Source organism: Mesorhizobium sp. WSM4823 (assembly GCF_055811195.1).
Map to the genome: position 1 here is coordinate 170,817 of NZ_JBVVQL010000002.1, position 54,735 is coordinate 225,551.

Genomic DNA, 54,735 nt, shown 5'->3' on the forward strand with positions numbered 1-54,735 from the left:
GGTCTATTTCCTCTACATCTCGGCCTGGTCGACGGGGCCTGGTGTCGTGCAGTTCCGCGACGATATCTATGGGCTCGACGGAGCCAACGAGCTGCAGATTACTTCTGCGCTCTAAGCAACTGATGTTTCTGCTGAAAAGGCCGCCGCTGAGGGCGGCCTTTTTGTATCCGGCTGGAGGGCGCGCTTTGTGCAAGGTCCGGAAAGCGTCGTTCGGTACAGGGCCATGCAAGTCGCCATCTTCATCCTGATTGTACTCGTTTTCGTCGCGGTATCAGGCGCGCTGGCGCGGCTGGTGCGCGTCCCGTTGCCGGTGCTGCAGATTGCCGTAGGGGCCGCACTCGCCTTGCCGGTGCGCGGCATCCATGTCGAGATCGATCCCGAGCTTTTCCTGCTGGTGTTCATTCCGCCGCTGCTGTTCAGCGACGCCGTCACGGCACCGAAGCGCGAGCTGCTGGCGCTGCGCGGGCCGATACTGGACCTTGCCATCGGGCTGGTCTTCTTCACCATCGTCGGCTTCGGCTACGCCCTGCACTGGCTGGTGCCGAGCGTTCCGCTCGTCGTCGCTTTCGCGCTTGCCGCGGTCCTGTCGCCGACCGACGCGGTGGCGGTGTCCTCGATCGTCGACAAGAATGTGGTTCCGGCGCGGCTGATGCACATTCTGGAAGGCGAGTCCCTGCTCAACGATGCGTCGGGGCTGGTCATGTTCCGTTTCGCCGTGGCAGCGGTGTTGACCGGCAGCTTTTCCTACGCCGTCGCATCCCTGACTTTCCTCTACGCCGTGGCAATCGGCATCCTGGCCGGCGTGGTGGCATTGTTCGTTGCCGCCAAGGCGCTGCAATTGCTGAACCGCATCGGCGGCGTGCCGGCCGAGGCACAGGTGCTGGTCATGGTCCTGCTGCCCTTCGTCGCATATCTCGGCGCGGAGCATTTCGGGGCTTCGGGCATCCTGGCAGCGGTCACCGCCGGCATGCTGACCGGCGGTTCCGGAGTTTTCCGTTTCCTTGGCGTTTCGGCGCGCATGCAGACGATGTCGCTTTGGTCGACGCTTTCTTTCGTTTTCAACGGCGCTCTCTTTATCCTGCTCGGCCTGCAGCTTCCCGACATCATCGGCAACGTGCCGCCCGGGCTCAGCGGCCGCTATCCGGTCATCCAGCCGATCTTGACGGTGTTGGCGCTGACGCTGTGCCTGATCGGGCTGCGCTTCGTCTGGATCTGGATTGGCGACACCACAGCCCGCGTCTTGGCGCGATTGCGCAAGCGCAAGTCCGAACCGTTCGGGCTGCGCATCCGGCTCGCCGGCTCGGTGGCCGGGGTGCGTGGCGCCATAACGCTGGCCGGCATTCTGTCGTTGCCGCTCGCCATGCCGGACGGCTCGCCGTTTCCGGCGCGCGACGAAGTGATCTTCCTGGCGGCCGGCGTCATCATTTGCTCGCTGGCCATCGCCAGTCTTGCCTTGCCGAAGATCGCGCACGGGCTGGTCGAGCCGGGCGAAGATCCAGGGGCGGCCGAGGAGCGCCTGGCGCGTGTCGGTGCGGCCAAAGCCGCCATCGCCCGTATCGAAAACATGGCCGCCGCGGAGAATGGGGACGAAGGCGAAGTGCCCGGCGCCCTGCTCGCCGCGGCCGACAGTATTGTCGCCGGCTACCGCCGCCGCATCGCCGCCTCCGACGAAGCCGATGAAGCACGCGCCGAAGCCCGTGAAGCCGGACGGATGGAGCTTGAATTGAGGCTCGCCGGCATCGAGGCTGAGCGCACGGCGGTGCGCGCCATGTTTCGCAGCCGAGAGATCAACGACCACACGATGCGGGCGCTGTTGACCGAGATTACGCTCACCGAGGCCTTGCTGAAGGGCTGGCAGGCGAGGAAATAGCCGGCTCTTCGCCTCGCTGCCGCAATCCGGCCAGCAAATTTCGCGCTGCAAACGTGGCGGGGCGAAAGCAACTGTGTTAATGGCGCGGCAGACCCCCGAACCTGAGGAATTCAGCCCATGGCAACAGCAGCGGCAGTGTCGAACAAATTCGAATCCTTCTTCGAAACTACACTGGCCGATGCCGATCCTGAGATTTTCGGCGCGATCCGCAACGAACTCGGTCGCCAGCGCCACGAGATCGAGCTGATCGCATCGGAAAACATCGTCTCCCGCGCCGTGCTCGAGGCGCAAGGGTCGATCATGACCAACAAATACGCCGAGGGTTATCCGGGCAAGCGCTACTATGGCGGCTGCCAGTTCGTCGACGTGGCCGAGGAACTGGCCATCGAGCGCGCCAAAAAACTCTTCAGCTGCAACTTCGCCAACGTCCAGCCAAATTCCGGCAGCCAGATGAACCAGGCCGTGTTCCTGGCGCTGCTGCAGCCCGGCGACACCTTCATGGGCCTCGATCTGAATTCGGGTGGCCATCTGACTCATGGCTCGCCGGTCAACATGTCAGGCAAATGGTTCAAGGTCGTTTCCTACGGCGTGCGCAGGGACGATAATCTGCTCGACATGGATGCGATCGAGAAGACCGCCCACGAGACCAAGCCGAAGCTGATCCTGGCCGGCGGCACCGCCTATTCGCGCGTCTGGGACTGGAAGCGCTTTCGCGAGATCGCCGATGCGGTCGGCGCCTATCTGATGGTCGACATGGCCCATATCGCCGGCCTAGTTGCCGGCGGTGTGCATCCGTCGCCGCTGCCCTATGCGCATGTGGTCACCACCACCACGCACAAGTCGTTGCGCGGCCCGCGCGGCGGCATGATCCTGTGCAACGACGAGGACATCGCCAAGAAGATGAACTCGGCGGTGTTTCCGGGCCTGCAGGGCGGGCCGCTGATGCATGTCATCGCTGCCAAGGCGGTGGCGCTGGGCGAAGCGCTGAAGCCAAGCTTCAAACTCTATGCCGAGAGCGTCGCCGCCAACGCCAAGACGCTCGCCTCCAGCCTGCAGGAGACCGGTCTCGACATCGTCTCCGGCGGCACCGACAATCATCTGATGCTGGTCGACCTCAGGCCCAAGAACGCCACCGGTAAGCGCGCGGAGGCAGCGCTTGGCCGCGCCAACATCACCTGCAACAAAAACGGCATCCCGTTCGATCCTGAAAAGCCGTTCGTCACCTCGGGCGTGCGCCTCGGCACGCCGGCCGGCACCACGCGCGGTTTCGGCCAGGCCGAGTTCCGCGAGATCGGCAAGCTGATCGCCGAGGTGCTGGACGGGCTCAAGGCCGCGAATTCCGACGAAGGCAATGCAGCCGTCGAGGCAGCGGTGAAAGCGAAGGTGGCCGCGCTGACCGATCGTTTTCCGCTTTATCCCTATCTCGGTTGAGCTCTCGCAAACTGTCGTCCCTTATCGGCTGTAGGAGAACGACCTTTCCAGCGGGGACGGAGTCCGGACAGGAGCCCTGACGATGATGCAGATTTTCCGTGTCGCTGGTTTTGGCGCGCTTGGCGTGTTGGCCACATTGACCATCTTGCCGCTGTCCGCCGCTTCGGCACAGTCCGCGCCGACCCCAGCCGCACCTAAGACGGAAACCTTCGGCAAGTGGTCCACCACCGTGGACGAGATCGATACCGGTGAGGATGTGCGCAAGACCTGCGTCGCCTCGACCGCCTTTCTCGACGCGAGCGGTACCAGCGGCACCCTCACGCTCGCCATCTCGAACGGTGATGCATTGCCGCCCAATGGCTATCCGACCCTCATCATCGCCATGAAAAACAAGGATTTGCCGACCGGTGAGAACATTCCGGCGGTATTCGGCGACAGCAACGGCAAGATCAAGGCGACGGTCAATGCGCTTGCCGGCGGGAAATGGATGTTGAACAACAAGACCGAGATCAGCCTGGCGCTACTGCGGGCCATGCGCCGCGCCGGCGCGCTCGATATCGTCTTCGCCGACAAGCCGGTCGCGACGGTATCGATGGACGGCTTCACCAAGGCCTATCGCAGTCTTGGCGTATCCTGCGGGTTCCCGACCGGCGACGTCGCGCCGTAGTCGACCGGTATTGCCGGCGGGCTGGCAATTTTGCTTGCGCCTCGCTATTTCAGAGGGTCGAGAGGCCATCCCGATACTTTGCCATCCCGGCAAAAACCTCTAAGCCTTTCGCTCCACGAGAATCGCGAACACAAGGCTCTCCATGCGCTGTCCCTACTGTCAGTCCGAAGATACGCAGGTGAAGGATTCGCGCCCTGCCGAAGACGGCGCGGCGATCCGCAGGCGGCGCGTCTGCCCCGATTGCGGTGGCCGCTTCACCACCTTCGAGCGCGTGCAGTTGCGCGACCTCGTGGTGGTGAAAAAGTCCGGACGCAAAGTGCCGTTCGACCGTGACAAGCTGCTGCGCTCGGTCGAGATCGCGGTGCGAAAGCGCAATGTCGATCCTGAGCGCATAGACCGCGCGGTGACCGGCATTGTGCGCCAGCTCGAGAGCTCGGGCGAGACCGAAGTCGCCTCGGGTGAGGTCGGTCGCCTTGTCATGGAGGCGCTGAAGTCGCTCGACGACGTCGCTTATGTCCGCTTCGCTTCGGTCTATCGCAATTTCCGCGAGGCCAAGGATTTCCACGATGTGCTGGGCGAACTCAAGGGGGATGAGCTCAAAGAAGAGGACGCCGGCTGAGCATGGCAAGGCGCAGCCAAGCCGAACAACAGGGCCTTGACCGCCGTTTCATGGCGGCGGCACTCAGGCTGTCGCGGAAAAATGCCGGGCGGACCTCGACCAACCCTTCGGTCGGCACGCTGATCGTGCGCGACGACGGCACCGGGCCAATGATCGTCGGCACCGGTGTCACCGCTGTTGGCGGCCGGCCGCATGCCGAGACCGAGGCGCTGGCCGAGGCTGGCGAACTCGCACGCGGCGCCACTGCCTATGTCACACTGGAGCCCTGCGCCCACCATGGCCGCACACCGCCTTGCGCCAATGCATTGGTCAATGCCGGTGTCACGCGGGTGGTTGGGGCCGTGAGCGACCCAGATCCACGGGTGGCCGGCAACGGCTATGCGATCCTGCGCGCCGCCGGTGTCGAAGTGGTCGAAAAGGTGCTGGTGGCAGAAGCCGCCGAGCAGATGGCCGGCTATCTCACTCGATCTCTCAAAAAGCGACCGGAAGTGATTCTGAAACTTGCGCTTTCCAGCGACGGCAAGATTGGCATGGAAGGCGAGGGGCAGGTCTCGATCACCGGCGACATCGCCCGGCGCGAAGTCTATCTGATGCGGGCCGAAGCCGACGGCATACTGATCGGCATCGGAACGGCGCTGGAGGACGATCCGGCGCTGACGGTGCGGTTGCCGGGACTGGAAAACCGTTCGCCGGCACGCATCGTGCTCGACCGCCAGATCAGGCTGCCGGAGACGTCGAAACTGGTCGCCGGCGTGGACCGGGTTCCGCTTTATGTCGCTGCCTGTGCCGAAACCGATCCGCAGCGGCGGTCAGCACTCGAACGCGCCGGCGTGCGCTTCATCGGCACTGAGACCTATGATGGCGATATTGCGCTGCCGGAGCTGCTCGAGGATCTGGCCGCGCTTGGCATGGCGAGCGTGCTGGTCGAGGGCGGCGCCAAGGTGGCCAAAGCCTTCCTCGCCGAAGGGCTGGTCGACCGGATCGTGCTGTTCCAGGGGACTGAGCCGATCGGCAAGGGCGGCATTGCATCGCCCATCGACGCCAGCCATATCCCGGCAGGATTTCGCAAATTGCGCGACATGCGTTTCGGCGAAGACAGCTATGCCGAGTGGATAAGACCATGATCCCAAAAAGTGGGAACCGGTTTTTGGGCAAGATCATGGTCAACCTGAAAGACAGTATTTGATGTTTACCGGGATTGTCACCGATGTCGGCACCGTTGCTGCGGTGAAGCCGCTGAAAGAGGGCATCGGTTTGCGCATCGACACCGCCTATGATCCTGAGACGATCGCCATTGGTGCCTCGATTTCCTGCGGCGGCGTCTGCCTGACGGTGACGGCGCTCCCGGAAAGCGGCGCCAATGCACGCTGGTTCGAGGTCGAGGCGTGGGAAGAGGCGCTCAGGCTGACGACGGCGGCGGACTGGAAATCGGGTACCAGGATCAATCTTGAGCGGGCGCTGAAGATCGGCGACGAGCTCGGTGGCCACATTGTATCGGGCCATGTCGACGGCATGGCCGAGATCGTGGCGCGCAAGGAGGAAGGCGACGCCGTGCGCTTCACGCTCGAAGCACCGCGCGAACTGGCCAAGTTCATCGCGCCCAAGGGCTCCGTCGCGCTCGACGGAACCTCGCTCACCGTCAACAAGGTCGAAGGCACGCGCTTCGACGTGCTGCTGATCCATCACTCGTTGACGGTGACCACTTGGGGCGAACGCGATGTCGGCGACCGAGTGAACCTCGAGATCGACACCATGGCCCGCTACGCGGCGCGCCTGGTGGAGGCGGCGAAAGAGGGGCTTTGAGCTGCCGTTGGAAATTAGACGCAGTCCGACCCTCTGACAAAGCTTGCGAACGCGGCCGCTTCGGCCTAAGTCACCGGCGATCCCGGAGACATCTATGGCTGGCACATCCCAACACGGCAAAGCGTTCATTCGCCCGAAGAAGAAGGCCCACCTTCTTGTCATCGAGGCTCGCTTTCATGACGACCTTGCCGACGCGCTGCTCGAAGGCGCGACAAGCGCGCTCGAGGAAGCAGGCGCGACATACGATGTCGTCACCGTTCCGGGCTCGCTCGAAATTCCCGCGGTGATTTCCTTCGCGCTCGACGGCGCCGCCGAAGGCGGGCCGAGCTATGACGGTTTTGTCGCCCTCGGCACCGTCGTGCGCGGTGACACCTATCATTTCGACATCGTCGCCAACGAATCCAGCCGTGCGCTGATGGATCTCTCCGTGCAGGAAGCGGTCTGCATCGGCAACGGCATCCTGACCACCGAAAATGACGAGCAGGCCTGGACGCGGGCCAGGCGTTCGGAAGGCGACAAGGGCGGCTTTGCCGCGCGCGCGGCGCTGACTATGATTGCCCTCAAGCAACAGTTGGGAGAGCGATCGTGAGCGAACCCGCATCACCCGGCCAGCCTGCGGTACGTCACGCCAACAAGCGCGGTGCTGCCCGTCTGGCCGCCGTGCAGGCGCTCTACCAGATGGATGTGGCCGGCAGCGGCGTCTTCGAAATCACCGCCGAATACGAGGCGTTCAGGCTCGGCAAGGAAGTCGATGGGGCGCTCTATCGCGAGGCGGATGCGCAATGGTTTCGCGCCATCCTCGCCGGCGTCGTCGAAAACCAGAAGACCATCGACCCGATCATCCGCCAGGCGCTGACCGAGGACTGGCCATTGTCCAGGCTCGATTCGACGCTGCGCGCCATATTGCGCGCCGGCGTCTACGAATTGATGAAGCGCGAGGACGTGCCGGTCGCCGTCATCGTCTCCGAATATGTCGACATCGCCAAGGCCTTCTATGAGGAAGATGAACCGAAGCTGGTCAACGCGGTGCTCGATCGCGTGTCGCGCCGGGTGCGCGGCGAGGGGCGCGGCAAGGACGCGCCATGACGGCCATTGTCGCCGTCGAGGCCATTAAGGAAGCGCGCCGCACCGCGTTCATCCTCGCCGCTTCGCAGGCGATTATCGGTTCGGCCGCACCCATCGCCATTTCCCTGGGAGCGCTGGCCGGGCAGCATCTGCTCGATGCCGACAAGTCGCTGGCGACGGCGCCGGTCACGGGTTTCAACGTCGGCGTGGCGCTCGGCTCCTTGCCGGCCGCGGCCATCATCCGCTGGCTGGGCCAGCGCGACGGCTTTATGACCGGCACGATTGTTACTGCGCTGGGTGGCCTCATAGCGACACTGGCACTCTTCCACCCCAGCTTCTGGCTGTTCGCCTTCGGCCTGACCGTCATCGGCATCGGCGGCGCCTTCGTCCAGCAATTCCGCTTCGCCGCCGCCGACAATGCGACGCCGGAGTTCAAAGCGCGCGCCATCTCCTTCGTGCTGGCCGGCGGCGTCGTCACCGCCATACTCGGGCCGCAGATCGTCATCTTCACCCGCGACTTGTTTTTGCCGGTGATGTTTGCCGGCTCGTTCGCGTCCATCCTGGTGTTGGCCGCGGTCGGCGCCGCCATTCTCTCCTTCCTGCGCGTTCCGGCCAGTGCAACCGGCAAAGCCGAAATCGTCGGCAGCGACGCCCGCCCACTTTCAGAGATCGTGACGAGACCGCGTTTTGTCGCGGCTCTGTTTTGCGCCGTCGGCAGCTATGCGCTGATGAGCTTCGTCATGACCGGCGCGCCGTTGGCCATGGTCGGCTGCGGCCTGTCGACGGACGACGCCACGCTCGGCATTTCCTGGCATGTCATGGCGATGTTTGCGCCGAGCTTCTTCACCGGCTCGCTGATCCATCGCTTCGGTGCCGAGCGCATCGTTGCGGCCGGGCTTGTATTGCTCATCGGCTGCGCCGTGGTGGCACTGTCGGGCTTGGCGTTGTGGCAGTTCTGGACGGCGCTGATCCTGCTCGGCCTCGGATGGAATTTCGGCTTCATCGGCGCCACTGCCATGGTCGCCGACAGTTATCGGCCGTCCGAAAAAGGCAAGGTCCAGGGTTTTCACGACTTCGTCCTGTTCGGCTCCGTCGCCTTTGCTTCGCTGATGTCGGGCGCCGTCTACAATGCCTGGGGCTGGGAGATGCTGAACTGGATCATCTTCCCGGTGACGGTGCTGTGCTTCGTGGCATTGGGCGCATTGAAGATGACGGGCTTGCGCGGGACTACCTGACACGACGCTGTCGGGACGAGCCACGCCCGAATTTACTGCATCGGAACAAAATTATTGCGCCCATCCCCCATCTTATGAAACCGTGTGCCCCGACGGAGCATTGAAGCCATGCTCATATGCGGCAGCCGTAGTCCGGTTCTCAGCAAGGGATTTGTCAAATGTTTTCAGTCAAGATTCTGGCCGGCGCGGCTCTGGCGCTCGGCATCACCGTGGTCTCGGCGAGCGCCCAGGTGGTGGTGTCGTCGAAGATCGACACCGAAGGCGGCGTGCTCGGCAACATCATCCAGCTGGTGCTGAACGCCAACAACATCCAGACCACCGACCGGATCCAGCTCGGCGGCACCCCTGTGGTGCGTAAGGCGATCACCGCCGGCGAGATCGACATCTACCCGGAATACACTGGCAACGCCGCTTTCTTCTTCGAAAAGGCCGACGACCCCGTGTGGAAGGACGCCGTCAAGGGCTATGAGACGGCCAAGAAGCTCGACTATGACGCCAACAAGATTGTCTGGCTGTCGCCATCCCCGGCCAACAACACCTGGGCGATCGCTCTGCGAAAGGATGTCGCCGAAACCAACAAACTGGCGACGCTATCCGACTTCGGCAAATATGTCTCCGGCGGCGGCCAGGTTGTGCTGGCGGCCTCGGCCGAGTTCGTCAATTCGGCCGCCGCGCTGCCGGCCTTCCAGACCACCTATGGCTTCACGCTGAAGCCGGACCAGCTGATCACGCTGTCCGGCGGCGATACGGCAGCGACCATTGCCGCGGCAGCGAACCAGACCAACGGCGCCAATGCCGCCATGGTCTACGGTACCGATGGCGGCATCGCGCCGTCCGGCCTGGTCGTGCTCGAAGACGACAAGGGCGTGCAGCCGGTCTACCAGCCGGCGCCGATCATCCGCGAGGCGGTGCTGAAGGAGCATCCCGAAATCGAGACGCTGCTGAAGCCGGTCTTCGCCAAACTCGACCTCGTCACCCTGCAGGAATTGAACGGCCGCGTGCAGGTCGGCGGCGAACCGGTCAAGGGCGTCGCCGAAGAGTTTTTGAAGAAGAACGGGTTTTTGAAGTAGTCAGCCACCGGTGCGCAGCGCGCCCCTCTGGTCCGGCTGGATCCTCCCGATAGGCCTCGGGAGGGTGCGGTCGCCGGAACTGCCAATCTCCCCCCTTGCGGGGGAGATGTCCGGCAGGACAGAGGGGGGTGCTGTCCCGCCGGCCTATAAACCAATCGTAGCCACTTTGTTTGTCGGAGTTCCTTTCGAGCAAGCCCACGCTCGAAAGTTGGCGATCCTTCCCACCCCCCTCTGCCCTGCCGGGCATCTCCCCCGCAAGGGGGGAGATTGGATGTCACTTCGGCTTTCGCCAATCTCCAAGGCCGCTAGACGGGCGCTCTCCACAAAGCTGTCGATCTTTCCGTTCGGGGGTCTCCGATGACTCTCCGCTTCGACAAGCTCGGCGTGGTCATTGCCGCGATTGTTGCCTATGCCGCTTTCGCGGCACCCTTCGCCACCTTCCGTGCCAATCGCATCGTGCCAGGCGAGGCACGCTCGATTATCGAGGCTCTGCCTGCGTTGGCAGGCTCGCTGCTGCTGGCGGTCGTCGTCGCCGCGGCGCTTATCGCGCTTTTGAAGACGCCGCTGATCTCGCGCCTTGTCGCCAGCGTGGCCGCGCTTTCAGCACTGGCGCTGCTGATCGGGGTCGCCGGCAGCTTCCTGACGCCTGAGGGCAACAGCTTTGCCCGCATCTCGCCGGCCTCGGGCTTCTGGCTGCTCATCTTCGCCTTTACGCTTTTGCTCGCCGACGTTCTGACAAGGCTGAACCTGTCGCCAGCGGCGCGGATCGGCGTGCTCGTCGTCGCGGCAGCGGCGATCGGCGTGCTGCTGGTCTCGGGAAGCTGGAACAGCCTGTCGATTCTCAAGGAATATGCCAACCGTGCCGACAGTTTCTGGGCGGAAGGCTCCAAGCATGTGACGCTGGCGCTGGGCTCGTTGGCCGCGGCGGTGATCGCAGGCCTGCCGCTCGGCATCCTCTGCCACCGCGTCGAGAAATTGCGGGCCGGCGTGCTGAACGTTCTGAACATCATCCAGACCATTCCCTCGATCGCGCTGTTCGGCCTGTTGATCGCGCCGCTCGGCTGGGTCGCCACGCATGTGCCCGGCGCCGCCTCCCTCGGCATTCGCGGCATCGGCACCGCACCGGCTTTCGTCGCCCTGTTTCTCTATTCGCTGCTGCCGGTGGTGGCCAATACCGTGGTCGGGCTGGCCGGCGTGCCACGTGCAGCCAACGACGCGGCGCGGGGCATGGGCATGACCGACCGCCAGCGCCTGTTCGGCGTCGAATTTCCGCTGGCTTTTCCGGTGATCCTCACCGGCATCCGCATCGTGCTGGTCCAGAACATCGGCCTTGCCACCATCGCGGCGCTGATCGGCGGCGGTGGCTTCGGCGTGTTCGTGTTCCAGGGCGTTGGCCAGACCGCGATGGACCTGGTGCTGCTTGGCGCCATCCCGACGGTGGCGCTGGCCTTTGCCGCCGCCATCATCCTCGATGCGGTGATCGAAATGACCGCCACCAAGAGACGCGAGGCGCAACCGGCATGATCGAGATCGAAGGCATTACCAAGCGCTATGACGCGACAACGGTGGTCGACGATGTGTCGATGGTGATCGAGCCGCGCACCATCGCCGTCATCGTCGGCACCTCCGGTTCCGGCAAGACGACGCTGCTTCGCATGATCAACCGGCTGGTCGAGCCAACCGCAGGCGTGATCAAGCTCGACGGCGCCGACAACCGCTCGCTGCCCGGCTATGAGCTGCGCCGCAGCATCGGCTACGCCATCCAGGGCCATGGTTTGTTTCCGCATCGCACGGTGGCGCAGAACATCGCCACCGTGCCGGTGCTGCTCGGCTGGGACGCGGCCCGTATCAAGCGCCGCGTCGACGAGTTGATGACGCTCTACCAGCTCGATCCCGAGGCGTTTGGGCCACGTTATCCGCACGAGCTCTCCGGCGGCCAGCAGCAGCGCGTCGGCGTTGCCCGCGCGCTTGCCGCGGAACCGAACGTGCTGTTGATGGACGAGCCGTTCGGCGCGCTCGACCCGATCATCCGCAACAAGGCGCAGGAGGATCTTCTGGCGATCCAGAAGCGCTTCGGCACCACCATCATCCTCGTCACCCATGACATGGAAGAGGCGGTGCATATGGGCGACAAGATCGCGGTGATGGATGCCGGCAAGTTGGTGCAATATGCCAAGCCCGCCGAGATCCTGGCGAAGCCGGCCAGCGCCTTCGTCGAGAGCCTGGTCGGCGCCAGTGAAAAGCCGTTCCGCCTGCTGTCGCTCGGCCGCGTGCGCGATGCGGTGGAGAAGGGGACCGCCGAAGGCGAGGCGATCCCCGACGATGCCAGCCAGCGCGATGCGCTGGCCGAGCTCCTCTGGTCGGGCCGCCCGGCTCTGCCGGTGAAGGGCGTCGACGGTAAGCCGCTCGGCCGCGTGACGGTGGACGGTCTGGTGAAGCGCGCGGCGAGGCCGGCATGAAAGAGGCTGGCTTAAAAGCCTGGCTTCCATCGCTGCTCAGGCTTGTCCTGGTGGTGTTGCTCGTTGCATTCGTGACCAATCCAGGTTGGTTCGAGCCGCTGCTGAAGCCGCTGACCGAGAACAACGCGCCGGCGATCTATAACCAGGGAAGCCTGCTGTCGCTGACGCTGCTGCATCTGAGGACCGTGCTGATCGCCACCGTGGCCGCGACCATCGTTGCCGTGGCACTCGCCATCCTGGTCACCAGGCCGGCCGGCGTCGAATTCCTGCCGCTGTCGCGCAGCCTGGTCAATATCGGCCAGACTTTTCCACCGGTGGCGGTGCTGGCACTGGCCGTGCCAGCGGTCGGCTTCGGCGAGAAACCGACCCTGATCGCGCTGTTTCTCTATGGCCTGCTGCCGATCTTCGAGAACGCGCTGACCGGGCTGACGACGCTCCCGGCCAATGTGGTCGAGGCGGCGCGCGGCGCCGGCATGCCCGGCTGGCAAAGACTGATCAAGGTCGAGCTGCCGCTCAGCGCGCCGATTATTCTCGGCGGCATCCGGCTGTCGGTGGTCATCAGTCTCGCCACCGCAACGATCGGCTCGACCGTGGCGGCCAGGACGCTGGGCGAGGTGATCATCGCCGGTCTGTTGTCGAACAATCTCGCCTTTATCCTGCAGGGCGGCCTGATCGTCGCAGCTCTTGCCGTGCTGATCTATGACGGGTTGTCGGCGATCGAGCGCTACACAGCTCGGCGTATGGGGCGGGAGGCGGCGTAGCCGACAGGTCAGAGCTCAGATATCGCGTTCGCTCATCCCGGCCAGCGCCAAGAGATGCCGCAAGAGCCCCGTTTTGAGCGGTTTGTTGCTGTGAATCGGGATCGAAAGGCGCACGATGCTACCTTCCTTGCCGTAGATGTGATGACTGCCAGCAACACGCAAAAGCTTCCAGCCTTGCCGCTCTACGGCACACGCAAACTCTTTGCCGGAAATGGACTTCAAACAGCGATTTCCATGACCCGGCCGGGTTCTGAAGTGAAAGATAGCGGCTCTACCGAGAGGCAGCCTTCGATCGCTTCACGCAAGTTCTCGACAAGTTCGTCCAAGGTTTCACCCTGGGTCGCGCAGCCGGGAATTGCCGGCACTTCGGCCCAGTAGCCGCCTTCTTCGGCTTCGTGAATGATAGCCTTGAACTTCATGGGTCAGCTCCAATTCGACCTTGAAGATAGGCTACCCCGTCTGGGTTTGCAAAGCAGGACGAGCGCTGCCTATTCGCAAGTTTCTTGCTGCGCCTGATCAGGCTCGCGCCGGGTGATCGAGCGTCAGTTCGAGCGTGCTGCCCGTCTCGCCCGAAATCCAGCGGCGGCGGATGACTGCAAAATCGTACTGTCTTGCAGCTTTCATAAAAGAAACAAGGTCACCCACGGCGCAATTGCTGTCGAGATCGAGAGCTTCGACAGTCTCCGCAATGCCGTGCAGGCCAGCATAATGTCTCGCGATGGTGGTGAGCACTATGATCACTGGAACCCCAGTTGCGCGATCTTCGGGACTCGGCGATTGATGCGTGCGATGCCCCGATCTTTCAGCAGGAGTTCTTGCCATGACCGCGCGTCTCTCCAAGATCGTCATGTGTCTGTGTCTGGCGATTTTCGCCTTCCTCGTCGCTTTCGGCAACATCACCGATTACGGCTCAAACTTTGCTTTTGTCCAGCATGTGCTGAGCATGGACACAACCTTTCCTGGGAACGCATTGATGTATCGCTCGATCACGAACCCATCGCTGTGGACGGCAGGCTATTGGCTGATCATCCTGGGCGAGGCGCTGACCTGCCTGCTTTATCTGATTGCCGCGTGGAACCTGTGGCAGGCGCGCAATGCCAGCGGGCAGGTTTTCAACGACGCCAAGAACTTCGTGGTGATCGCCGCCACCATGGGTTTCCTCGTTTGGTATTTCGGCTTTATGGTTGTCGGCGGCGAGTGGTTCGCGATGTGGCAGTCTTCGACGTGGAATGGCCAGGAGGCGGCGTTCAAATTCTACATGACCATGCTGGCGGTGCTGATCTTCGTCGTCCAGCCGGACGGCGACCTGCGCAAAGGCTGACGACCACCAGCCGATTTCAATCGATCTAATTGGCTGGCGGCGCTGGCGAGCGTGTCGCTGCACATAGCTTTTGGGCGAAAGCCGGGCAAAAACCGAACAATATCTTGACGTTCGCAACCCTGTTTCGCATAAGCCGGTGCTAGGGGAGGGGGGGGGGGGGGGGGGTGCCGCCCCCCCCCCCCCCCCCCCCCCCCCCCCCCCCCTGTCTCAACGGCCCAGGGAGGGGTTCTTTTGGGTCATCAATCGAGGAAAATCTGGCAATGACCATAATTTCAGCTGTCATCGCCTGCGGTCTGCTTTCAGTCCTTTACGCCATCTGGGCGACACGTTCGGTCCTCGCGGCCGATCAGGGCAATGCACGCATGCAGGAAATTTCCGCGGCCATCCGCGAAGGCGCGCAAGCCTATCTGGCGCGTCAGTACACCACCATCGCTATCGTCGGCGTCGTGGTCCTGCTGCTCGCCTGGTGGCTGCTTTCGATCACCGCCGCCATCGGCTTCCTGATCGGCGCCATTCTGTCGGGCGCCGCCGGCTTCATCGGCATGCACGTCTCGGTGCGCGCCAATGTACGCACCGCGCAGGCGGCTTCCAACAGCCTCGCTGCCGGCCTCGAGATCGCCTTCAAGTCGGGCGCCATCACCGGCATGCTGGTCGCTGGCCTGGCTCTGCTCGGCGTCTCGATCTATTACCTGATCCTTACCCACTTCATGGGTCTTCAGCCGAATGACCGCGTCGTCATCGATTCGCTGGTTTCGCTCGGCTTCGGCGCCTCGCTGATCTCGATCTTCGCTCGTCTCGGCGGCGGCATCTTCACCAAGGGCGCCGACGTCGGCGGCGATCTCGTCGGCAAGGTCGAAGCCGGCATTCCCGAAGACGATCCACGCAATCCGGCCACCATCGCCGACAATGTCGGCGACAATGTCGGCGACTGCGCCGGTATGGCCGCCGACCTGTTCGAGACCTATGCGGTGACGGTGGTCGCCACCATGGTCCTCGCTGCCATCTTCTTCGGCGGCACCGCCGTCCTCGGCGCCACGATGCTCTATCCGCTGGCCATCTGCGGCGCCTGCATCCTGACGTCCATCGTCGGCACTTTCTTCGTCAAGCTCGGCTCCAATGGCTCGATCATGGGCGCGCTCTACAAAGGCCTGATCGTCACCGGCCTGCTGTCGATCCTCGGTCTCGGCGTCGCCACCTCGGTCACGCTGGGCTGGGGCGAGATCGGCACGGTCGCTGGCATGGCGATCACCGGCAGGAACCTGTTCATCTGCGGCCTGGTCGGTCTGCTGGTGACCGGCCTCATCGTGGTGATCACCGAATACTACACCGGCACCGACAAGCGCCCGGTGAACTCCATCGCCCAGGCATCGGTCACCGGTCACGGCACCAACGTCATCCAGGGCCTTGCGGTCTCGCTGGAATCGACGGCACTTCCAGCGATCGTCATCGTCGGCGGCATCATATCGACCTATCAGCTCGCCGGCCTCTACGGCACGGCCATCGCGGTCACCACGATGCTTGGCCTTGCCGGCATGATCGTTGCGCTCGACGCCTTCGGCCCGGTCACCGACAATGCCGGTGGCATTGCCGAAATGGCCGGCTTGCCCAAGGAAGTACGTCAATCCACCGATGCGCTCGACGCCGTCGGCAACACCACCAAGGCGGTCACCAAAGGTTACGCCATCGGTTCGGCTGGTCTCGGCGCGCTGGTGCTGTTCGCGGCCTACTCCAACGACTTGCAGTTCTTTGCCGCCAATGGCGACAAATATCCTTACTTCCAGGGCATGGGCGAGGTCTCCTTCGACCTCTCCAACCCATACGTCGTCGCGGGTCTGATCTTCGGCGGCCTGATCCCGTATCTGTTCGGCGGCATCGCCATGACCGCCGTCGGCCGCGCGGCGGGCGCTATCGTCGAGGAGGTGCGCAAGCAGTTCCGCGAGGATCCGGGCATCATGGCCGGCACGTCGAAGCCGAACTATGCGCGTGCGGTCGATCTTTTGACCAAGGCCGCTATACGGGAAATGATCATTCCGTCGCTGCTGCCGGTGCTGGCGCCGCTGGTCGTCTACTTCGGCGTGCTGCTGATCTCGGGCTCGAAGGCGTCCGCCTTTGCAGCGCTCGGCGCCTCGCTACTCGGCGTCATCGTCAACGGCCTGTTCGTCGCCATCTCGATGACCTCTGGCGGCGGCGCCTGGGACAATGCGAAAAAGTCGTTCGAGGACGGCTTCACCGACAAGGACGGCGTCAAGCATCTCAAGGGTTCCGAAGCGCATAAGGCCTCGGTGACCGGCGACACGGTCGGCGATCCCTACAAGGACACCGCCGGCCCGGCCGTCAACCCGGCGATCAAGATCACCAATATCGTCGCCCTGCTGCTGCTGGCCGTACTCGCGCACGGCTGACCAAACAGGACTATCGGTTCAAACAAAAACCCGCCGGAGCGATCCGGCGGGTTTTTTGTTGCCTTATTTCTTGATGCGGGCGGCGACCGGGTAGGGATCACATGCCGGGCGACGATCCACCGGGGAGGCCAGGCGCCAGCTTGCTGGCGCCGTTGATGATCTGGCTGAGGAAGTTCTGATCCTTGCCGCCGGTCGGCGTGGTCCGCGAGATGAAGTCGAACACTTTGCCGTCCTTCAAGCCGTAATTGGCGATCTGCGTAACGCGCCCGTCCTCGCCGAAATAGACGGCCAGCACCTTCTGGTCGACCAGCCTCGGCTTGTCGAAGGCGACGTAACGCTTGCGCGTCTGTGAGATGTAATAGAAGGCTTCGTTGTCGAAAGTCGCCTTCGTCGATGGGGTGCCAAGCGCCAGTAGCACCTGTTCGCGGCTCGAGCCGACCGGCACCAGGTCGATCGCCTGCTGGTCGATGACATAGCCCTGCGTCAGCGTTTCACTTGGATTGAGATCACCGATCATCTTCGACGAGTTGCAGGCGGAAAGCGCCGAAGCAACCACCAGCAGCGAGACCGCGCCGGCGGACCTGGACAAAGCGAACCTGGGCAAAAAAGTCGACTTGAATTTCAGCGCGCGCAACTACAACTCCATTAGCTGGCCGCAACTTGCGCTGGGCCGCAAAACCGGTAAACCAGCTTGCTCGCCGATGCAACAAGGCCAATTCAACAATCGGTCCCCGGGAGACCACCCTCAATGTTCCAGCGCCTTTTTGGTCGCGAACGTCACGCCAACCGCGCTATCACCGAGGCGCTTTACGCACAAATCGTGGCAGCGGCGCGGCAAACTGTGTTTTATTCCGACTGGAATGTACCGGACACACCGCTTGGCCGCTTCGAGATGCTGTCGCTGCACATGTTCCTGTTTCAGCACCGGCTGCGCGGCGAGGGCGGTGTTGGAGGCGAGGTCGCGCAAGTGCTGATCGACGAGTTCTTCATGGATGTCGAGCATTCGCTGCGGGAACTGGGCGTCGGCGACGTCGGTGTGCCGAAGCGCATGAAGAAACTGGCGAAGATGTACTACGGCCGCACCGCCGCCTATGACGATGCGCTCGAACGAAATGACCGTGATGCGCTCGCCGCGGCCCTTGCCCGCAATGTAAGGCCCGATGCCGGCGCCTGGCCGCAAGCGACACATCTTGCCGACTACGTCGCCGATGTCTCTAAGCGACTGACGGAACAGCCGACCGAATCGATTGTTTCCGGCACGGTGGCATTCCCCATGGCCAAGACTATCTAAGAAAATAAGACTATCTAAGGAAAAGATGAAACACGCCGATTCCCAGAGCCCTGTGTCCTTTGTGGCCAATGTCGCCCGGCTGCCACAGAAGGGATTGCCTGTGGTTATCGAGGCTGACGCCGCGCAGCGCGCCGCACTGGCCGGCGAACACGAGTTGCTCTCGGTCGAGAACTACCGAGCCGAACTTCTGGTGACGCCATGGAAGCGCAACGGCGTCAAGGTCAGCGGCCGTGTCGAGGCCGATATCACCCAGGCCTGCATCGTCACCCTCGACCCGGTCGCGGCGCATATCGACGAGGCGGTCGACGGATTGTTCCTGCCGGAGCAGTCCAAGCTCGGGCGGCAGGGTTTCGAGGGCGGCGGCGAGATATTGCTCGATGCCGAAGGGCCGGACAGTCCGGAAACATTCTCCGGCAATACGATTGATGTCGGGGCGCTCGCCGAACAGTTCTTTGGACTGGCGATCGATCCCTATCCGCGCAAGCAAGGCGTTTCGATGGAGGCTGCCGACGATGCCGGAACTGCGGAAAGCGAATTCCAGCAAAAGCTGCGTTCTCTGCTGGGAAAATCCTGAAAAGCCGACCCAATCGGAGAAAGCCGGTTGTGCGGCAGCCCAAAAACGCTATTTTCGCCGAACCTTCGCGAGCCCCAATTGCCAGCGCCAGGCGCTCGCTCAAGCAAACTGTGAGATGATTACCGCGTGATCAGGATTTCCATCGATGCCATGGGCGGCGATCACGGACCAAGCGTGGTCATCCCGGCGCTCATGACGGTCGCGACCCGGCGTCCCGACATCCGTTTCGTCATCTATGGTCGCGAGGAGGCGGTGCGCCCCGAGCTCGCAAAACTCCCCAAGCTGGCGGAAGTGAGCGAGTTCATCCATTGCGAGATAGCAGTCAGGATGGACGACAAGCCGAGCCAGGCGCTGCGTCATGGCCGCTGGAAGTCATCGATGTGGAAAGCCGTCGAGGCGGTCAAGACAGGCACTGCCGACGCATGCATCTCGGCCGGCAACACCGGCGCGCTGATGGCGATGTCGAGGTTCTGCCTTCGCACCATGGCGACCATCGACCGTCCGGCGATCGCGGCGCTCTGGCCGACATTGCGCGGCGAAAGCGTGGTGCTGGACGTCGGCGCCACCATCGGCGCGGATGCGCATCAACTGGTTGATTTTGCCATTCTGGGCACCGGCATGGCGCGCTCGGTTTTCGGCATCGAACGGCCGAGCGTCGGCCTGCTCAATGTCGGCGTCGAGGAGATCAAGGGTCAGGAAGAGGTCAAGGAGGCGGGCCGTATGTTGCGCGAGGCCAACATGGCCTCGATGAACTACCACGGTTTCGTCGAGGGCGACGACATCGGCAAGGGCGCCGTCGACGTGGTCGTTACCGAAGGATTTGCCGGCAACATCGCGCTGAAGACGGCGGAAGGCACGGTACGACAGATCGCCGGTTACCTGCGCGCCGCAATGGACCGCACGCTGATGGCCAGGATCGGCTATATATTCGCCAAGGGCGCCTTCGATCGCCTGCGCGAGAAGATGGATGTCGGCCGCTCCAATGGCGGTGTTTTCCTGGGGCTGAACGGCATCGTGGTGAAAAGCCATGGCGGGGCTGATTCGGACGGCTTCGCGGCGGCGATCGAGCTTGGCTACGACATGGTGCGCAACAATTTGCTCGATCGCATCGAGGCCGATCTCGACCTGTTCCACGCGCGCAATCCGCAGGCCCAGACATCTAGGAAATCCGACGTCGTTGCCGACGCAAAGGAATAGGAAAGAGCCTTGATCAGATCAGTCGTGCGTGGCACGGGCGCCGCGCTGCCCCGCCGCATTATGAAGAATGCCGATTTCGAAGGCATGGTCGAGACGTCAGACGAATGGATCGCCCAGCGCACCGGAATCCGCCAGCGCCATATCGCGTCCGACGACGAGACGACGGCTTCGCTTGGCGAGGCGGCGGCGCGCGCGGCGCTCGACGATGCCGGCCTGACGCCTAATGATATCGACCTGATTGTGCTGGCGACCTCGACGCCCAACAACACCTTTCCGGCGACTGCTGTCGAGATCCAGAATCGGCTCGGCATGCATCACGGCTTCGCCTTCGACATGCAAGCCGTATGCTCGGGCTTCGTCTATGCCGTGACCACCGCCGACCTCTATATCCGCGGCGGCCTGGCAAAACGCGTGCTGGTGATCGGCTCGGAAACCTTCTCGCGCATCCTCGACTGGAGCGATCGCTCGACCTGCGTCCTGTTTGGCGACGGCGCCGGCGCCATCGTGCTGGAAGCGGGCGAGGGGGTGGGCAGCATTGCCGACCATGGCGTGCTGGCGGCCAGCCTGCGTTCCGATGGGGCCCACAAGGACAAGCTGTTCGTCGACGGTGGGCCATCGACCACCGGAACGGTAGGCTATCTCAGGATGGAAGGCCGCGAAGTGTTTAAGCACGCGGTTGGCATGATCACCGACGTCATCGAAGCGACATTCGCACAGGCCGGCATCACCGCTGAAGATCTCGACTGGTTCGTGCCGCATCAGGCCAACAAGCGAATTATCGACGCCTCCGCCAAAAAGCTCGGCATAGCAGAGCAAAAGGTGGTGGTTACGGTCGATTTGCACGGTAACACCTCGGCTGCTTCCGTGCCGCTGGCCTTGTCGGTGGCCGTCGCTGACGGCCGTATCAAGAAGGGTGACTTGGTGCTGCTCGAGGCGATGGGCGGGGGCTTCACCTGGGGCGCGGTTTTGGTTCGCTGGTAAGTGCCGAACTGACAGGTTCGGTCCTTGACCTTGCCGGATCAATTACTTAGGCTCTATCTTTGCTTGTATCGATTTATGTTTTTGAGCTGATGGGACGGTTCGCATGGGGGGAAAGACACTTACGCGCGCCGATCTTGCTGAAGCCGTTTACCGCAAGGTTGGCTTGTCGCGTACTGAATCGGCCGAGCTTGTCGAAGCGGTTCTGGACGAGATTTGCGAAGCGATCGTTCGCGGTGAGACGGTGAAATTGTCGTCGTTCGCGACGTTCCATGTCCGCTCCAAGAACGAGCGCATCGGGCGCAATCCCAAAACCGGCGAAGAAGTGCCGATCCTGCCGCGCCGTGTGATGACCTTCAAATCGTCGAATGTGCTGAAGAACCGCATCCTGCGCGCCCACCAGAACAGCAAGGCCAAGGGCGGAAAATAGCGCCTGCGCTTCAAAGCTCGGTTGAAAACGGCCGCTCCCTTTGACGCCGGGCTTGAATATTGTTTCATAAACCGCTGAAATAAGACCCGATTCGGCAGAACAAGCCGGATCGGAATGGTTCTTTGTTGAGTGTGATCCTGCCCGAAAACCGATTCCCACTTCGGGATCATGCTCCAGCGTGAGGATTTCGCCCATGGACAAGAGCCCCGACGCTTTTCGCACTATCAGCGAGGTCGCAGAAGATCTCGACCTGCCGCAGCATGTGCTGCGATTCTGGGAAACGCGTTTCAACCAGATCAAGCCGATGAAGCGCGGCGGCGGCCGCCGCTATTACCGGCCGCAGGATGTCGAACTGATCAAGGGCATCCGCCATATGCTCTACGACCAGGGCTATACGATCAAGGGCGTGCAGAAGCTGCTGCGCGAGAACGGCAACCATTTCCTGGTCGCCATCGGCAATGGCGACATGGCCGCCGTCGAGGCGATCTCGCAACGCCGGCAGGCCGATGCGGTGCCGCTGACGCCGGCTGCCCAGCCGCGCGGCGCCGATGACGAGATGCTGGTTGGCGAGCCCAAGGTGAAACCCAGCCGCCGCTTTTTCGGACTGGGCAAGACCGACGACGAAGGGCCGGTGCAGCCGGGCACGTCGAAACTGTCACGCGACAATCGCGCCTTGCTGCAGGAGGCGCTGTTCGACCTTCTGGAATGCAAGCGCCTGCTCGATCAGGTGCGCTAAGAGCTGATCAATCGCCGGCAGACACCGGAACTGCTTCCGAAATCATGCGTTCCTCCCGGAAAGGAAGGACGCATATCATGGTATCATTTTCGACCCTCTCCGACATCGACCTTGAAAAGCAGGTCGCGGCCCTCTCCAGGGAACTGGCGGCGCTAAGGAAAGCCGTGTCCAGGCGGGGCGGCGCTTATTACGAGGACGGGCGTGACGCAGCGTCGGACTATTACTCGGATCTTGCGGAGCGCTTCAGTGAGGCTCTGCCTGCGATCAGGAGGCATAGCAGGGTGATAGAAAAGACAGCCCGCGAGCACCCGGCCACAGCAGCCGCCGTCGGGCTGGTTGTGGTCGGGCTCGTCGCCAGTCTGCTCCTCAGCCGACAGCAAAAAACGTCACGAACGACATCGAGATCGGCACGCTGAGACAAAAGAACATGGCGGCCGTCTGCGGACGGCCGCCATGTTCGTTGATGACAGGCGATCAGCGGTGCCCTTGCAGTCGAGCTGCAGCACCATACAACCTGCCGTCCTTCCGGTTGGGGAGCGCCTTTTTAGCGTCCATACCGTCTTTGCGCGGCTCTAAAAGGTTCACGCGTCGGCTCAAAAATTGCGGCCCCTGACGCGTTCTGCGCCTGGGCTCCCGCCGCGGTTTCGATCCTTTCAAAGCGGCTGGCGCGCCAGCGACAGTTGCCTGACGAGCGAGCGGCTCAAAAGGTTCGACGATCGCCGGTCAAAGGACCTGATGGGGATGGCGTTCCCGCGCCGACGCGAAGGCCGAGCCGGTCCGGAATCACGATGCCGTGACGGTTCCTTTGGTGCTTGGCAAATCGTCAATGAGCGGGCATTCTCCCGGCCGTCTCAGGCAACATCATTATTTGATCAAACTCTTTCAGACCACGGAGTTGCCAATGTCCCACATAGCCAAAAAAGAACCCTTCTCCGAACTGGCGGCAATCGAAGCTGCGCCTGACCACAGCGCCCTGAGAGCTATCCGGGAAGCCAGGGGATACAGCATGGAAGAACTGTCTCTGACATGCGGCCTGGCGGTCGATGAGATTGCGGACATCGAGAACGGCAAGAATGCCGATCCGTCGAAGCTCCGGCGAATAGCGACCGCGCTTCGGCTTCCGGAAAACGCGCTGGTCAATACAGCCGCGCTGACACATCCCGTGGAAAGTCGGCCCGTCCCATAGAAGGGACGCCGGAGCATCAAACCATACGAGTAAGCGAGTATGATTCTGGATTTGAAGTTCCTGAGTGCTGACGACATACAACAGAGCAGGAACTTCAAATCCATCGCGCCGGGCATCCGCGGGATGGCCGCCGAATTCGGTTGACCCGAACCGGGTTATCACGATACATCGCGACCGGTCCGGAGTGTAGCGCAGCCCGGTAGCGCACTTGACTGGGGGTCAAGGGGTCGTCGGTTCGAATCCGGCCACTCCGACCATTTCCAACCTTAGACTTGCCCCCAGAAATCCATCATACCCCAGCCGCCGGTGCAGGCGCCACCAGCTGCCGCTGATGGCGGTATTCGAGCGCGATGGCGCCCCAGATCAGTCCGAGCAGCAAATAGACGTGACGCCAGTGGTCGATGTCGATGAAGGTGCCCAGGCCGATATTGCCGATGAAGGCGACATAGGCGCACAGAAGATAGGGCTGCCAGGGCCTGTCGCGCAGGAGAATGCGGAAGCCGGCCGCGATCGTCCACAAGGTCAGCGTCAGGAACGAAACGAAGCCGAGCCAGCCGTAGTCCATCAGCATCTTCAGCCAGATGTCGTGCGTGTCCTCGCCGAACATCGTGCCGAAGACGAGCGGGCCGATGCCGAGCGGATGCTCCAGCGCCATCTGGAAACCGATCGTGTAGCGGGCGAAACGGCCGAGGCGGGCGGTGTCGTAGCTCTGTTCGAGCTGGGCGCGGCTGGAAAACATTTCCGAAACGCCCGGCAACTGCAGGATGACGAGTATCGCGATCACCAGCAGCGCAATCGCGGCGATGGTCATGACGACGACGCGAAGCCGGAACTTGCCGCTGGCGCTCTGCAGGAACAGGATGCCGGTGAGCAGGATCGCCGCGACGCCGAACATGCCCCAGGCCCCGCGTGAGAAGGAGAAGAAAATGCCGGCCGTGATGATCAGCAGCGGCACCGCCAGCAGCGGCATGCGTGAGACGGGGCCTGTCAGCAGGAGATAGAGCAGGTAGATGCCAGGCAGCACCAGGAATGGCCCGAACACGTTCGGATCCTGGAAGGCGCCGGTGGCGCGGTCGTATTTGGTGAAGATCTCCGCCCCGGGGAAGGCATGGAAATAGCCTGCTATGCCAAGCAGCGAGGTCAGCACCGCCGACATCACATAGGCCAGGAAGATCACCCGGTAGAGACTGGGCTGGACTGCTGTCACCGAGGCGAAGAACACCGCGGTAAAGGCAAGGAACAGCGACACCGAGATATAGAGCGGGCTGCCGGCAATATCCGACATCTGGGTCATCGAGATCATGCCGCCGATGTTCATGATCACCAGCAGCACCAGCAGCGGCGCCGCCGCGCGCGATATGCGCAGGCCGAACAAGGCCCACACCACGATCAGCCCGGCCATATAGAGGTCGTATGGGGCAGGTTCGGCAATGACGAAGCCGGACAGGAAGACGCCGAGGAAAACCGCGCCCGACGCAATCAGCGCGATCAGCTTGGCGTTGATTGCGGCCGGCGGCAGGTCATGCGCGACGGCGCTCAATAGGCATTTTCCGTGTTGAGCAGCCGGATCGGTGTCAGAAACAGGATCCTCAGGTCGAACAGCAGGGACCAGTTCTCGATATAATAGAGGTCGTACTCCGTACGCATGCGGATCTTTTCGTTGGTGTCCATCTCGCCGCGCCAGCCATTGATCTGCGCCCAGCCGGTAACGCCGGGTTTGACTTTGTGGCGGGCGAAATAGCCATCGACCACCTCATTGTAGAGAAGGTTGTGCGACTGGGCGGCAATGGCATGCGGGCGCGGCCCGACCAGCGACAGCGACCCGAAAAGCGAATTGAAGAACTGCGGCAACTCGTCGATCGAGGTCTTGCGGATGAAGCGGCCGACGCGGGTGACGCGCGGGTCGTTCTTGGTCACCGTCTGCTTGGCCGTCGGGTCCGCCTTGTCCGTGTACATCGAACGGAATTTGTAGACATCGATGATCTCGTTGTTGAAGCCATGCCGCTTCTGGTGGAACAGCACTGGTCCCTTGCTGTCGAGCTTGATGGCGATCGCTGTCACCAGCATCACCGGCGAGAACACGATGATGCCGATGATCGAGAAGACGATGTCGAAGGCGCGTTTGGCGACCGAATCCCAGTCATTGATCGGCTTGTCAAAAATATCGAGCATCGGCACGGAGCCGATGTAGGAATAGGCGCGCGGCCGGAACTGCAGCGCGTTCGAATGCGCCGAGAGCCGGATGTCGACCGGCAGCACCCACAGCTTCTTCAAAAGCTGCAGGACGCGCGATTCGGCGGTCAGCGGCAGCGACACGATCAGCATGTCGATGCGGGCGATGCGGGCGAACTCGATGAGCTCGGAAACCGTGCCGAGCTTCGGGTAGCCGGCGACGATGGGCGGCGAGCGCTTGTCGCCGCGGTCATCGAAGATGCCGCAGATGCGGATGTCGTTGTAGGGCTGCTTTTCGACGGAACGGATCAGGACTTCCGCCGCCGGGCCGCCGCCGACGATGACGGCGCGGCGTTCCATGCGCCCGTCGCGCGCCCAGCGCCGGATCAGCTTCGACATCATTAGCCTGAGACCGAAGATCACGATGAAGCCGACGACGAACCATGTGCCGAAAAACAGGCGCGAATAGTCTTCCGACGTCTTCATGGCGAATGCCGTCAGCGCCATCAAGGCGAAGGTGCCGGCCCAGACCATCAGGAGACGGCCGAAATTGGCGAGCGGCCGCATCAGTGAGACGATCTGGTAGCAGTCGGTGACGTCGAACAGGACCACCGCGAGGAACGAGGCGGCGGCGATCGTCAGCGGATATTGCCAGGCGAGATGGTTGAAGAAGCCGACATAGTAGAAATAGACGCAGAGACCCGACAGGAACAGCAGCGCGAATTCGACCATGCGCAAGACGCCGCTGACCATGATCGGCGACATGGTATCGCGCCGGTATTGTGACGCGACCTGACGGGCGACGTCGTTCATCCCGCCAAGGCTATCGCCATTCGCCGGGCCGTCGAATTTGCGCACCGCGTCTATCGAAAAGCGGCGTGCGGGATCGATCTCGTTCATGGTGTATCCGCCAAGCTTCCCCCGGGTGAATAGCAAAAGAGAGCTAAGAAACCCTTGAAACAACAGGTGGCTTTGGAGAAGCTTTTGGGGCTTAACGCTTGAGCGCGGCGAAATAGGCCGTCTCGATCGCGGCGGCCATCACGTCGGCGCCGAATCGCGACTTGAGGTCGGCGGTGTTAGGCATCAGCCTGCTATAGGCCTTGAGGTCGGCCAGTGCCGCGCTCACCTTGTCGCCGAGTTCGCGCGGGTCGGGCCGGATCAGGGCAGGGGAACCGGCGCCGAGGATTTCCGGGATGCCGCCGACGGCGGTGGCGATCATCGACTTGCCGGCGGCAAGCGTCTCCAGCACGATATAGGGCATGGCTTCCGCGCGTGAGGGAACGACAACCAGTTCGGCCAGCGCGAAGGCTTTGCGCGCCGGCATCGGCGGCAGGAAGCGGATATGGCCTTCGAGCCCAAGCTCCTTCACTTGCGCATGGTAGCGCGGCAGGTCGTCGCCGGCGCCGACCATCACCGCTTTCAACGGGCGGCCAAGCCGGGTTGCTGCAACGACCAGCGCATCGATGAAGATGTCCGGTCCCTTGAGGTCGCGCATCATGCCGATATAGAGGACATCGGCCGCATCCTGCTCGGTTCGCACCGGCTCGAACTCGGCGGCGCGCAAGCCGTTGTGGACAAGGTTGTTCGGTGTGGGCGGCTCGCCGACTTTCCTGCGATAAGTCTGTCTTTCATAGTCGGAGACAAACAGAAGATAGTCGGTGAAGCGCGCCATGAACCGTTCGAGCGCGAAGAACAGCTTCCCCGCGACGGTGGTCTCGTCATAGTGCAGAGAGCCGCCATGAGGCGAATAAAGGCGGGCTACGCGAGACCTTGATACCCGCAACAATGAGCCGAACAGGCGGGCATAGGCGCCACCCTTGGCGCCGTGCCCGTGGAGCACGTCCGGCCGCAATTCCTTGATAATCTTGAAGGTGCGCCAGGCCGAGGCGAGGTCGCCTGGCCCGACATGCCGCTGCATTGGGGTGCGGTGGATGCCGAGCGCCATTCTGCCTTTCATCTGTTCGAACAGGTGTTCCTCGAAATCGCCGCCCGTCGTCGAATCGCAGACGATGCCGACCAAATGCCCGGCGGCGACCTGCGCCTCGGTCAGGTCGCGCACGTGACGAAAGATCCCTCCGACAGGTGAGCGAAAGCAGTGGACGATCCTGAGTGTGTCGGCCACGTGGTCTAGAACAGGCGTTCGCGAACGTAGACCGTGTCACCGGGCAGGAGCGGGTCGGAGGTGGCCACGCGACCGGTCATAACCTTGCCGTTGATGTCGCGGGTGATGTCGACGCTTTCCTGGTTGGCGCGGGGGCTGAAACCGCCGGCGATGGCAATCGCCTTTTGCACGGTCAGGCCGGGAACATAGGAATACTGGCCCGCGGCACCGACTTCGCCCATGACGAAGATCGGCCGGTACCGGTCTATCTCGACCGAAACGTCCGGATCGCGCAGATAGCCCTGGCGCAACTTGTCGGCGATTTCGCCTTCGAGTTGCTGTGCGGTGTGGCCCCGCGCCGGTACGGCGCCGACGAGCGGGATGGACAGATAGCCCGATTGGTCGACGCTATAGACGTTGGTCAGCCCTTCCTGCTCGAACACGGTGACGCGGACCCGGTCGCCGGCGCCGAGGCGATAGGGCTGGTCGAGCATTTTATGAAAGGCGGCCGGTGCCGGCCGGTAGCTGGAGCAGCCGGCAAGCAACGACACGGCGAGCAGCGCGTGGAAGAGGGAAGCAGTGCTTTTCATGACCGGACACGTACCTTCGACTGGCCGCTGTTACACCGCGGCAAACTTTGGGGGTCGAGGTCCGTTATCATCCCGTTAGGGTTAATGGCCGGTAAAGGTGCGCGGCGGAAGCGGCGGCATCGGACAAAGGACGGCCGGTTTCGATGCTTTTATTGCCGCTTGCGAGTAGAACCTAACAGATGCTTACCGCGATATTAACGGCTGAGTTACCATAGTTGTTTACCATCCATCCTGACTGATGCATGTCGCCCAAAACTGCGCAGCGGTTTTGGGGCAACGACATGCATGAAACCAAGAGCTTAAAGCGAGTCGCATGAATCTGTTCAAACGCGACGGGCTTTAAGTACCGGAGCAGGATGCATGTCCGTTCAATCCGCGGCCGCAGATGTCGACGTCGATCTCAGGCAGCTTTTCGCAAGCCTAGCGAGGAACTGGCTGCGCATTCTTGTCATCGCACTTGTCATAACCGGCCTGGCGCTCGCGCTCACCTGGCTCGCCACGCCGCATTACATGGCCGAAACACGGCTTCTGATCGAAACGCGCGAATCCGTCTACACGCGCCCCGATGGCACCAATAACGACGACAGGCCGATTCTCGACGAGGAAGGCGTGACCAGCCAGGTCGAGGTCATTTCCTCTACCGACATCCTCAAGCAGGTGGCGCAGAAGCTCAATTTGTCGCGGCTTCCCGAATTCGACGAGGCGGCTGACATGCCGGTGTTGAGCCGCTTGCTCGTCATCGCCGGCCTGAAAAGCGATCCCAGCGAGATTCCGCCGGAAGAACGCGTGCTGAAGACCATGCGCGAGAAGCTCAACGTCTATCGCGTTGAAAAGTCCCGTGTCATCGTCATTGAGTTCTCTTCGGAAAATCCCAGGCTCGCCGCCGAAATTCCGAACGCAATCGCCGACGCCTACATCTCCGTCCAGGGCAACGCCAAGACCGAATCGAATTCCGCCGCAACCGACTGGCTGGCGCCTGAGATCGCCGACCTGACGAAGCGGGTGAAGGATGCCGAGGCCAAGGTAGCAAGCTACCGTGCACAGTCCGATCTTTTGATGGGCGGCAACAATTCGGTGCTCGCCACGCAGCAGCTTTCCGAACTGTCCAGCGAACTGTCTCGAGTGCGCGCCAATCGCGCCTCGGCGGAAGCGACCGCCGACGGCGTGCGCAGGGCGCTGCAGAATGGCGGCTCGCTGGATGCGGTGCCGGAGGTGCTGTCTTCCGAGCTCATCCAACGCCTGCGCGAGCGGCAGGTTGAGCTCAAGACCAACATCGCCGACCTCTCCACCTCCTTGCTCGACAATCATCCGCGCATCCGGGCGCTGAGGTCGCAGCTTGCCGATCTCGATCGGCAGATCCGCAACGAGGCGGAAAAGATCATGGAAGGGCTGATGACGCAGGCGCAGACCGCCCAGGCCCGTGAAAACCAGCTTGTCGCCGACGTCAACACGCTGAAGGCCGCATCGGCGCGCGCCGGCGACCAGCAGGTCGAACTGGACGCGCTGCAGCGCGAAGCGACCGCCCAGCGGCAGCTGCTCGAATCCTACCTCACCCGCTATCGGGAGGCATCCTCGCGCAAGGACAGTAATTACCTGCCGGTCGACGCCCGTGTCTTTTCCCGCGCGGTGGCGCCATCCGAGCCCTATTTCCCGAAAATCCTGCCGATCACCGGTGCAGCCTTCGTCGGTTCATTGCTGCTCATGGCGATCGTGACCCTTCTGCAAGAGCTGTTCTCGGGTCGCGCCATGCGGCCGGCCGCCGGCGCTCGGTTCGAGCGGATCGAACAAGTCGCGATGCCTGTTGCCAGGCACGAACCGGCCGACATCGAAGAGGCCGACGTGGAAGGCGCCGGTATCGGAGAGGCCGGTATCGAAGAGTTCGAGGATCGGGCGGAAACGGAGGCCGAGCCGGAAGCGGCTGCCGCGGCGCAAGCAACTGCCCCGGCAACTGGCGAGGACGTCGAGCCGGCGCGCTCCACCCTTGGCGAGGTCGACATCGACAAGGCGGTGGAGAGACTGATCTCAAGCGGTGCGGAACGCGCCATATTCGTGTCGCCGGAAGGCGACGAGGCCGCCGCCTCGGCGGTGCTGGTGGCGCGTGAAATCTCCGACGCCGGCCTGCGTGTGCTCCTGCTCGATCTCACAGCGTCTGGCGCTGCCTCGCGGCCGATGCTCGACAGCGGGCTTTTCCCTGGTGTCACCAATCTGCTCGCCTCCGAGGCGCAGTTCAGCGACGTGATTCATCCCGATCTCTATTCGGACTGCCACGTCATTCCCGTCGGCACTGCCGATCCGGTCCGTGCCATGCGCGCCGCCGACCGGCTGCCGATCATCATGCAGTCGCTGACCACCGCCTACGATCTGGTCGTGGTCGAATGCGGGCCTACTGACGCCCAAGGCATCAGCCGCCTTGTGGGCGAGGGCACGGAGGTCTTCCTATCCATGTTGGAGCCGGACGATGAGGTTACGCAGGCCGCGGTCGAGCTGATCGAGAGCGGTTATCCCGACCTGACGTTGGTGACGCCCATCGGCCATGAGACGCCGGGGACGCCGGTGCCCGGACGGCGCTCCGCCGCCTGAGACGGTTTGGTAATTCAGGTCGAAGGTCACGGAAATTCGGCAGCGGTCAGCTGTCGTCTTCGCCCGCGGCAGGTGCTGCCTGTTTGGCCGTCTTGCGGCGCAGCGACTTGGTCAGCTTCCAGGTCGTCGGGTTGTTCTTGATGAAGGCTTTCAGGCGCGCGCCTTGCTGCAGGACAAGCGCCAGCGAGCGGCCCTTCAGCGTCAGCGGAATCAGCACCTCGAAATGCTGGCTCTCGATATCGCACCACAGCCGCTTGTAGGGTTCATCGCCGACCGAGAAATCATAGACGTCGAACCCGCTCTCGCAGGCCTCCTGGATGTTGTCGAAGAACAGGAAGTCTCCGGGGCTGGTCTGGGCGAGGTCGTCGTCGGCGATCGCCCCGAATTCGCAGATGAGGCGTTTTCCCGAGCGGCTCGATCCGGTAACCGCGCGAAGCTTGCCGGCAACCTCGAGCCCGTGCAACACAAAGGACGGCTTGTCATCGGTAAGCGCTTCGACGAACAACGCGCGGAAGAAAGCACGAACCTCCGGCTCGCCGAAAACGTTGGCGATGCCCATCTTGCGGAAGCGGAACTCCTTCATCTCGAAAAACGCATCGAGCAGTCTGTTCACTTCGTTCGCTGTCCGGGCCTCGATGCGGCGGTGACTGCCGACGGCCTCGAACTTGCGCATCTGCGAGCGGTGCTTCTTGCGCTTGCGCTTGCCGCTCGCGCGCGACAGCAGTGCATCGAAACCTCCCACCAAATCGACGGCCAGCGACAGGTTGGGGCTCGGATAATGTGGAAGCAAGGCAAACGGATTGGCAATGCCGTCGAGATCGGGCAGCAGCCGTTCCAGTGCGACGACGTCGATGTCCGGTCGCACCCTGGCGACAGCCGCCAGCATCGAGCGGATCGCCGCACCATCCGCCTTGGCCAGCCAAGACGGGTCGGCGGCGGCGAAATTGCCATTGGCATGGCGGCCGCCCATGAAACGGGCGACGCGGAACGGCCCGCTGCGTGTGACTTCCAGCGCCACGGAAAAAACCGGCCGGCCGTCAGCGCTCAGCGTCGCCAAAACGCTGTCCGCTTCGGCATGTTTGGCCCAGTTCACGATCCAGGCCGGGCTCTGCGCCGGTGCGAATAGCGCCGAACGGCAGAACTCGGCATAAGCCGCAAATGCTGTGCCATCGGCGACCGAGACCGACAGGCCGGCATGATCCATCGGCAATGCGCGCGGCGCCGCCTCCATTGCTTCGAGCCGATTGCCATCAAATGACGCGGTGGCGTCAATCATACCTCAATCCTTTAAGGCGTATTCACCGCGATTGGGGGTTCGCGTAGGCGCATTCCCTGCTTGGATGAACCTAGGCGCAAAAGGTGAACGAATGATCGACGGGAGCGAGGCGATCCGGAAACTGGCGCTCAACGTCGTTCGTTATACCGGCCTTGCCCCGCTGGCCAAGCCGTTTGTCGGCGGCATCGGCGCGATCCTGATGCTGCACCGGGTCACCGCCACGCCGGAAAAGCCTGATAGCGTCAACCGGCACCTCAACATCGCGCCTGAATTCCTGGATGCCGTGATCGCCGACATGAAGGCGGACGGCTATGAATTCGTCACGCTGGACGAGGCGATCGAGCGCATCAAGGCGGGCGGCAAGGGCGGCCAGTTCGCGGCGATCACTGCCGACGACGCCTACCGCGATAACATGACCGAAGCGCTGCCGGTGCTGGAAAAACACGGCGTGCCGGTCACCATCTATGTTGCGCCGGGGCTGATAAACGGGGCCGCCGATCTATGGTGGGAGGTGATCGAGGACATCGTCAATGCGCGGGACCGGTTGATCCTGACGACACCCAACGGTGCGGTGACGATCGACTGCTCGACGCCAGCCAAGAAACTCCAGGCCTTTGCACGGCTGCAGGATCATCTGACACTGGAGGTCCGCGAGGAGGACCAGCGCGCGGTGCTGTGCGAATTGGCGCGGTCGAACCGTATCGAGTTGGACGCGCGTCAGGGCTTGTTGATGAACTGGGACGAGATCCGTGCCATGGCGAGGCATCCGCTGGTGACGATCGGCGCGCATACGGTCAATCATCGCAATCTGAAGCGGCTTTCCGAAGCCGATGCGCGCCACGAGGTCGACGACGTCAGGCGCATACTAAAGACCGAGCTGGGCGAGGCGCCGCGCCATTTCGCCTATCCCTACGGCTATGCCAGCGCCGTCGGCGACCGCGAAGTCGGCTTCGCCCGTGACTCCGGCTATGCCTCGGCAGTGACGACACGCCACGGCGTGTTGCGCGCCGAACATTCAGGCTTCCTGCACGCGCTGCCGCGCATTTCGGTCAACGGTCGATATCAGAGCGTTGCCCATATTCGCACGATGCTGTCGGGTGTGACGACGCCGCTGGCCAATGCCGGCAAGATGTTCGTCACCATCTGACACTTGGTACCGGTGGACGGCCGGCTGTTCACAGCCGCTCTACGCGCTCAGTCCTCGGACAAGCCGGCCAGAGAACTATCCTTCCAGAAACGACGATCACTCCGGCACGCCGGCAATACCCAGCGCCTCGACGTAGCCCTCGGCGAACTCCTTGTCCCGCCACGGGTTGATCTGCCTCTGCAGGCCGAGCGTGTAGGTCGGGAACGCCTCCATCAGCCGCCGCGCCGCCGCCTGCGCTTCGTCCGGCCGATTGAGTTTGACCAGCGCCATGATCACCACCCGGTGCGAGGAGCCGTAATTCGGCATCTCGCGCAGCGCTCGTTCTCCCCAAGCCAGTGCTTCCTCGTAGCGTTCGAGCATCAGGTAGCTCATCCCGATGCCGGAGAGCGCGATACCCTTCTCGGGGTCGACCGGGCTCAGCCGCATTGCCCTGTGGAAGTGCTCGATCGCGACGAGGGGGCGGCCGGAATGGGCGTTTACCCAGCCGCTGCCCGTATAGCCCTGCGCCGAATTGGGGTTGAGGAGCAGGGACCGTTCGATCGTGTCCAGCGCCGTCTCGTAATCCTTGGCGCTGTAGGCGATCACTTGCGCGGCGAAACGCAAGCTTGTCGGGTCGTCTCGCGCGTCCGCAAGCACCTCGCGGGCCATGCGCACGGCGACGCGGATATCGTCGGGCTCGTGCCAGCACTGACTCACGGACAGGCTGCGGATATAGGCACCGAGTGCCTTCGCCAGGATGAAGCCTGGGTCGATGCTGAGCGCCTCGTTGGTGAGCCGGCGCACGTCGGCGAAGCCTTCGCGCGTCATGCTGTAGAAGCGCGGCAGCGCACGAAGGTAGAGGTCGTAGGCACCGACGTAGTCGGTCGGCTTCATGCGCGCTTGCTTGATCTCCTCCAGCCGGATGCTCGGCTCGACCGCACCGACGACGCTCTCGGTCACCTTGTCCTGCAGGTCGAAGATGTCGCTCACGTCGCCCTCGAAGCGGTCGGTCCAAACATGGTGCCCACTGATCGCGTCCACCAGCTGCCCGCTGATGCGCACCCGCGATCCTGCTCTGCGGATGCTGCCTTCGAGCACGTAGCGTACGCCCAGCTCACGCCCGACCTGGCGCAGGTCCACCGCTCGGCCCTTGTAGGTGAAGGACGAGTTGCGGGCGATCACGAAGAAGGAGTTCACCCGGCTCAATCCCGTGATGATGTCCTCCACCAGTCCGTCGGCGAAGTATTCCTGGTCGGGGTCGCCGCTCATGTTGGTGAAAGGTAGAACCGCGATCGAGGGTTTCGCGGGCAGGGGAGGCGGTGCAGCCACCGAGGCGCTGGCGTCGGTCTCGACGCGATAGGCGCGCACAGGCCGCTCGATGTTCTTGAGGCGCAGGTCGCCGAGCGGCGTGAAGCCGAAGTCGAGCTTGCCCTGAAGGTGGTCGTAGGCGGTGCCCGAGACGATCACGGCGCCGGGATCGGCGATGCCTTCGAGGCGGACGGCGATGTTGACACCGTCACCGTAGAGGTCGCCGTCCTCCTCGCAGACCACGTCGCCGAGATTGACGCCGATGCGGAAGCGAATCCGCTCTTCCTCGGGCGTCTCCGCCTCGTGTTCTGCCAAAGCTTTCTGGATCGCCATCGCCGAGGTCACCGCGTTTACGACGCTCGCGAACTCGCACAGAATGCCGTCGCCGGTGAGCTTGACGATCCGGCCCTGATGCTCGGAGACCAGCGGTTCGAGGAGGTCCTTGCGGTATGTCTTGAGCCGCTCGAGCGTGCCGCGCTCGTCGCGCTCCATCAGGCGCGAATAGCCGACCACGTCGCAAGCCAGGATCGCTGCGAGGCGGCGCTGCGCGGTCATTGCACCGCCCGGCCAGGCGCGTGCACGCGGGCTGCCTCGCGCCCATGCCCCGCCAACTTCCAAACGCCCAACGTGCATCCATCTCTCCCAGCCGCCGCCCGTCGCCGATTCAGAACGGAGAACGCAGCTTGACCTTGCCTTCACGAGATTTCGCTATCCCGCTTGCGAGGCGTGGAGCGATCCAGTCACCGCGCTAACAGCCAACCGGCGACACGCCCACGCAGCCTCCGGGGAAGCTGACATGCCGCTCCCAGAAGGCCGGAGATATTTGCTGCCCTTGGTAACCGTTTGACGCCACCGTGGCGGTGCTTTTGTCACCGCGGTGTAACAGCGAGATGCCCTACGAACGCGCGCATCGGGCATCACACCAGACGTTCGTGCTTAGAGGTGCTGAGGCGGAAAGTGGCGCCGCCGGCGCGTTCCGATCGGCGACACGGAAAGCAGAAAACCACCCTGAGCTGCCCTACACGTCGGATAGCAAGCGTCAGGCTTTCACCATCTAGCGGCGGCGAGCGAGCCTCAGTTCTTCGGCCGCGGCGGCTCCAGGATCAGCCATTTGATGATGCCCATAGCCGGGAGCACCCAGAGCATGCCGCTGAGCAGGAAGAACAGGAAATGCGCCCACGGTCCTGATTCCGCCAGTTGGGCGACCGCCACGATCGATGCGACGAGCGCATAGACGATGACTAGCGCCACCAGCAGGATTGTTCCGATCAGCTTCTTCAGGCGAATGGGCATTCCGCGATCCCGTTAATCCCTATCGCTTAGGCCCAACAAAAGAGACGCGCAACCCGCAAGAAGCGGCGCGACGGCGTGCCGCGCTATCCGGTCTTGCCAGTTGGATTGCGATGGTTCACCTATCCGCGACTGCAACCAGCCGGGACAAGCCTATGGCTGCCATATCAGCTGCCGCGCCTTTCGTGGCCCGCGACCGCGACCTGCGCAACCGGGCGCTGGTGCGCGGCTGGCTCTACGTCGTGCTTCTGGTGCTGTTTGTACTGGTGCTGGTCGGCGGCGCCACCAGGCTCACCGAATCCGGCCTGTCGATCACCGAATGGAAGCCGATCCACGGCATCGTCCCGCCGCTCAATGACGCCGAATGGCAGGAGGAGTTTCAGCGCTACCAGCAGATTCCGCAATATGCCGAGCTCAACAAGGGCATGAGCATCGAAGCGTTCAAGTCGATCTTCTGGTGGGAATGGGTGCACCGGATCCTGGCGCGCGGTGTCGGCCTGGTGTTCGCCGTGCCGCTGGTGTTTTTCTGGGCGACACGCCGCATCGAGCGCGGCCTGGGGCCGAAACTATTAGGCATTCTTCTTCTCGGCGGCCTGCAGGGCGCGATCGGCTGGTGGATGGTGGCATCCGGGTTGGTCGACCGGGTCTCCGTCAGCCAGTACCGGCTGGCAACGCATCTGACGCTGGCCGCGCTGATCTTCACCGCGACCATGGTGGTGGCGCGAGGACTCGCGCCGCATTCCGGGCCCGCCGCCGATCGTTCGACGCAGCGTCTGGCCGGCTTCCTGGTGCTACTGGCGCTGATCCAGATCTATCTAGGCGGGCTTGTCGCCGGGCTCGACGCCGGCCTGAGCTACAACACCTGGCCGCTGATGGACGGCAAGCTCATCCCCGGCGATCTGCTGATTTTGGAGCCTGCATGGCGCAACTTCTTCGAGAACCCGAAGACGGTTCAGTTCATCCATCGGCTCGGCGCCTACACGATGTCAGTCGCAGCACTTTGGCACTTGATCGCGACGCATCGCCGCCAGCCTGAAACGACGCATGCGCGCCGCGCAACGCTGCTGTTTCTGCTGGTGCTGGCGCAGGCCTTGATCGGCATCGGCACGCTGCTGATGCACGTGCCGCTGCACATGGCACTGACGCATCAGGCATTCGCGCTTGTCCTTTTGGGTTTTGCCGCAGCGCATTGGCGCGGCACCAAGGGCGCCTATCCGCTGCCCAACCAGATCGCCGTCAGAGGCTGAGCCGCACCGTCCTGATCGCCGTAACAATGGACAATTCGCGGCCTTCCTCGATCGCGTTGCGGTCTTCATGATGCCATGACGCCGACAGGCAGCCATAGGCGATGGCGTGATCCAGAATGGCGGGCGGCGCTTGGCTGAGCGTTCTGGCGAAGATCTCGGCCATATGGGCGATCCGCAGGGGATCGCGGCAAAGATCGTCGCGGTCGAGCGGGTTGTAGAACATGTTGGCCGCATCGAAGCCGGGATCGCCGAGAACGCCCTTCGGATCGATCGCCAGCCAGCCGCGCGGCCCGTGCATGATGTTGTCGTGATGCAGGTCGCCATGCAGCGGCAGCACGTCGGCAGGATCGGCCAACAGCCGTTCCGCGGTCGCAGCCGCTTCGACGTAGAGGCTCCTTTCGCCGGCGTCGCGATCGATCTTCGCCTTCTTGAACAGGCTGGAAAACCGTGTCCGCAGCGGCTGAAGATCGGGCGGGGCAGGATGGTCGGATGGCGAGAACAGTCTTGCCATCAGTTCGGCCGCGATTGCGGTGGCGGCATTGTCTCCCTGCTCGGCGAGAACCTGTGACAGCAAGGTTTCGCCGGCATATTCGAGCAGCATGCAGTGGCCGTCGCGGCCGAGCAGCCGCACCGCGCCTTCGCCGCGCCGCCAGGCAAGGAAATGCTCGCCGCGCAGCTCGTCCTCGACGTCGTCGAAAGGTTTCAGCGCCTTGACGATCGCCAGCGATCCGTCGGCGCGAAAAACCTTCCAGATGCGGCTGCTGAAGGTTTCGGCGATCAGTTCTGGCGCCTCGACCTTCCAGTGCGTTGGAAATACCGGAGCGTCCATTCAGTGTTTGAGGCCGAGCATCAGATCCATGTTCTGCACGGCGGCACCGGAGGCGCCCTTGCCGAGATTGTCGTAGACGGCGAGCAGCAGCGCCTGGGCCCGATCGTCATTGGCGAAGACGTAGACCTTCATCCGGTTGGTGCCGTTGTAGATTTCGGGATCGATCTCCGGCATGCGCTCCAGATGCGCATAGGGCGCCACCTCGACCACGCCGCCTTCGATGGCGGCAAAATGGTCGGCAATCGCCGCATGAAGCTCGGCGCCGGTCGGCACATAGTCGAGGCCGCCGAGCTGCAGCGGCACCACCGTGATCATGCCTTGCGCGAAATTGCCGACCGCCGGCTGCATGATCGGATCATGCGACAGCTTCGCATAGGTCCTGAGCTCCGGCACATGCTTGTGCTGCAGGGTCAGCCCATAGGGCAGGAATTCCGACGCATCTTCGCCCTTGGCGACATAGTCCTCGATCATCGGCCGCCCGCCGCCCGAATAGCCCGAAATGCCATTGACGGTGATTGGAAAATCCGGCGGCAGCAGCCCGGCTGCCACCAGCGGCCTGAGCGTCGCGATCGGGCCTTGCGGCCAGCAGCCCGGATTTGCGACGCGCTTTGCCCCGGCGATTCTCTTCGCCTGATCCTTATCCATTTCGGCGAAACCATATTCCCAGCCTTCGGCCACGCGATGCGCAGTCGAGGCGTCGATGACCCTGGTGGTATCGTTGGTGATCAGCGAAACGCTTTCTTTTGCGGCTGCATCCGGCAGGCACAGGATTGCGACATCTGCGGCATTGAGGAACTCGGCTCTGGCTGCCGCTTCCTTGCGGCGCTCGGCCGGAATGGAGATGGTCTCCAGATCGCCGCGCTCGGCAAGCAGCGCCCTGATCTGGAGACCAGTGGTGCCGTGTTCGCCGTCGATGAAGATTTTCGGTTTCATTGCCTGACTGAATTCCCTGTTATTTCAAACCTATATGCCGCTTGCCTGATTCAATCCGGCAGCGGCGTGATTGCCGCTGTTCAGCTCCTCGAGCCGGGCCTTTCGTTCCGCGAGGAGCCCGAGATAGTGCATGGCCACGGTCGAGCCGGCAATTGCCGTTATATCGGCGTGATCATAGGCCGGCGCAACCTCCACGATATCGGCGCCGACGATATCGACCTGATTGATCTGGCGCAGCACCGACAGGATTTTTGCCGAGGAGGGCCCGCCTGCGACCGGCGTGCCGGTGCCGGGCGCGAAGGCCGGGTCCAGGCAATCGATGTCGAAGGTGACATAGGCCTTCTTGCCGCCGGTGCGGTCGACGATGGCATAGGCGATATCGGACGCGCGCATGTCCTCGACTTCGTGCCCATACAGGATCTTGATGCCGAAGGTATCGGGCGCATGGGTACGGATGCCGATCTGGATCGAACGGTCGGGGTCGATGATTCCCTCCTTGACCGCGCGGCCGACGAAGGAACCGTGATCGATGCGCTTGCCGTCGTCCGGCCAGGTGTCCTGGTGAGCGTCAAATTGCACCAGGGCCAATGGGCCGTGAATGGCGGCATGCGCCTTGAGCAGCGGCCAGGTGACGAAATGGTCGCCGCCGAGCGATAGCAGGAAGGCGCCGGATTTCAGGATCTTTGCCGCCTCGCGCTCGATCGTGCCCGGCGTCTTCTGGTGATTGCCGCTGTCGAGCAGGCAATCGCCATAGTCGACCACGGCGAGATGTTCGAACAGCTCGCGCGAAAACGGATATTGCGGGTCGTTGTCGAGAATGGTCGAGGCGCGGCGGATCGCCTGCGGCCCGAAGCGCGCACCCGGCCGGTTGGTGACGGCGGCGTCGAACGGGATGCCCCATACCACGGCTTCCGCGCCTTTCACGTCCTTCGTGTATTTGCGTCGCATGAACGACAGCGCGCCGGCATAGGTCGGCTCGAAGGACGCGCCCGTCTTGGCCCGGGCGGTGAAGGCGTGGTCTATGTTGCTGTTCGGCATGAAGCGATCTCCTGTGCGTCGGCGCGCAACCTTATTGGACATAATTCTCAGAAATGCGACCCCTTCCGGGGACCATGGCCACTCGGGCCCGGTCACAAGTTCTTGCTAGCCAGGTGAACCCGCATGGCAGGCCCCGAAAAATTGTGCAGTTGAGCATTCGAGATATCGAAGAACGGCCGCTTCAACCGGTATTGACCTGACTTTCCGGCATTTGCGAAGCCGGCTTCGTTCACTGGGCTGTCACGTGCGTCGCTTAACCGGGTCTCCATCCGGCACGGAGCGATTCTCATGCGAACGACCTGGCTGAACCTTCTGCTTTCCGCCGTCTTGGCGCTCTTTACGGGCTCGGCATCGGCAGACGAAACACGCGCCAGACAGATTCTCGACCGTTTTGAACACGCCAACCAGTGGCGCGACCACGTCATGGTGGCGGCACACCGCGCCGGCAGCATGCAGGCCCGCAAGACGCTCTATGCGGAGAACTCGATCGCCGCGGTCGAGGGTTCGATCACGCTTGGTGCCGAAATCGTCGAAGTCGACGTCAGGCGCTCGAAGGACGGCCAGTTCGTCGTCATGCATGACAGCTGGCTCGACCGCACGACGAATTGCAAGGGCGAGGTGGTCAAGCGCACGCTGGCCGAGCTCAAAACCTGCAGGCTGGTGATCGAAGGCACCGGCGCCGTGACCGATGAACCGGTTTCGACGCTGCGCGAGATGCTGATGGCGACCAAGGACAGGATCCTCATCAACATCGACAACAAGCTCGACGTCGACAGCCTGGCCGGCATGATCAAGGTTGCCCGCGACCTGGGCATGGCCGAACAGGTGATCGTCAAGGAAAACCTGTGGAACCCGGCCAGGATCACCACGGTCAAGGCCGCCATGGGTGCGATCGGCAGCGGTTTCCAGTTCATGCCGATCATTGCCGACGACGCGGTTCGTGACGCGGGCTTCGCCGAGAAGGTCAGCGGGATCTTTTCGCCGCGCGCGGTCGAGATGATCAACTGGCGCGCGGGGTCGGAGACGCTGACCGACACCGGCGGTCCGCTGTTCAGCCCCCGCATGCGGGCGGCGGCGATAAGGGGCGACTGGCATATCTGGGCCAACACCTACGCCATCGTCAACAAGCCGGGCGGCTTCCTTGCCGGTGGTCGCGGCGACGAGTTGGCGGTGCTCGCCAGCCTGCCGCGCGAAACCTACGGCTTCTGGGCCGAGCGCGGCGCCACCATCATCCAGACCGACGAGCCGAAAGCGGCGATCGACTGGCTGGCGGCAAACGGCTACCGGGTGCCTTACCCCGATGAGGCGCGGCCGGCGGCGGAGCCGGCCAACACGGCAAGCATCAACTAAACTGGACCGAAGCGGACGAGAGCTGCTTGGAGTCGCCAGCCGCCGTCAGGCAGCCATTGCCACCGCGTCCAGTTCCCTCACGGCCTCTTCGGACAGATCGAGTTCGGCTGCGGCAAGGTTCTCCCTGAGATGCGCGACGGACGAGGTGCCGGGAATCAGCAGGATATTGGGCGCGCGACGGAGCAGCCAGGCGAGCGCGACCTGCATGGGCGTGGCGCCCAGGCGCTCAGCGACGCCGGATAGGGTAGACGACTGCAGCGGGTTGAAGCCGCCGAGCGGAAAGAACGGCACGTAGGCGATGCCGTCGCGGGCAAGTTCGTCGATCAAGGCATCGTCGCTTCTGTGCGCCAGATTGTATTGATTCTGCACGCAGACGATCTCGACCATCCGCCGTGCTTCTTTCATCTGTGCCGAGGTGGCGTTGCTCAACCCGATGTGACGCACCAGACCTTTTTGCTGCAGCCCGGCTAGCGCGGCGACCTGTTGCTCGATCGACCCTTCGGCGGGTCCATGCACGTCGAATATGATCCTGAGATTGACAACGTCCAGCACGTCGAGCCCGAGATTGCGCAGATTGTCGTGCACGGCCTGGGTCAGCTCCTCTGGAGAGAAGGCCGGGAGCCACGCGGCATTGGCATCGCGGCGGGCGCCGATCTTGGTGACGATGGTGAGATCGTCGGGATAGGGCGCCAGCGCTTCACGGATGAGCTGATTGGTGACGTGCGGACCGTAAAAGTCGCTGGTGTCGATGTGGTTCACGCCAAGCGCAACGGCTTCGCGCAGCACGGCCAGTGCTGCGTCGTGATCTTTGGGCGGGCCGAATACGCCGGGTCCTGCGAGCTGCATGGCGCCGTAGCCGAGCCGCTTCACGGTGCGGTCGCCGAGAGTGAAGGTGCCTGATTTGTCGATGCTGGACATGGTCCATCTCCGTTCAAGATAAGGCTGAGATAGGCGCTATCCGATCTCACGATAATTGGGCACACTCCGCACGGGCTGTACGGAATATCGAACAATGAAGATGGATCTCGGAGATCTGAACGCTTTCGTGGCCGTCGCGCGGGCCAAGGGTTTTCGCGATGGTGCCCGCGCCAGCGGCGGCAGTGCGTCGGGCTTGAGCGAGGCGGTGCGTCGCCTTGAGACGCAGCTCGGTGTCCGGCTGCTCAACCGGACGACGCGCAGCGTCGTTCTGACCGAAGCCGGCGAAGGCTTGCTGGCGCGGCTCGGTCCGGCCTTGACGGAGGTAGAGGCGGCGCTGGATGTGGTGAACGGCTTTCGCGATAGACCGGCGGGTTCGTTGCGTCTCAACGTGCCGGTCAGCGCAGCGCGGCTGGTGTTGCCCAGCATTGTTCCGCGCTTCCTCGCCGCCTATCCCGGTATCCGGCTGGAGGTGATCGCCGAGGAGAGCTTTGTCGACGTGGTGGCGGCAGGATGCGACGCCGGCATCCGCTATGACGAGCGGCTGGAGCAGGACATGATCGCTGTGCCGATCGGACCGCGCGTACAGCGCTTCGCCGCCGCCGCCAGCCCTGCCTACCTCGATCGCCATGGCCGTCCTGAACACCCGCGCGATCTGCTCCGCCATGCTTGCCTGCGCGGCCGCTTCGCCGGCCGAACGGTATCGCCATGGGAATTCGAACGCGATGGCGAGGTGGTCCTGGTCGACCCAACCGGGCCGCTCCTCGTGACCTTGGGTGGGGCGGCTGATCTCATCGTCGATGCCGCCATCGCCGGCACCGGCATCGTCTGCCTGTTCGAGGATTGGCTTCGCCCCTACTTCGAGAGCGGTGCGCTCGAACCCGTCATCGAACCGTGGTGGCAGAGCTTCTCCGGGCCATTTCTCTACTATCCCGGCCACCGCCTGGTGCCTGCTCCACTGCGCGCGTTCATCGACTTCATCAAGGTATCGGCTGATCGGTCTTGAATTTGGGTCAGGTTAGCCAAAAGAAAAGGCCGCCTGGAGGCGGCCTTTTCGAATGTATGAAGCTGCGTAGCGCTTAGCGCTTCGAGAACTGGAACGAGCGGCGGGCCTTCGCCTTGCCGTACTTCTTGCGCTCGACGACGCGGCTGTCGCGGGTCAGGAAGCCGCCCTTCTTGAGTACGGCGCGCAGCGCCGGCTCGTAGTAGGTCAGCGCCTTGGAGATACCGTGGCGTACGGCACCGGCCTGGCCGGAAAGGCCGCCGCCGATAACCGTGGCGACGATGTCGTACTGGCCGGCGCGGTTGGCGGCGATGATCGGCTGGTTGAGGATCATCTGCAGGACCGGTCGCGCGAAATATTCGGCGAACACCTTGTCGTTGACGACGATCTTGCCGGAGCCGGGCTTCACCCAGACGCGCGCAATGGCGTTCTTGCGCTTGCCGGTGGCATAGGCGCGGCCCGACTTGTCGAGCTTCTGGACATGGACGGGTGCAGCCGGCTGCGTGTTGGTGTTGCCGGTGGCAGTTCCGAGTTCTGCGAGCGAGGAAAGCTCAGCCATTTTACGAAACCTTCTTGTTCTTGGCGTTCAGCTTGGCCACGTCGAGCGTGACGGGCTGCTGGGCGACATGCGGATGTTCCGTGCCTGCATAGACGCGGAGATTCTTCATCTGGCGACGGCCGAGCGGGCCACGCGGGATCATGCGTTCGACGGCTTTTTCGACGACACGCTCAGGGAAACGGCCCTCGAGCAGCTGGCGCGCGGTGCGCTCCTTGATGCCGCCGGGGTGGCCGGTGTGCCAGTAATAGACCTTGTCGGTGAATTTCTTGCCGGTGAACACCACCTTGTCGGCATTGATGACGATGACGTTGTCGCCGTCGTCGACATGCGGGGTGAAGGTGGGCTTGTGTTTGCCGCGAAGATGATTGGCGATGACAGTGGCGAGACGGCCGACGACGAGACCCTCGGCGTCGATCAGCACCCACTTCTTCACCACATCCGCAGGCTTCTGCGAAAAGGTTGTCATGGATTTGTTGCTTTCGGTTCGGACCTCCCCCCATTCACGAACGAAAAGGGAAGGCGTTTCTTGTTGCTTGGATTGACGCAGGGCGCTCGCCCGCCGCCAATAACAAAACGGCGGCCTTGGTGGGCCGCTGTTCCGTGAGCGCTTATAGGCGAGGGGAATTAGCCAGTCAAGTTGCATTTCTGGCTACCTCGGAAGGATTATGTTGTCAAATCAAAAGGTTAGCGATGAGGTATTATTATACCGCATTTGAGTCCGACAATTTGACTAGCGTCGTCCCGGAATAATCGCAGCCAGCAGCAGTTTGATGCCGACGGCGATCATGATCGCGCCAGCCAGGCGTTCTTGCCAGACGAGAAAACCGGCGTTGCGTGCCAGCCAGCGGCCGACCGCGCCTGAGGCCAAGGCTACAGCTCCCAAGATCAAAAGGCCCGTAGCCTTCATCGTGGCCCCCAGCACGATAAATTGCATCGCTGGCGATCCTGTGGACGAATGAACGAACTGCGGCAGTACCGCGAGCATGAAGACCAGTGCGGTGGGGTTGGTCAGGTTGCAGATCATGCCTTGCCGAAAGGCACCTGCCAAACCTCCCTCCTTGGCTGTGACGATGCTGGTTGTTTCCGCTCCCTTGCGCATGAGCAAGAACTTCGTCCCGATTGCGATTAAGTATGCCGCTCCGAGCAGTTGCAGCAGGCCATACGCGACAGGCGAGGACGTGACCAGCGATGCAAGTCCCATCGCCAGCAGTGGAATCTGGATCACGCCTGCGAAAACGCACCCGGTCGCAGTCGCCAGGGCTGCCCGCCAACCCTGTCCGATACCGCGGCTGATCACCAGAAGCATGTCCGGCCCCGGACCGGACAGTTGGTAGCCGAGCACAGCGACCACGAATGCCAGATAAGTGGGAAGTTCGGGCATGTTTTTTGCGGACCTGATTGGACCTGCGAACGTGTTGTCGGACATTTCGTTCCGTTGGGGTCGTCTGGAACGAGCGGAAACACGTATCCGTCCTGCAAATCAGGCCTGCAATTGAAAACTCTTCTTCGGCGGGATCGAATAGGTTCCCGTCGCGTGCGCAACCGTGTGTCCGTCCGGTCCGGTGACAATGTCGATATCGAACACCATCAGGCTCTTGCCCAACTTCAGGATGCGGCAATGGCCGTCGATCGGGCCGGCCTCGGCTTTGCGGACAAAGTTGATATTGAGATTGGTGGTGACCGAAAGCGCGTCCGGCCCGGCATGTGAAAGCACGCAGACATAGCCGCCTATATCGGCCAGTGTGAACAGCGATGGGCCCGACACCGTTCCGCCAGGGCGTAGATGCCGCTCGTCGGCATTCAGGCGAACCGTGCAGCCGCCCGGGAACACGTCGATCGCCTCGTAGAAGGTGAACTGATCGTTGAGCTGCGGGTAGACAGTCTCCATCAGCGCGTTGACTTGCGCTGCGGTCAGCACCGGTTTGAGATTGTTTTGGGCAGGCATAAGCGGTTTCCTGTATGTGCGTCGGCATGGCCGGCGGTTTTCAAGGCGAGGGCGCTTGGCCTAGGCTGCGCCGCCGAGAAAACACGTCCCAAGGCTGTTCTTCAATCGGCAGCGTGCTAGTTCTTTTGTTCCATGGCCGGCGAATCCGATGCCGCTGGCCGATGAAGAGGTTGGAGACCATGGCCGAAATCGTCGCCATCAAGCCGGCTGTTGCCGAAGGTCCTGTTATCGCGAGACGGGACGAGGGCATCCTGCGCCTGACGCTCACCAATCCGCCGGCCAATGCCCTGTCGCTGGCGGTCATGGCGGCGCTGACGGCGGAACTCGACCGCGCGAAATCAGACAGATCCGTCCGCGTCATCATTCTGGCCGCGGCCGGAAAGGTGTTCTGCGCTGGGCACGACCTTAAGGAAATGACCGCGCGCCGCGCCGACGCCGATCGTGGCAAGGCATTCTTCGAGGAGACGTTTTCCGCTTGTGCGGCACTGATGCAGGCGATCGTGCGCCATCCGAGGCCTGTGATCGCCGAGGTCGACGGTCTGGCAACGGCGGCCGGGGCGCAACTGGTGGCGAGCTGCGATCTCGCCATCGCCTCGCATGAGGCGACCTTTTGCACGCCGGGCGTCAATATCGGCCTGTTCTGCTCGACGCCGATGGTGGCGCTATCGCGCAACGTCTCGCGCAAGCACGCGATGGAAATGCTTTTGACCGGCGAAACCATCGATGCAGCGACGGCCAAGGAGTTCGGTCTCATCAATCGCGTGGTGCCGCGCGAATATCTGAATCAGATTGTCACCAAATACGGGCAAACCATTGCTGCCAAATCGTCTTTGGTGGTCAAGACCGGCAAGGAAGCCTTCTACGCGCAGGCCGAGATGGGACTGGCCGAGGCCTATGCGTACACCGGCCGAGTCATGGTCGACAACATGCTGGCACGCGACGCGGAAGAAGGCATCGGCGCCTTCATCGGCAAGCGCAAGCCCGAATGGACGGACGACTAGATATGGAAGCCCGCATCTCCATCGTCACCATCGCCGTCGACGATCTCGAGCGCGCCACGCGCTTCTACGAGGCGATGGGCTTGACCCGCCATGCCGGCATCACCGACGGCGTCGCCTTTTTCCAGATGGGCGGCGTCATTCTGGGCCTGTTCCCGCGCGCAAGCGCCGAAGTGGATTCGGGCATCACCTTCGGCACGGCGCCGTCGGCGATCTACCTCGCCTACAACACCCGCTCCGATACGGAAGTCGACGACGTGCTTGCCATGGCCGAAAAGGCCGGCGGTCGTGTCGTCAAGCCGGCCGGCCGCGCTTTCTGGGGCGGCTGGTATGGCTATTTCGCAGATACGGAAGGGCATGTCTGGGAAGTGGCGCACAATCCGGCTTTTCCGATTGCGGAAGACGGCAGCATCTCGCTGCCGGGCTGACCGCGTTTTCTCCGGTGGCGTATCGCAAGCAACTAACGCGGCTGAAGGCGCCTTATCTCAAGCGCATTCTGATCGAGCCCAGCCGTGTCGCAGATTGGGAAAAATATCCCTGGAATCTGCCGATCTTCCGCAGCCACGATTTCGAACTCGAATTCACCACGCCGATCACCATCATCGTCGGCGAGAACGGCACCGGCAAATCGACGCTGCTCGAGGCGATCGGCGCGCTGGCTGGATACGATGAGGCCGGCGGCGGCAAGGGCTACATGCCCATCGACCACTCCCGCGCCATCGACAAGAGCGGCGCAGCTCTCGCCGCCACGCTGCGCGGCCATTGGCTGCCGAAAGTCACCGCCGGCTGGTTCTTTCGCGCCGAATCTTTCTACTCCGTGGCGCGCTACCTCGACCAGGCGGCGCTGGATGCGGGTGAAGCGCCGCCCGATTTCCTGTCCTGGTCGCATGGCGAGGGCTTCATCCGCTTCTTCGAGGAGCGCTGCAGCAGGCAAGGCATCTACATCCTCGACGAGCCGGAAAGCGCTTTGTCGCCGACGCGTCAGATCGAGCTTCTAAAGGTACTGCGGCGGATGGATTTGTCAGGCACGGCGCAAGTGATCATGGCGACGCATTCGCCGCTGCTGATGGCGTGTCCCGGCGCGCGGCTGTTCCGCATCAGCCGGTTCGGCCTCGACCCGACCGATTTCCATGACACCGATCATTTCCGCATGATGCGCAGTTTTTGCAACGATCCGGATGGTTTTCTCGCCGAAGCTCTGTATGAGGACGAGGCATGAACCACGACGCCTACGACAATGCCTATATCGCCGACATCCTTAATTCGGTGAAGACCATCGCCATGGTCGGCGCGTCGCCAAACGACGTGCGGCCGAGCTATTTTGTGCTGAAATATCTGCTCGCCAAGGGTTTTTCAGTGCTCCCGATCAATCCGGGCCATGCCGGCAAGGAAATCCTCGGCCGAACAGTCTATGCTAGGCTTGCCGATGTTCCCGAGCCCGTCGACATGGTCGACATCTTTCGCGCTTCCGCAGCGGTGCCGGGCGTCATCGACGAGGTCTTGCGGCTCGATCCCTTGCCGAAAGTCATCTGGATGCAGCTTGGCGTGCGCCACGACGAGGCGGCCGCGCGCGCCGAGGCCGCCGGCATCAAGGTGGTGATGAACCGCTGCCCCAAGATCGAATATGGCAAGCTGTCGGGCGAGATCGGCTGGACCGGCGTCAACTCCGGGGTCTTGTCGTCGAAGAAGCCGATCATGCGGTCTGGGTTCCAGAGCTTCGGCGTTCGCCAGAAGTAGAAAGAAAGTGCCCTGGGCCGGTGAATTTTCTCGCGCCCGGGTCATAGATCGCGAGCCGAAGGGTATTTTCTTCTTTGCATTCACGGCTGGGCTTCGCCAAGAATGCCCGACGATTTCTGAAAGTTTCAAAAGGGAGGTTTTCGATGACCCGTACGCCCGGTTTCAATACGCTCGCTGTCCATGCCGGCGCCAAGCCCGATCCGGCGACGGGGGCGCGGGCGACGCCGATCTACCAGACCACCTCCTATGTCTTCGACGATGCCGATCATGCCGCCTCGCTGTTCGGGCTAAAAGCCTTCGGCAACATCTATACCCGGATCATGAACCCGACCCAGGCGGTGTTGGAAGAGCGCATCGCGGCACTCGAAGGCGGCACAGCAGCGCTGGCCGTCGCGTCTGGCCATGCCGCGCAGGTGCTGGTGTTCCACAATCTGATGCAGCCCGGCGACAATTTCGTCGCCGCGACAAGGCTTTATGGCGGCTCGATCAACCAGTTCGGCCACGCCTTCAAGAATTTCGGCTGGCAGGTGCGCTGGGCCGACACCAACGACATCTCGACTTTCGAAAGCCAGATCGACGACAAGACCAAGGCGATCTTCATCGAGAGCCTGGCCAATCCGGGCGGCGTCTTCGTCGACATCGAGAAGATCGGCGACATCGCCCGCAAGCACGGCCTGCCGCTGATCGTCGACAACACGCTGGCCTCGCCCTATCTGGTGCGGCCGATCGAGCATGGGGCCGATATTGTCGTGCATTCGCTGACCAAGTTCATCGGCGGCCACGGCAATTCGATCGGTGGCGCTATTATCGATGGCGGCACTTTCGACTGGTCGAAGTCGGGCAAATATCCGATGCTGTCGGAGCCGCGCCCCGAATATGGCGGCCTCGTCCTGCATGAGACCTTCGGCAATTTCGCTTTCGCCATTGCCGCGCGCGTGCTTGGCCTGCGCGATATCGGCCCGGCGATCTCGCCCTTCAATGCGTTCCTGATCCTGACCGGGCTGGAAACCCTGCCGCTTCGCATGCAGCGTCACTGTGACAATGCAGTGAAGGTCGCCGGCTGGCTGTCCGATCACCCCAAGGTTGCCTGGGTGAATTATCCCGGCCTGCCGAGCGACAAGAACAATGCGCTGCAGAAGAAATACTCGCCGCTTGGCGCCGGTGCCGTGTTCACCTTCGGCCTGAAGGGCGGCTATGCCGCGGGCATCAAATTCGTTGAAGCGCTCGAACTGTTCTCGCACCTCGCCAATGTCGGCGACACCAAGTCGCTGGTCATCCACCCGGCATCGACCACGCACCGCCAGTTGTCCGACGAGCAGAAGGTCGTGGCCGGGGCGGGACCGGACACGGTCAGGCTCTCGGTCGGCATCGAGGATGTTGAAGACATCATCGCCGATCTGGAACAAGCCCTGGCCAAGGTCTGAATGGCCATGACTGCGCCGAAATTTCTCTCCGTCGATGTCGAAAGTGTCGAACCGGAACTTGGCGCGCCGGCGCCGGATCGTCTGATCTCGGGCGATCCGAAGTTCCGCACCTGGAACGTCGAGGAACGCGACGGCGGGCTCTATGCCGGCATTTGGGAGGCGACGCCGGGCAGGTGGCGCATTGAATACGACGAGTGGGAGTTCTGTCACATCCTGTTCGGCGTCTCGGTGATATCAGAAGAAGGCGGCGAGGCGCGCACCGTCAAAGCCGGCGACAGTTTCGTGCTCAGGCAGGGCTTCAGGGGAAGTTGGGAAGTGCTTGAAACGACTCGCAAGGAGTATGTGATCAAGCTTTGATCGCTTGCATGGCGCTTCACAAAAGCCGATCGACATCACTGTCGGAAAATCCGTATTCGGCCATCATGTCCCGGTGCCAGGGAGTTCCCAGCAAATCGCCCAGGCATGAATCGATGCGCTGGCGCAGGATCGCATTGTCTTTGGCGAGAGCGAAAGCGCCGGCGGCTGGCCGTTTTTCGGCTGCCGGAACGTCGATGACCGCAAGAGGCGCGTCGGGACGCTGAGCCAGATAGCCTCGGTGCGCCATGGCGACACTCGCATAGGCATGAACTGCACCGGACGCGACTGCGTCTGCCGCGCCTGCTTGCGTGGCGAATATCCTTATCCGCTCCAGCGGAACGCCATTTTTCAAGGCTGTTTGATGTTGGATCTGGCCCGATATGACGGCGATCAGCGCTGTCTCATCTGCGGCGATGGATCGATAGCCCTTGAGCCCGCGCGGATTGCCCTTCGGGACCAGCAACCCGTCCTGCAACACCCAGATCGGTCGCGTGAAGTCGACGGATTTTTTGCGTTCGTCCGAAATGAACAGACCGGTGGTCATGTCCCACTCGCCTTTGGCCAGTCCGGGAAGCAGTTTGGCGAATTCGGTCTCGATGGGCGAAAAGACCTCTAGCCCCAACGCTTCGCAGACCTTCTGCGCGAGCCTGACGTCGCAGCCGGAGACATCTCCGGAAGCGTCGGTGAAGCAGAAAGGAGGCTCCTGCAAAAAAGCGAATTTCATCTTTTCGGGCATGCGATCCAGCCTCGGGCCTGCTGTTTTTCAAAAGTTCACGACGAGCTTTTCCAGCCCGTGGAAATGATAGGTGTCGCGGAAGCGCGGCTGTTCGGCAAGATGCAGCCGCGGTAGGCGGTCGAACAGGGTTTTCAGCGACACCTGCAATTCGAGCCGGGCGAGCGGCGCGCCGATGCAGAAATGGATGCCGGCGCCGAACGAGACGTTCTTTTGATCCGTGCGTCCGGATTTGAAGGCGGCGGGCTCGGCAAAAGCAAGCGGATCGTGATTGGCCATGCCGAGCAACAGGCCGATCGTCTCGCCCGGCCGCACGAGGATATCTGGAGCGACCTCGATCTCCTGATAGGCGTAGCGGGTGAACATGTGCAGCGGCGCGTCGAAGCGCAGGCATTCCTCGACCGTGGCTGCGGTCGCTTCCGGCGAGGTGAAGAAGCGGCGCGGGTCACCGCCTTGCGCGAGGATCGAGCGCACCGCGTTGCCTGTCTGGTGAACCGTCGCCTCGTGCCCAGCGTTAAGCAGCAGGATAGCCGAGGACACCAGCTCGTCCTCGGAGAGTTTCTGGCCATCATCCTGCGCCGAGATCAGCAGCGACAACAGATCGTCGCCAGGGATTTTGCGGCGCTCGGCGACATAGCCGCGTAGAAAATCCGAAAAATCCCGCGCGGCGCGATTGGCCGTCTCTTCCGTTTCGCGTGTGCGGCCATGCATGTACATGGCGACCATCTGATGCGACCAGTTGAGCAGCTGCGGCCTCATCTCGACCGGCACGCCGAGCATCTCGGCAATGATGGTGATCGGCAACGGCGACGCAAAGGCCGGCAGCAGGTCGACATGGTCCGGTTCGAAACGGTCGATCAGCTCGTTGGCGAGCGCCTCGACATGCGGCCTGAGACGCTCGACCTGACGCGAGACGAAGGCGCGGTTGACCAGCGTTCTAAGCCTGGTGTGCACGGGCGGTTCCAGCTCCAGCATCGAATTCGCTTCGATGCCGTCGAAGGCGCTGAGATGCGTGCGGTCCTGGTCGATGCTGCTTCTATCGGGGATGCCGGCCGGGTTCTGACGACCGAAGCGGCGGTCACGCAGCAGCCGGTTGACGTCGTCAAAGCCGCCGAAGCACCAAAAGCCGAACTCTTCCCAGAAGAAGACATTCGATGCGCCATGCATGAAGGCATAGGCCTCGTAAGGATTCTGGAAAAAAGCCGGCTCATGTGGATCCAGCCGCAGCTGGCGGGTGGAGGGATCGAAGGCAAGATACGCTGGCGTCAATTTGGTCATGGCAGACAATTAACGCGGCTTGCCAGCTTGGTGCCAGTCCGTATGTTGGCGCGCGACAGCCCAATGAGTTGAGCCAGCCGGTGCGGCTGCGGAAAGACTGACTTGATGAATGTGATCGTGGTTGGTGCAGGCATTGCTGGGCTTTCGACGGCATGGTCGCTGATCAAGGCCGGGCACCGGGTCTCGATCGTCGAACAGGGATCGATTCCCAATCCGCTTGCCGCCTCGGGCGACCATCACCGCATCATCCGCCGCGCTTACGGTGCAGCGGCGGGCTATGGCCGCCTGATCACCGAAGCCTATGAAGCCTGGGACGAAATGTGGGTTGATCTTGGCGAAAACCATCTCGATCCGCGCGGCTTCATCTGCATTTCGCGCGACGAGGGTGATGACGCCGAGCAGATGCGCGACGGGCTGGCGGCCGGCGATTTTCCCTTCGAGATGATCGAGCCCGGCGAGGCCGTTGCGCGCTGGCCGTTCCTCGAGAGCGGAAGTTTTCGCTACGCTTTCTTCTCGCCGGAGGGCGGCGCACTGCATTGCCGCAAGATCGCAGCGGGGCTCGCCAAATGGCTGCGGGCCAACGGCGCCAATGTCTACGAAAACAGCAAGGTGACGAAGATCGACGCCGAGGCCGGTCACATCGTGTTTGAAAGCGGCGAGACGATGCAGGCCGACCGCATCGTCGTCACATCGGGCGCCTGGGTGCTGAAACTGTTTCCGGAACTGGACGGCGAACTGCAAACCTGGCGCAACGCGCTCGCCTATGTCGAGCCGCCGCCGGACCTGAAAGCGGCGTGGCAGGCAGCCCCGGTCATCCTCGATGTCGGCGGTACTGTCGACGGCTATGTGATCCCACCGTCAGGCGGCGCCGGCATGAAGTTCGGTTCCGGCCTGCACAAGGTGCCGACCAGCGACGCCGACTGGAACCGTGAGCCGGTGCCGGGCGAGGGCGAAGCGATCCGCAATCTGTTCTCGCCGCCGCTCGCCCGCATCGAGGAGTATGGGGTGGCCGAGGTGGTGACCTGCGCCTACACCTTCACCGCCGACAAGAAATTCCTGGCGCATGAAAAGGGCAAATGCCTTGTTATCTCGGCCTGCTCCGGCCATGGTTACAAATTCGGCGCAGCGGTCGGCAGGCGCGTAGCGGAGACCGTCGGCCATGGCGACGTCGCCGGCTTGAAGAAATGGCTGAGGGCCGAAGTAGCCTGAGCTAATACCTGCAATGCTTTGGGATACGCACCCGCCGCCAACTGGTCGAGCCGTCCTGCACTATCACGCGGCGCGCCACCTTCTGGTATGATGGCGCGATCTCAGTGATGCGCCGCCGCTCCGGTCGCACCAGTACTTCACGGGCAACGCTCTCATATTCGGCTGGGAGCACGACCCGTCGGCTGCGCTCGGGCTCAACGACGACTGTTTCGGCGACGCGCGCGTAGCGGGCCTTGCGCCAGACCTTGCACAGCACCTTGCGGCCGTGGATGACGCGCCATTCCCACGCATAGCCGCCGCCATCGATCTTGACCTTGTGGTAGACGGTGCGGGTGATAGCTGGCACGACTTCGTATGTGACGCGGGGCGGTGCGATCTGTTCGACGCGCTCAACCGTGCCATAAATCGGCGGGTCGTAGTCGACCACTTGGCCGCCTGGGCTGACCAGCACGTTTTCATAGACGGTATCGTAGACGGCCGGCCTGTTGACCTGTTGGTAGCATTCGACCGCGCGCCCGCCGGCAGCCGTTTCGGACACCATGCCGAAAACGGCAAGGTTGGCGATGGCCAAGGAAGCAGTTTTCCTGATCATGGCACTCCCCTGTTGAACCTTCAGTAAAGCTCAACGTTGAATTGTAGGGGAAGCCGCATCGCGGGAAAGCAGTTTCGAGATATTTCGTTAAGCGACGCGGTTAAGAAAGTGCTACGCGGCCGCGCCGCCTCAAGAGCGGCAGAACGCTTCCGGCGCAGCTGCGGGCGAATCCTGTGCAGAAAGCTTGATTCGACTTAACCGGATGGCTAGGAGGGGCGGCCTTGCGCTAGGGTGAGCCGACATCCTATTTACAGGACAACGATCCAGAACCGATTCTGCCCGACTTTTTAATCCCCCGGCGCCGGAATCCCATCCTCAATAAGGGATAGTCCATGAAGAACCCCGTCGAAACCTACATGAACCTCGTTCCGATGGTGGTCGAACAGACCAATCGCGGCGAGCGGGCCTACGACATTTTCTCGCGGCTCCTGAAAGAGCGCATCATTTTCATCACCGGTCCGGTCGAGGACGGCATGGCGACGCTGGTCTGCGCGCAGCTCCTGTTCCTCGAAGCGGAGAATCCGAAGAAGGAAATCAACCTCTACATCAATTCCCCCGGTGGCGTCGTCACCTCGGGTATGGCGATCTACGACACCATGCAGTTCATCAAGCCGGCGGTGGCGACGCTGTGCATCGGCCAGGCGGCCTCGATGGGCTCGCTGCTTCTCACCGCAGGCGAGAAGGGCATGCGCTTCGCCACGCCGAACGCCCGCATCATGGTCCACCAGCCTTCCGGTGGCTTCCAGGGCCAGGCTTCCGACATCGAGCGCCACGCCCAGGACATCATCAAGCTGAAGCGTCGTCTCAACGAGGTCTATGTCAAGCACACCGGCAAGAGCTACGACGAGATTGAAAAGACGCTCGACCGTGACCACTTCATGACCGCCGACGAGGCGAAGGATTTCGGCCTCATCGACAAGGTCATTTCGTCGCGCGAGCCGGTCGAAGGTGTTGCCACATAAGCCCGATGGCAGTTGGATGGCGGGAAAACACAGTTTTGATGCCGCTTGCGGCATTTCGGCCACAATTGGCTGTTCCCTCGACGGGAGC

59 protein-coding genes and 1 tRNA gene (1 of these 60 cut by a window edge) are annotated in these 54,735 nt (G+C 62.7%); 38 read left to right on the top strand and 22 right to left on the bottom strand.

All coding sequences use genetic code 11. The features are described from left to right. From AC0L26_RS05660 to AC0L26_RS05725, 14 genes are all read left to right on the top strand, one after another. Positions 1–115: the 3' end of a L,D-transpeptidase family protein gene (locus tag AC0L26_RS05660; RefSeq protein ID WP_473631674.1), read on the top strand. It extends 1,139 nt beyond the left edge of the window; the window shows 115 of its 1,254 coding nt (coding positions 1,140–1,254); its start codon lies off the left edge, out of view; the stop codon is at positions 113–115. Between the two features lie 108 nt (positions 116–223). After that, positions 224–1,870 carry a Na+/H+ antiporter gene (locus tag AC0L26_RS05665; protein WP_473631676.1) on the top strand — a complete coding sequence of 549 codons (1,647 nt, stop codon included), beginning with the start codon at positions 224–226 and terminating at the stop codon, positions 1,868–1,870. Between the two features lie 117 nt (positions 1,871–1,987). After that, entirely contained in the window at positions 1,988–3,301 is a 1,314-nt protein-coding gene (gene glyA / locus AC0L26_RS05670; RefSeq protein ID WP_473631677.1) for a serine hydroxymethyltransferase, read from the top strand. 85 nt (positions 3,302–3,386) lie between these two features. Beyond that, positions 3,387–3,968 (top strand): invasion associated locus B family protein, encoded by a 582-nt coding sequence (locus AC0L26_RS05675; protein WP_473632134.1) that lies wholly within the window; start codon positions 3,387–3,389, stop codon positions 3,966–3,968. Between the two features lie 142 nt (positions 3,969–4,110). Continuing rightward, positions 4,111–4,587, top strand: coding sequence for a transcriptional regulator NrdR (gene nrdR, locus AC0L26_RS05680; RefSeq protein ID WP_023798407.1), 477 nt, complete (start codon positions 4,111–4,113; stop codon positions 4,585–4,587). 2 nt (positions 4,588–4,589) lie between these two features. Further along, positions 4,590–5,711: a bifunctional diaminohydroxyphosphoribosylaminopyrimidine deaminase/5-amino-6-(5-phosphoribosylamino)uracil reductase RibD gene (ribD, locus tag AC0L26_RS05685; protein ID WP_473631678.1), complete on the top strand. Its 1,122-nt coding sequence runs from the start codon at positions 4,590–4,592 to the stop codon at positions 5,709–5,711. 61 nt (positions 5,712–5,772) lie between these two features. Then, entirely contained in the window at positions 5,773–6,390 is a 618-nt protein-coding gene (locus AC0L26_RS05690; protein ID WP_473631679.1) for a riboflavin synthase, read from the top strand. A 94-nt stretch (positions 6,391–6,484) separates the two neighbouring features. Further along, on the top strand, positions 6,485–6,979 hold the full coding sequence (ribH, locus tag AC0L26_RS05695; RefSeq protein WP_258117801.1) for a 6,7-dimethyl-8-ribityllumazine synthase: 495 nt from the start codon (positions 6,485–6,487) through the stop codon (positions 6,977–6,979). Continuing rightward, entirely contained in the window at positions 6,976–7,476 is a 501-nt protein-coding gene (gene nusB / locus AC0L26_RS05700; protein WP_473631680.1) for a transcription antitermination factor NusB, read from the top strand. The genes ribH and nusB overlap by 4 nt, the downstream gene beginning before the upstream one ends. After that, entirely contained in the window at positions 7,473–8,690 is a 1,218-nt protein-coding gene (locus tag AC0L26_RS05705) for an MFS transporter (protein ID WP_473631681.1), read from the top strand. Before nusB ends, AC0L26_RS05705 begins: the two co-directional genes overlap by 4 nt. A gap of 158 nt (positions 8,691–8,848) precedes the next feature. Beyond that, positions 8,849–9,760: a glycine betaine ABC transporter substrate-binding protein OsmF gene (osmF, locus tag AC0L26_RS05710; protein ID WP_473631682.1), complete on the top strand. Its 912-nt coding sequence runs from the start codon at positions 8,849–8,851 to the stop codon at positions 9,758–9,760. Between the two features lie 357 nt (positions 9,761–10,117). Next, the gene (locus tag AC0L26_RS05715; protein ID WP_473631683.1) at positions 10,118–11,284 is read left to right on the top strand and encodes an ABC transporter permease; all 1,167 of its coding nucleotides are present in this window, start codon (positions 10,118–10,120) and stop codon (positions 11,282–11,284) included. After that, positions 11,281–12,219: an ABC transporter ATP-binding protein gene (locus tag AC0L26_RS05720; protein WP_473631684.1), complete on the top strand. Its 939-nt coding sequence runs from the start codon at positions 11,281–11,283 to the stop codon at positions 12,217–12,219. Before AC0L26_RS05715 ends, AC0L26_RS05720 begins: the two co-directional genes overlap by 4 nt. Continuing rightward, positions 12,216–12,980 (top strand): ABC transporter permease, encoded by a 765-nt coding sequence (locus AC0L26_RS05725; RefSeq protein ID WP_473631685.1) that lies wholly within the window; start codon positions 12,216–12,218, stop codon positions 12,978–12,980. The genes AC0L26_RS05720 and AC0L26_RS05725 overlap by 4 nt, the downstream gene beginning before the upstream one ends. Before the next feature lie 15 nt (positions 12,981–12,995). Here AC0L26_RS05725 and AC0L26_RS05730 read toward each other — a convergent pair whose 3' ends face one another. The 3 genes from AC0L26_RS05730 to AC0L26_RS05740 form a co-directional block, all read right to left on the bottom strand. Further along, the gene (locus AC0L26_RS05730; protein WP_473631686.1) at positions 12,996–13,202 is read right to left on the bottom strand and encodes a type II toxin-antitoxin system HicA family toxin; all 207 of its coding nucleotides are present in this window, start codon (positions 13,200–13,202) and stop codon (positions 12,996–12,998) included. Beyond that, complete coding sequence (locus tag AC0L26_RS05735; RefSeq protein WP_023798395.1) at positions 13,199–13,399, bottom strand: type II toxin-antitoxin system HicB family antitoxin; 201 nt, start codon at positions 13,397–13,399, stop codon at positions 13,199–13,201. Before AC0L26_RS05735 ends, AC0L26_RS05730 begins: the two co-directional genes overlap by 4 nt. A gap of 97 nt (positions 13,400–13,496) precedes the next feature. Continuing rightward, positions 13,497–13,721, bottom strand: coding sequence for a hypothetical protein (locus tag AC0L26_RS05740; protein WP_473631687.1), 225 nt, complete (start codon positions 13,719–13,721; stop codon positions 13,497–13,499). Between the two features lie 79 nt (positions 13,722–13,800). Here AC0L26_RS05740 and AC0L26_RS05745 point away from each other — a divergent pair, with 79 nt between their 5' ends. Next, the gene (locus tag AC0L26_RS05745) at positions 13,801–14,301 is read left to right on the top strand and encodes a DUF2165 family protein (protein WP_354493477.1); all 501 of its coding nucleotides are present in this window, start codon (positions 13,801–13,803) and stop codon (positions 14,299–14,301) included. A gap of 260 nt (positions 14,302–14,561) precedes the next feature. Then, a complete protein-coding gene (locus tag AC0L26_RS05750; protein ID WP_473631688.1) occupies positions 14,562–16,703 on the top strand; it encodes a sodium-translocating pyrophosphatase in 2,142 nt (713 codons plus the stop codon). A gap of 97 nt (positions 16,704–16,800) precedes the next feature. Here AC0L26_RS05750 and AC0L26_RS05755 read toward each other — a convergent pair whose 3' ends face one another. Continuing rightward, the gene (locus tag AC0L26_RS05755) at positions 16,801–17,337 is read right to left on the bottom strand and encodes an outer membrane protein assembly factor BamE (protein WP_352935099.1); all 537 of its coding nucleotides are present in this window, start codon (positions 17,335–17,337) and stop codon (positions 16,801–16,803) included. A gap of 114 nt (positions 17,338–17,451) precedes the next feature. Between AC0L26_RS05755 and AC0L26_RS05760 the strand changes: the two genes are divergently transcribed. From AC0L26_RS05760 to AC0L26_RS05800, 9 genes are all read left to right on the top strand, one after another. Next, a complete protein-coding gene (locus AC0L26_RS05760; protein WP_473631690.1) occupies positions 17,452–17,994 on the top strand; it encodes a ubiquinol-cytochrome C chaperone family protein in 543 nt (180 codons plus the stop codon). 25 nt (positions 17,995–18,019) lie between these two features. After that, on the top strand, positions 18,020–18,568 hold the full coding sequence (locus AC0L26_RS05765) for a YceD family protein (RefSeq protein ID WP_473631691.1): 549 nt from the start codon (positions 18,020–18,022) through the stop codon (positions 18,566–18,568). 126 nt (positions 18,569–18,694) lie between these two features. Continuing rightward, positions 18,695–19,765, top strand: coding sequence for a phosphate acyltransferase PlsX (plsX, locus tag AC0L26_RS05770; protein ID WP_352935090.1), 1,071 nt, complete (start codon positions 18,695–18,697; stop codon positions 19,763–19,765). A 9-nt stretch (positions 19,766–19,774) separates the two neighbouring features. Next, positions 19,775–20,746, top strand: a complete 972-nt coding sequence (locus tag AC0L26_RS05775; RefSeq protein WP_473631692.1) for a beta-ketoacyl-ACP synthase III — start codon at positions 19,775–19,777, stop codon at positions 20,744–20,746. A 103-nt stretch (positions 20,747–20,849) separates the two neighbouring features. After that, positions 20,850–21,173, top strand: a complete 324-nt coding sequence (locus tag AC0L26_RS05780) for an integration host factor subunit alpha (protein ID WP_126041188.1) — start codon at positions 20,850–20,852, stop codon at positions 21,171–21,173. 193 nt (positions 21,174–21,366) lie between these two features. Continuing rightward, positions 21,367–21,909, top strand: coding sequence for a MerR family transcriptional regulator (locus tag AC0L26_RS05785; protein ID WP_095485784.1), 543 nt, complete (start codon positions 21,367–21,369; stop codon positions 21,907–21,909). Positions 21,910–21,986: 77 nt separating this feature from the next. Next, positions 21,987–22,325: a hypothetical protein gene (locus tag AC0L26_RS05790; RefSeq protein ID WP_473631693.1), complete on the top strand. Its 339-nt coding sequence runs from the start codon at positions 21,987–21,989 to the stop codon at positions 22,323–22,325. Positions 22,326–22,810: 485 nt separating this feature from the next. After that, positions 22,811–23,095, top strand: a complete 285-nt coding sequence (locus AC0L26_RS05795) for a helix-turn-helix domain-containing protein (RefSeq protein ID WP_473632135.1) — start codon at positions 22,811–22,813, stop codon at positions 23,093–23,095. A gap of 180 nt (positions 23,096–23,275) precedes the next feature. Next, positions 23,276–23,352, top strand: a tRNA-Pro gene (locus AC0L26_RS05800). Between the two features lie 32 nt (positions 23,353–23,384). Here the strand turns inward: AC0L26_RS05800 and AC0L26_RS05805 are convergent. The 4 genes from AC0L26_RS05805 to AC0L26_RS05820 form a co-directional block, all read right to left on the bottom strand. Further along, on the bottom strand, positions 23,385–24,635 hold the full coding sequence (locus tag AC0L26_RS05805) for an O-antigen ligase family protein (protein WP_473631694.1): 1,251 nt from the start codon (positions 24,633–24,635) through the stop codon (positions 23,385–23,387). Next, on the bottom strand, positions 24,632–26,167 hold the full coding sequence (locus AC0L26_RS05810; RefSeq protein ID WP_352935073.1) for an undecaprenyl-phosphate glucose phosphotransferase: 1,536 nt from the start codon (positions 26,165–26,167) through the stop codon (positions 24,632–24,634). Before AC0L26_RS05810 ends, AC0L26_RS05805 begins: the two co-directional genes overlap by 4 nt. Positions 26,168–26,258: 91 nt before the next feature. After that, positions 26,259–27,389: a glycosyltransferase family 4 protein gene (locus AC0L26_RS05815; protein WP_473631695.1), complete on the bottom strand. Its 1,131-nt coding sequence runs from the start codon at positions 27,387–27,389 to the stop codon at positions 26,259–26,261. Positions 27,390–27,394: 5 nt separating this feature from the next. After that, on the bottom strand, positions 27,395–27,958 hold the full coding sequence (locus AC0L26_RS05820; protein WP_352935067.1) for a polysaccharide biosynthesis/export family protein: 564 nt from the start codon (positions 27,956–27,958) through the stop codon (positions 27,395–27,397). 360 nt (positions 27,959–28,318) lie between these two features. Here AC0L26_RS05820 and AC0L26_RS05825 point away from each other — a divergent pair, with 360 nt between their 5' ends. Then, positions 28,319–30,538: a GumC family protein gene (locus AC0L26_RS05825; protein WP_473631696.1), complete on the top strand. Its 2,220-nt coding sequence runs from the start codon at positions 28,319–28,321 to the stop codon at positions 30,536–30,538. 46 nt (positions 30,539–30,584) lie between these two features. Here AC0L26_RS05825 and AC0L26_RS05830 read toward each other — a convergent pair whose 3' ends face one another. Beyond that, positions 30,585–31,814 (bottom strand): GNAT family N-acetyltransferase, encoded by a 1,230-nt coding sequence (locus tag AC0L26_RS05830; RefSeq protein WP_473631698.1) that lies wholly within the window; start codon positions 31,812–31,814, stop codon positions 30,585–30,587. 91 nt (positions 31,815–31,905) lie between these two features. On the opposite strand from AC0L26_RS05830, the gene AC0L26_RS05835 reads away from it, so the two are divergent. After that, positions 31,906–32,961, top strand: coding sequence for a polysaccharide deacetylase family protein (locus AC0L26_RS05835; RefSeq protein ID WP_473631699.1), 1,056 nt, complete (start codon positions 31,906–31,908; stop codon positions 32,959–32,961). 96 nt (positions 32,962–33,057) lie between these two features. On the opposite strand, the gene AC0L26_RS05840 is transcribed toward AC0L26_RS05835, so the two are convergent. Next, complete coding sequence (locus AC0L26_RS05840; protein WP_473631700.1) at positions 33,058–34,803, bottom strand: adenylate/guanylate cyclase domain-containing protein; 1,746 nt, start codon at positions 34,801–34,803, stop codon at positions 33,058–33,060. Between the two features lie 519 nt (positions 34,804–35,322). After that, positions 35,323–35,541, bottom strand: coding sequence for a DUF2842 domain-containing protein (locus AC0L26_RS05845; protein WP_023798362.1), 219 nt, complete (start codon positions 35,539–35,541; stop codon positions 35,323–35,325). Positions 35,542–35,693: 152 nt separating this feature from the next. On the opposite strand from AC0L26_RS05845, the gene AC0L26_RS05850 reads away from it, so the two are divergent. Further along, the gene (locus AC0L26_RS05850) at positions 35,694–36,785 is read left to right on the top strand and encodes a COX15/CtaA family protein (RefSeq protein ID WP_473631701.1); all 1,092 of its coding nucleotides are present in this window, start codon (positions 35,694–35,696) and stop codon (positions 36,783–36,785) included. Here the strand turns inward: AC0L26_RS05850 and AC0L26_RS05855 are convergent. Genes AC0L26_RS05855 through speB form a run of 3 tightly spaced genes read right to left on the bottom strand, consistent with a single transcriptional unit; the run spans position 36,775 to position 39,585 of the window. Next, a complete protein-coding gene (locus AC0L26_RS05855; RefSeq protein ID WP_473631702.1) occupies positions 36,775–37,614 on the bottom strand; it encodes an aminoglycoside phosphotransferase family protein in 840 nt (279 codons plus the stop codon). The genes AC0L26_RS05850 and AC0L26_RS05855 overlap by 11 nt on opposite strands. Beyond that, entirely contained in the window at positions 37,615–38,547 is a 933-nt protein-coding gene (argC, locus tag AC0L26_RS05860) for an N-acetyl-gamma-glutamyl-phosphate reductase (RefSeq protein ID WP_473631703.1), read from the bottom strand. It lies immediately after the preceding gene. Positions 38,548–38,577: 30 nt separating this feature from the next. After that, positions 38,578–39,585 carry an agmatinase gene (speB, locus tag AC0L26_RS05865; RefSeq protein ID WP_473631704.1) on the bottom strand — a complete coding sequence of 336 codons (1,008 nt, stop codon included), beginning with the start codon at positions 39,583–39,585 and terminating at the stop codon, positions 38,578–38,580. Positions 39,586–39,873: 288 nt separating this feature from the next. Here speB and AC0L26_RS05870 point away from each other — a divergent pair, with 288 nt between their 5' ends. Beyond that, positions 39,874–40,935: a glycerophosphodiester phosphodiesterase family protein gene (locus AC0L26_RS05870; RefSeq protein ID WP_473631705.1), complete on the top strand. Its 1,062-nt coding sequence runs from the start codon at positions 39,874–39,876 to the stop codon at positions 40,933–40,935. A gap of 45 nt (positions 40,936–40,980) precedes the next feature. On the opposite strand, the gene AC0L26_RS05875 is transcribed toward AC0L26_RS05870, so the two are convergent. Next, positions 40,981–41,853, bottom strand: coding sequence for an aldo/keto reductase family oxidoreductase (locus AC0L26_RS05875; RefSeq protein ID WP_473631706.1), 873 nt, complete (start codon positions 41,851–41,853; stop codon positions 40,981–40,983). A 94-nt stretch (positions 41,854–41,947) separates the two neighbouring features. Between AC0L26_RS05875 and AC0L26_RS05880 the strand changes: the two genes are divergently transcribed. Beyond that, positions 41,948–42,856 carry a LysR family transcriptional regulator gene (locus tag AC0L26_RS05880; RefSeq protein ID WP_473631707.1) on the top strand — a complete coding sequence of 303 codons (909 nt, stop codon included), beginning with the start codon at positions 41,948–41,950 and terminating at the stop codon, positions 42,854–42,856. 73 nt (positions 42,857–42,929) lie between these two features. On the opposite strand, the gene rpsI is transcribed toward AC0L26_RS05880, so the two are convergent. From rpsI to AC0L26_RS05900, 4 genes are all read right to left on the bottom strand, one after another. Continuing rightward, a complete protein-coding gene (gene rpsI / locus AC0L26_RS05885) occupies positions 42,930–43,412 on the bottom strand; it encodes a 30S ribosomal protein S9 (RefSeq protein ID WP_023717316.1) in 483 nt (160 codons plus the stop codon). Between the two features lies 1 nt (position 43,413). Next, a complete protein-coding gene (gene rplM / locus AC0L26_RS05890) occupies positions 43,414–43,878 on the bottom strand; it encodes a 50S ribosomal protein L13 (RefSeq protein WP_091591498.1) in 465 nt (154 codons plus the stop codon). Positions 43,879–44,142: 264 nt separating this feature from the next. Continuing rightward, positions 44,143–44,838, bottom strand: a complete 696-nt coding sequence (locus AC0L26_RS05895; protein ID WP_473631708.1) for a LysE family translocator — start codon at positions 44,836–44,838, stop codon at positions 44,143–44,145. A gap of 54 nt (positions 44,839–44,892) precedes the next feature. Continuing rightward, the gene (locus tag AC0L26_RS05900; protein WP_473631709.1) at positions 44,893–45,357 is read right to left on the bottom strand and encodes a PaaI family thioesterase; all 465 of its coding nucleotides are present in this window, start codon (positions 45,355–45,357) and stop codon (positions 44,893–44,895) included. 179 nt (positions 45,358–45,536) lie between these two features. On the opposite strand from AC0L26_RS05900, the gene AC0L26_RS05905 reads away from it, so the two are divergent. The 6 genes from AC0L26_RS05905 to AC0L26_RS05930 all read left to right on the top strand — a co-directional run bounded on the left by AC0L26_RS05905 (position 45,537) and on the right by AC0L26_RS05930 (position 49,873). After that, positions 45,537–46,358: an enoyl-CoA hydratase gene (locus AC0L26_RS05905; RefSeq protein WP_473631710.1), complete on the top strand. Its 822-nt coding sequence runs from the start codon at positions 45,537–45,539 to the stop codon at positions 46,356–46,358. Between the two features lie 2 nt (positions 46,359–46,360). Continuing rightward, positions 46,361–46,783: a VOC family protein gene (locus AC0L26_RS05910; RefSeq protein ID WP_473631711.1), complete on the top strand. Its 423-nt coding sequence runs from the start codon at positions 46,361–46,363 to the stop codon at positions 46,781–46,783. Between the two features lie 14 nt (positions 46,784–46,797). Further along, entirely contained in the window at positions 46,798–47,574 is a 777-nt protein-coding gene (locus AC0L26_RS05915) for an AAA family ATPase (RefSeq protein ID WP_473631712.1), read from the top strand. Further along, positions 47,571–48,092 carry a CoA-binding protein gene (locus AC0L26_RS05920; RefSeq protein WP_473631713.1) on the top strand — a complete coding sequence of 174 codons (522 nt, stop codon included), beginning with the start codon at positions 47,571–47,573 and terminating at the stop codon, positions 48,090–48,092. Before AC0L26_RS05915 ends, AC0L26_RS05920 begins: the two co-directional genes overlap by 4 nt. A 143-nt stretch (positions 48,093–48,235) precedes the next feature. After that, a complete protein-coding gene (locus AC0L26_RS05925) occupies positions 48,236–49,516 on the top strand; it encodes an O-acetylhomoserine aminocarboxypropyltransferase (RefSeq protein ID WP_473631714.1) in 1,281 nt (426 codons plus the stop codon). Between the two features lie 6 nt (positions 49,517–49,522). After that, positions 49,523–49,873: a cupin domain-containing protein gene (locus AC0L26_RS05930; protein WP_473631715.1), complete on the top strand. Its 351-nt coding sequence runs from the start codon at positions 49,523–49,525 to the stop codon at positions 49,871–49,873. A gap of 16 nt (positions 49,874–49,889) precedes the next feature. On the opposite strand, the gene AC0L26_RS05935 is transcribed toward AC0L26_RS05930, so the two are convergent. After that, positions 49,890–50,609 (bottom strand): transporter substrate-binding domain-containing protein, encoded by a 720-nt coding sequence (locus AC0L26_RS05935; protein WP_473631716.1) that lies wholly within the window; start codon positions 50,607–50,609, stop codon positions 49,890–49,892. Between the two features lie 27 nt (positions 50,610–50,636). After that, complete coding sequence (locus AC0L26_RS05940; RefSeq protein ID WP_473631717.1) at positions 50,637–51,884, bottom strand: cytochrome P450; 1,248 nt, start codon at positions 51,882–51,884, stop codon at positions 50,637–50,639. A 105-nt stretch (positions 51,885–51,989) separates the two neighbouring features. On the opposite strand from AC0L26_RS05940, the gene AC0L26_RS05945 reads away from it, so the two are divergent. Further along, positions 51,990–53,093: an NAD(P)/FAD-dependent oxidoreductase gene (locus tag AC0L26_RS05945; RefSeq protein WP_473632136.1), complete on the top strand. Its 1,104-nt coding sequence runs from the start codon at positions 51,990–51,992 to the stop codon at positions 53,091–53,093. A 1-nt stretch (position 53,094) separates the two neighbouring features. On the opposite strand, the gene AC0L26_RS05950 is transcribed toward AC0L26_RS05945, so the two are convergent. Beyond that, positions 53,095–53,685 (bottom strand): hypothetical protein, encoded by a 591-nt coding sequence (locus tag AC0L26_RS05950; RefSeq protein ID WP_473631718.1) that lies wholly within the window; start codon positions 53,683–53,685, stop codon positions 53,095–53,097. A 332-nt stretch (positions 53,686–54,017) separates the two neighbouring features. On the opposite strand from AC0L26_RS05950, the gene clpP reads away from it, so the two are divergent. Further along, positions 54,018–54,647, top strand: a complete 630-nt coding sequence (gene clpP / locus AC0L26_RS05955) for an ATP-dependent Clp endopeptidase proteolytic subunit ClpP (protein WP_337125698.1) — start codon at positions 54,018–54,020, stop codon at positions 54,645–54,647. Positions 54,648–54,735: the final 88 nt, after the last annotated feature.

Bases quoted from the DNA above. Each gene is read 5' to 3' on its own strand.
- AC0L26_RS05925 (WP_473631714.1), top strand. From the start codon at position 48,236: ATGACCCGTACGCCCGGTTTCAATACGCTCGCTGTCCATGCCGGCGCC.
- AC0L26_RS05875 (WP_473631706.1), bottom strand. From the start codon at position 41,853: ATGTCCAGCATCGACAAATCAGGCACCTTCACTCTCGGCGACCGCACC.
- AC0L26_RS05675 (WP_473632134.1), top strand. From the start codon at position 3,387: ATGCAGATTTTCCGTGTCGCTGGTTTTGGCGCGCTTGGCGTGTTGGCC.
- AC0L26_RS05780 (WP_126041188.1), top strand. From the start codon at position 20,850: ATGGGGGGAAAGACACTTACGCGCGCCGATCTTGCTGAAGCCGTTTAC.
- AC0L26_RS05725 (WP_473631685.1), top strand. From the start codon at position 12,216: ATGAAAGAGGCTGGCTTAAAAGCCTGGCTTCCATCGCTGCTCAGGCTT.
- AC0L26_RS05820 (WP_352935067.1), bottom strand. From the start codon at position 27,958: ATGAAAAGCACTGCTTCCCTCTTCCACGCGCTGCTCGCCGTGTCGTTG.
- AC0L26_RS05855 (WP_473631702.1), bottom strand. From the start codon at position 37,614: ATGGACGCTCCGGTATTTCCAACGCACTGGAAGGTCGAGGCGCCAGAA.
- argC (WP_473631703.1), bottom strand. From the start codon at position 38,547: ATGAAACCGAAAATCTTCATCGACGGCGAACACGGCACCACTGGTCTC.
- AC0L26_RS05850 (WP_473631701.1), top strand. From the start codon at position 35,694: ATGGCTGCCATATCAGCTGCCGCGCCTTTCGTGGCCCGCGACCGCGAC.
- AC0L26_RS05895 (WP_473631708.1), bottom strand. From the start codon at position 44,838: ATGTCCGACAACACGTTCGCAGGTCCAATCAGGTCCGCAAAAAACATG.
- AC0L26_RS05945 (WP_473632136.1), top strand. From the start codon at position 51,990: ATGAATGTGATCGTGGTTGGTGCAGGCATTGCTGGGCTTTCGACGGCA.
- AC0L26_RS05665 (WP_473631676.1), top strand. From the start codon at position 224: ATGCAAGTCGCCATCTTCATCCTGATTGTACTCGTTTTCGTCGCGGTA.
- speB (WP_473631704.1), bottom strand. From the start codon at position 39,585: ATGCCGAACAGCAACATAGACCACGCCTTCACCGCCCGGGCCAAGACG.
- AC0L26_RS05910 (WP_473631711.1), top strand. From the start codon at position 46,361: ATGGAAGCCCGCATCTCCATCGTCACCATCGCCGTCGACGATCTCGAG.
- AC0L26_RS05930 (WP_473631715.1), top strand. From the start codon at position 49,523: ATGACTGCGCCGAAATTTCTCTCCGTCGATGTCGAAAGTGTCGAACCG.
- AC0L26_RS05690 (WP_473631679.1), top strand. From the start codon at position 5,773: ATGTTTACCGGGATTGTCACCGATGTCGGCACCGTTGCTGCGGTGAAG.
- AC0L26_RS05935 (WP_473631716.1), bottom strand. From the start codon at position 50,609: ATGCCCGAAAAGATGAAATTCGCTTTTTTGCAGGAGCCTCCTTTCTGC.
- clpP (WP_337125698.1), top strand. From the start codon at position 54,018: ATGAAGAACCCCGTCGAAACCTACATGAACCTCGTTCCGATGGTGGTC.
- AC0L26_RS05720 (WP_473631684.1), top strand. From the start codon at position 11,281: ATGATCGAGATCGAAGGCATTACCAAGCGCTATGACGCGACAACGGTG.
- AC0L26_RS05715 (WP_473631683.1), top strand. From the start codon at position 10,118: ATGACTCTCCGCTTCGACAAGCTCGGCGTGGTCATTGCCGCGATTGTT.
- AC0L26_RS05705 (WP_473631681.1), top strand. From the start codon at position 7,473: ATGACGGCCATTGTCGCCGTCGAGGCCATTAAGGAAGCGCGCCGCACC.
- ribH (WP_258117801.1), top strand. From the start codon at position 6,485: ATGGCTGGCACATCCCAACACGGCAAAGCGTTCATTCGCCCGAAGAAG.
- rpsI (WP_023717316.1), bottom strand. From the start codon at position 43,412: ATGGCTGAGCTTTCCTCGCTCGCAGAACTCGGAACTGCCACCGGCAAC.
- AC0L26_RS05840 (WP_473631700.1), bottom strand. From the start codon at position 34,803: ATGACCGCGCAGCGCCGCCTCGCAGCGATCCTGGCTTGCGACGTGGTC.
- AC0L26_RS05785 (WP_095485784.1), top strand. From the start codon at position 21,367: ATGGACAAGAGCCCCGACGCTTTTCGCACTATCAGCGAGGTCGCAGAA.
- AC0L26_RS05900 (WP_473631709.1), bottom strand. From the start codon at position 45,357: ATGCCTGCCCAAAACAATCTCAAACCGGTGCTGACCGCAGCGCAAGTC.
- AC0L26_RS05810 (WP_352935073.1), bottom strand. From the start codon at position 26,167: ATGAACGAGATCGATCCCGCACGCCGCTTTTCGATAGACGCGGTGCGC.
- AC0L26_RS05795 (WP_473632135.1), top strand. From the start codon at position 22,811: ATGTCCCACATAGCCAAAAAAGAACCCTTCTCCGAACTGGCGGCAATC.
- AC0L26_RS05845 (WP_023798362.1), bottom strand. From the start codon at position 35,541: ATGCCCATTCGCCTGAAGAAGCTGATCGGAACAATCCTGCTGGTGGCG.
- AC0L26_RS05735 (WP_023798395.1), bottom strand. From the start codon at position 13,399: ATGAAGTTCAAGGCTATCATTCACGAAGCCGAAGAAGGCGGCTACTGG.
- rplM (WP_091591498.1), bottom strand. From the start codon at position 43,878: ATGACAACCTTTTCGCAGAAGCCTGCGGATGTGGTGAAGAAGTGGGTG.
- AC0L26_RS05825 (WP_473631696.1), top strand. From the start codon at position 28,319: ATGTCCGTTCAATCCGCGGCCGCAGATGTCGACGTCGATCTCAGGCAG.
- nrdR (WP_023798407.1), top strand. From the start codon at position 4,111: ATGCGCTGTCCCTACTGTCAGTCCGAAGATACGCAGGTGAAGGATTCG.
- osmF (WP_473631682.1), top strand. From the start codon at position 8,849: ATGTTTTCAGTCAAGATTCTGGCCGGCGCGGCTCTGGCGCTCGGCATC.
- ribD (WP_473631678.1), top strand. From the start codon at position 4,590: ATGGCAAGGCGCAGCCAAGCCGAACAACAGGGCCTTGACCGCCGTTTC.
- AC0L26_RS05745 (WP_354493477.1), top strand. From the start codon at position 13,801: ATGACCGCGCGTCTCTCCAAGATCGTCATGTGTCTGTGTCTGGCGATT.
- AC0L26_RS05830 (WP_473631698.1), bottom strand. From the start codon at position 31,814: ATGATTGACGCCACCGCGTCATTTGATGGCAATCGGCTCGAAGCAATG.
- AC0L26_RS05790 (WP_473631693.1), top strand. From the start codon at position 21,987: ATGGTATCATTTTCGACCCTCTCCGACATCGACCTTGAAAAGCAGGTC.
- AC0L26_RS05950 (WP_473631718.1), bottom strand. From the start codon at position 53,685: ATGATCAGGAAAACTGCTTCCTTGGCCATCGCCAACCTTGCCGTTTTC.
- AC0L26_RS05835 (WP_473631699.1), top strand. From the start codon at position 31,906: ATGATCGACGGGAGCGAGGCGATCCGGAAACTGGCGCTCAACGTCGTT.
- AC0L26_RS05750 (WP_473631688.1), top strand. From the start codon at position 14,562: ATGACCATAATTTCAGCTGTCATCGCCTGCGGTCTGCTTTCAGTCCTT.
- AC0L26_RS05920 (WP_473631713.1), top strand. From the start codon at position 47,571: ATGAACCACGACGCCTACGACAATGCCTATATCGCCGACATCCTTAAT.
- AC0L26_RS05880 (WP_473631707.1), top strand. From the start codon at position 41,948: ATGAAGATGGATCTCGGAGATCTGAACGCTTTCGTGGCCGTCGCGCGG.
- AC0L26_RS05765 (WP_473631691.1), top strand. From the start codon at position 18,020: ATGAAACACGCCGATTCCCAGAGCCCTGTGTCCTTTGTGGCCAATGTC.
- AC0L26_RS05870 (WP_473631705.1), top strand. From the start codon at position 39,874: ATGCGAACGACCTGGCTGAACCTTCTGCTTTCCGCCGTCTTGGCGCTC.
- AC0L26_RS05940 (WP_473631717.1), bottom strand. From the start codon at position 51,884: ATGACCAAATTGACGCCAGCGTATCTTGCCTTCGATCCCTCCACCCGC.
- glyA (WP_473631677.1), top strand. From the start codon at position 1,988: ATGGCAACAGCAGCGGCAGTGTCGAACAAATTCGAATCCTTCTTCGAA.
- AC0L26_RS05905 (WP_473631710.1), top strand. From the start codon at position 45,537: ATGGCCGAAATCGTCGCCATCAAGCCGGCTGTTGCCGAAGGTCCTGTT.
- AC0L26_RS05760 (WP_473631690.1), top strand. From the start codon at position 17,452: ATGTTCCAGCGCCTTTTTGGTCGCGAACGTCACGCCAACCGCGCTATC.